Here is a 57,671-nt window from a genome sequence, read left to right as displayed (position 1 = left end):
GCTGCAGCCCTTCGATGTAGGCCGCTCGATAACCGGCCTCGTCATGGTCGGTGGCCGCAGCGCTGTAGACCAGGTAGTCCAGCGGGCCGGTAGGCCAATCCGCCGGGCACTGCTCGCTGAACAGATCGCCGGCCACGCCGATCACTCCGTCGGGCAACTGCGCGACCGAACGTCGCAGGCCATGGACTCGCCAATCGGCCACCAACCGGCGAGCCAGCCGACCGCCAATATCGCCGCAGCCGGCGATCAAAACAGAAGGCGCGGACATCAACATCTCCTCGGGTAAAGCCGCAGACTAGCCTCCGAAAGGGATGAGCGGCTAGCAATGCAGGAAAAAAAGATACTCTATTACTTTTGTTAACAAGAATTACTTGCAATAATGCACGCCACTTTTGTTCTCGGCCTCACGAGGCCTGGAAGAACATCAACCTTTTTTCCTCTCAGGTCCGGCCAGCATGAAACACTCTCTATTACCCGCTTCGCCAACCAACCGACCTCGCGCCTGGAGCGCCATGGCAGCCCTGGTGTTCAGCCTGCTGCTGGCGCCGGCCGGCGCATTCGCCGATGCCCAGACGCCGGCCACGGCACCGGCTACCGCGCCGGCCACAACGGCCCCGGCCGCCACCGAGGCTGGCGCTCCCGCCGCCGCGCCGGTGGCCGCCGATCCGGCCCAGGCCGTCCAGGCCAGTGCCGCCGACGCGCCTGAAGTGCTCGAAGCCGACAACTCCCTGGGCATGGCCCACGACCTGTCGCCCTGGGGCATGTACAAGAACGCCGATATCATCGTCAAGATCGTGATGATCGGCCTGGCGATCGCCTCGATCATCACCTGGACCATCTGGATCGCCAAGGGCTTCGAGCTGCTGGGCGCCAAGCGCCGCCTGCGGGGTGAAATCGCCGCGCTGAAGAAAGCCACCACCCTCAAGGAAGCCAGCACCACTGCCGCCAAGCAAGGGACCCTGGCCAACCTGCTGGTGCACGACGCGCTCGAAGAGATGCGCCTGTCGGCCAACAGTCGCGAGAAAGAAGGCATCAAGGAGCGCGTGAGCTTTCGCCTAGAGCGCCTGGTCGCCGCCTGCGGTCGCAATATGAGCAGCGGCACCGGGGTGCTCGCCACCATTGGTTCCACCGCGCCGTTCGTCGGCCTGTTTGGCACCGTGTGGGGCATCATGAACAGCTTCATCGGCATCGCCAAGACCCAGACCACCAACCTCGCCGTCGTCGCCCCCGGCATCGCCGAAGCCCTGCTGGCAACCGCCCTGGGCCTGGTCGCGGCGATCCCGGCCGTGGTCATCTACAACGTCTTCGCCCGCTCCATCGCCGGCTACAAGGCCCAGGTCTCCGACGCCTCGGCCGAAGTCCTGCTGCTGGTCAGCCGCGACCTCGACCACCTGCCGCCCGAGCGCGGTTCGCAACCGCACATGGTGAAAGTGGGGTAATCGGCCATGGGCCTGCATTTGAAAGAAGGCGCAGACGACGATCTGGCCGAGAACCATGAAATCAACGTCACGCCGTTCATCGACGTGATGCTGGTGCTGTTGATCATCTTCATGGTGGCCGCCCCGCTCGCCACCGTGGACATCAAGGTCGACTTGCCGGCCTCCACGGCCAAGCCGTCGCCGCGCCCGGAGAAACCGGTGTTCCTCAGCGTCAAGGCCGACCAGCGCCTGTTCCTCGGCGAAGACGAGGTCAAGACCGAAAACCTCGGCGCGACCCTCGACGCCAAGACCCAGGGCAAGAAGGACACGACGATCTTCTTCCAGGCCGATAAAGGCGTGGACTACGGCGACCTGATGAGCGTGATGGATGCGCTGCGGGGTGCCGGCTACCTGAAGGTCGGCCTGGTCGGACTCGAGACGGCGCCGAAGAAATGATCACGACGCGCCAAAAGCTGACGCGTTACAGCGGTAGCCTGGCCGTGGTGCTGGGCGTGCATGCGCTTGCCATCGCGCTGACGCTGAACTGGACGTCCCGCCCGCCCATCGAGTTGCCGCCCCAGGCGATGATGGTCGAGCTGGCGCCGGTGCCCGCCCCGCCACCGCCGGCTCCGCCGAAAGTCGTCACCCCGCCGAAGCCGCCAGAGCCGGTGGAGGAACTGCCGCTGCCCAAGCTCGCCGAAGCACCGAAGGCGGAAATCGCCGTGCCCAAGCCGGTCAAGCCCAAGCCGAAGCCGCAACCGCCCAAGCCCAAACCGGTGGAAGAGAAGAAGCCGGAGCCGCCGAAGGAACAACCGTCGGAGCAGAAGCCGAGCGACACCCAGCCGACCCAGGCACCGACCGAGAAATCCGCGCAACCGGCCCCCGGGCCTTCGCCTGCGCAGATGGCCGCCAAGGCCAGTTGGCAAGGCACGCTGCTGGCGCACCTGGGCAAGTACAAGAAGTACCCGCCCCGCGCCCAGCAGATGAACAAGGAAGGCACCAACCGCTTGCGCTTCGTGGTGGACGGCAACGGCAACGTGTTGTCCTACGAACTGGTGGGCAGTGCCGGCACGGAGTCCCTGGACCGGGCCACCCTGGAAATGATCCGGCGCGCCCAGCCGCTGCCCAAGCCGCCGCCTGAGCTGTTGACCAACGGCACCATCGAGCTGACGGCACCGTTTGTGTATTCCATCGACAAGCGCCGGCGATAGGCCATGTGAAAGCCCCTGTAACAGGGGCTTTCATTTTTGGGCGGCATTGCCCGGTGTCACACCGCGCCTGCAGTCTGATAACGTGCGTCTATCGATTGCAGCCGGTATGCTTGGCTCGCAACTTCACGGACGCTCGCCATGACCCTCACAGAATTACGCTACATCGTCACCCTCGCCCAGGAGCAGCATTTTGGCCATGCGGCCGAGCGTTGCCATGTCAGCCAGCCGACGCTATCGGTGGGCGTGAAAAAACTCGAAGACGAGCTCGGCGTGCTGATTTTCGAGCGCAGCAAAAGCGCCGTGCGCCTGACGCCAGTCGGTGAAGGCATCGTTGCCCAGGCTCAAAAAGTGCTGGAGCAGGCCCAGGGCATCCGCGAGCTGGCCCAGGCCGGCAAGAACCAACTGACCGCCCCGCTGAAAGTCGGCGCGATCTACACCGTCGGCCCCTACCTGTTCCCGCACCTGATTCCGCAACTGCACCGGGTCGCCCCGCAGATGCCGTTGTACATCGAAGAAAACTTCACCCATGTGCTGCGCGACAAACTGCGCAACGGCGAGCTGGACGCGATCATCATCGCCCTGCCCTTCAACGAAGCCGACGTGCTGACCCTGCCCCTCTACGACGAGCCGTTCTACGTCCTGATGCCGGCACAGCACCCCTGGACCCAGAAGAAAACCATCGACGCCGGCCTGCTCAACGACAAGAGCCTGTTGTTGCTCGGCGAAGGCCATTGCTTCCGTGACCAGGTGCTCGAAGCCTGTCCGACGCTGACCAAGGGCGGCGAAGGCGCCAAGCACACCACGGTGGAGTCCAGTTCCCTGGAAACCATCCGGCACATGGTGGCCTCCGGCCTGGGCATTTCGATCCTGCCGTTGTCGGCGGTGGACAGCCATCACTACGCCCCGGGCGTGATCGAAGTCCGGCCGTTGTCCGCGCCGGTGCCATTCCGCACCGTAGCCATTGCCTGGCGCGCCAGTTTCCCGCGGCCCAAGGCCATCGAGATCCTCGCTGACTCGATCCGCCTGTGCTCCGTGGCCAAGCCGCCCGCAGCCAAGTAAGCCGGGCCATGGCTGAGCTGTCGAGCGTACCGGTCACGGCACTCAAGGGTGTCGGTGAAGCGATGGCCGAGAAACTGGCCAAGGTCGGCCTGGAGAACCTCCAGGACGTGCTGTTTCACCTGCCGTTGCGTTACCAGGATCGCACCCGCGTGGTGCCCATCGGCCATTTGCGTCCGGGCCAGGACGCCGTGGTCGAAGGCACGGTCAGCGGCGCCGACGTGGTCATGGGCCGCCGTCGCAGCCTGGTGGTGCGCTTGCAGGACGGCACCGGCGGGCTCAGCCTGCGCTTCTACCATTTCAGCAATGCGCAAAAGGAAGGCCTCAAGCGCGGCACGCGGATTCGCTGCTACGGCGAAGCGCGCCCCGGCGCATCGGGGCTGGAGATCTACCACCCGGAATACCGCGCCATCACCGGGGACGAGCCGCCGCCCGTGGATGAAACCCTGACCCCGGTCTATCCGCTCACCGAAGGCCTGACCCAGCAACGCCTGCGCCAACTGTGCATGCAGACCCTGACCCTGCTCGGCCCCACCAGCCTGCCCGATTGGCTGCCCACCGAACTGGCCCGGGACTATCAGCTGGCGCCGCTGGCCGACGCGATCCGCTACCTGCACAACCCGCCGGCCGACGCCGATGTCGACGAACTCGCCCTGGGTCACCATTGGGCCCAGCATCGTCTCGCCTTCGAAGAACTGCTGACCCATCAACTGTCCCAGCAGCGCCTGCGCGAAAGCATGCGCGCCTTGCGCGCGCCGGCCATGCCCAAGGCCAGCGTGCTGCCGCCCCAGTACCTGCGCAACCTGGGCTTCAACCCCACCGGCGCCCAGCAGCGGGTCGGCAACGAAATCGCCTACGACCTGAGCCAGCCCGAACCCATGCTGCGGCTGATCCAGGGCGACGTCGGCGCCGGCAAGACCGTGGTAGCCGCCCTCGCGGCGCTCCAAGCGCTGGAAGCGGGTTACCAGGTGGCATTGATGGCGCCCACGGAAATCCTCGCCGAACAGCATTTCATCACCTTCCAGCGCTGGCTCGAACCGTTGGGCATCGAAGTCGCCTGGCTGGCCGGCAAGCTCAAGGGCAAGAACCGCGCCGCCGCCCTGGCGCAGATCGCCGAGGGCGCACCGATGGTGGTCGGCACCCACGCGCTGTTCCAGGACGAGGTGCAGTTCAAGAACCTGGCCTTGGTGATCATCGACGAACAACACCGCTTCGGCGTGCAGCAACGCCTCGCCCTGCGGCAGAAAGGCGTTGGCGGGCGGATGTGCCCCCACCAGTTGATCATGACCGCCACGCCGATCCCTCGAACCCTGGCCATGAGCGCCTACGCCGACCTCGACACCTCGATCCTCGATGAACTGCCCCCCGGCCGCACGCCGGTCAACACCGTACTGGTCGCGGACACCCGGCGGGTCGAAGTGATTGAACGGGTGCGCAGCGCCTGTGCCGAAGGCCGGCAGGCCTATTGGGTCTGCACGTTGATCGAAGAGTCGGAAGAGCTCACCTGCCAGGCGGCGGAAACCACCTTTGAGGACCTCACCGCCGCCCTCGGCGAGTTGAAGGTCGGGCTGATCCACGGCCGCATGAAACCGGCCGAGAAAGCCGCCGTCATGGCCGAGTTCAAGGCCGGCGCCCTGCAACTGCTGGTGGCCACCACGGTGATCGAAGTCGGCGTGGACGTGCCCAATGCCAGCCTGATGATCATCGAGAACCCCGAGCGCCTGGGCCTGGCGCAACTGCACCAGCTGCGCGGCCGGGTCGGCCGGGGCAGCGCCGCCAGCCATTGCGTCCTGCTCTACCACCCGCCGCTGTCGCAGATCGGGCGCCAGCGCCTGGGCATCATGCGCGAAACCAACGACGGCTTCGTCATCGCCGAAAAAGACCTCGAACTGCGCGGACCAGGCGAAATGCTCGGCACGCGCCAGACGGGTCTGCTTCAATTCAAGGTAGCCGACCTGATGCGCGACGCCGACCTGCTTCCCGCCGTACGCGACGCCGCCCAGGCCCTGTTGGAACGCTGGCCCGACCACGTCAGCCCGTTGCTGGACCGCTGGCTGCGACATGGGCAGCAATACGGCCAAGTGTGAGCACGCTCGCAGTTTCCGGGCGCACCGACCTTGGCAAGCTGGTTATACTGCTCGACTTGTAGGAAAACGGACACAGACCATGACAGAAGCTGCCCTCGCCCCCGACATTCCGCACGCTCCGTCAGTTATTCGGCAGTTGCTCGAGAAATTAGGCATCGGCTTTGACGAAGTGATCGAGCGACCGAGCCTGAACCCCACCCGCAAGGTGCAGGCGGTTCTGCTGCACGATGCCGTTGGCGCGCTCATGGTGCTGTTTCCACAAAGCCAACTGCTGGACCTCAATCGCCTGGCCGAACTCACGGGGCGCAAGCTCACGGCAGTCCCGACCGAACGCCTGGAGCGCATGCTCGGCAAACACAACCTGAGCCTGCTGCCCGGCCTGCCGGCGCTGACCAGCTCACCGTGCCTGTACGAAGAAAGCCTGCTGCGCGAGCCCAAGCTGCTGATCAACTCGGGCGAGCCGGGGCTGCTGCTGGAAGTCACCAGCGAGGCCTTCAAGACCATGCTCACCAAGGCCAGCGCCGCGACGTTCGGCGAAGCCACGAGCAACATCACTCCCAACCTGGACCGCCCGCACGACGACCGCGCGGAAATCACCCAGGCGGTGCAAGCCTTCACGGCGCGGCGCATCCAGCAACGGCTGGAAGAAACCATCGAGATCCCGCCGCTGGCCGAAACCGCGCAAAAAATCATCAAGCTGCGGGTCGACCCTGACGCGACCATCGATGACATCACCGGCGTCGTCGAGACCGACCCGGCCCTGGCCGCCCAAGTGGTGAGCTGGGCGGCGTCACCGTACTACGCCTCGCCGGGCAAGATCCGCTCGGTGGAAGACGCCATCGTCCGGGTACTGGGCTTCGACCTGGTGATCAACCTGGCGCTGGGCCTGGCCCTGGGCAAGACCCTGAGCCTGCCCAAGGACCACCCGCAACACACCACGCCGTACTGGCAGCAGTCGATCTACACCGCTGCCGTCATCGAAGGCCTGACCCGCGCCATGCCCCGCGCCCAGCGCCCCGAAGGCGGCCTGACCTACCTGTCCGGCCTGCTGCACAACTTCGGCTACCTGCTGCTGGCCCACGTGTTCCCGCCGCACTTCTCGCTGATCTGCCGGCACCTGGAGGTCAACCCGCACCTGTGCCACAGCTACGTCGAGCAACACCTGCTGGGCATCAGTCGCGAGCAGATCGGCGGGTGGCTGATGCGCTACTGGGACATGCCCGACGAACTGGCCACCGCCCTGCGCTTCCAGCACGACCCGCACTACGATGGCCAATACGCCGCCTACCCGAACCTGGTCTGCCTGGCCGTGCGCCTGCTGCGCGCCCGGGGCATCGGCTCCGGCCCGGACGAGGAAATCCCCGATGCACTGCTCGAGCGTGTGGGCTTGACGCGGGAGAAGGCCAATGACGTGGTGAGCAAGGTGCTGGAAGCTGAGGTGTTGTTGCGGGAACTGGCTTCGCAGTTTCATGGCTGAAAGCTCCGCCTGAGCCAACTGGCGACAGCAGATGAACGGCTTTGCGTGGCGAGGGAGCCTGCTCCCTCGCCACAAGACTCCCGACAGCTCAGACCAGATAACGCACTATCCAGCCTCGACCAATGTAGGCCCAATCCGGGCCGTCGAGCCAACCAAAACCGCCGACCACGATCCGTCCGTCTACCATTACCGCCATAGTTTCTACCGATTCGTACTGGTTTTTTTCGTCAAAGGTCACAAAACCGACGCCATTGAAAGTAGGATCGAGCGAACCATCAGGAAGGAAACGCGCCGTCAACGCGAACGTTCCCTCCATGACAAAACCTGCGCCTGTCGTACCTGCAACAAGGATCGAGCCGTCTGCCTGAAATGTGCAACATTTCCAAGACTGCCCCTGAGCCAGGGGCATGGAGAACAAGGGTTGACCACGGTTGAAATTAAAATCGAAAAATCCACCGCTGGTTAATACGAACAATATCCCATTCATTGCTTGATTATTGCGAGCGTTGCCTGCCACCAATATCCGTCCATCGGCTTCCTTCACGGCAATATCACGGACAAAAATAGAATTAGCGTGCGGAACGGTAACTACGCCCCCATTGAAGTCAGAATCGAGACGCCCCATCGAATCTAAACGTGTTACATAAGCACCTCTCGAGGCCGGACTTGCCTTGAAATAACTGCCCGAGACGATCACCTTGCCATCTGCCTGGACGGCCACCGCATCGGCAGTGAGATCATCATAAGCAATATTATTCAGTTCAATGACCGCAAAACCTGCTCCGTTAAACGTTTTGTCCATTGAACCATCTGGATTAAGACGCAGGACGATTCTCTGTGCAGGGCCGAACTCCAAATATCGATGACTCAACAGAACGATCTTGCCATCCAGTTGCTGTACCGCAGCGGTGCCTTGGCGGCCCGGGTCTCGCGGCCCAAGGACGGGGTACCGGCCGTCCCCCCAACCAGAAATCCTCAGCGTCTTCTCAACGCCCTTGTGCCCGTCTTTAAAGGGAAGTAAGCGAAGACCGTTCTCGCCAAAAGATCCGTCCAACTGCCCATCCTGAAAGTACCGCAACACATATCTGCCGCCAAAACCCTCTGTCTGATAGGTGCCTATCACCAGCCATCCACCATCGTTCAGAGCACAGAGCTGATCGACATACAAGCGATGACCCTTGATAGAAAATTCAACCAAGCCTGTCCCGGCCTCGCCAAACTCCCAATCAACCGAACCGTCCTCTTTTAATTTCGCCACCCCAATCGGTTCGTGCGCTCCCAGGACACGCATGCCAAGAAGTAGTTGATTCCCAGCCAGCGGCAGCACGGCCTGTACGTAGAACTCAGCAAATTCCGGGGTCGGCAAGCTTAATATTCCGCCTTCGGCAAAACTGGGGTCCAAGGTGCCGGCGGCCGTCGTGTCCGTTGATCGAGTCATGTTTTTGCTCCCATCAAGCAGTGAATATCCAATGCGGATATCAGGCTTCATGGAACCGTCAAACAGGCGCTGACACACCTGTCATCTCTGACAGTCCTATAGACTTTTTAGGCATGTGCATCCGGCCTGCCAATCGCCACTCAGGACTTCGGCTTTGGTTTCTTCGGCTTCAGATACCGCATCAGCCCCTGGAACCAGATCACCAGCGCCGGGTTGCCCTTGATCTGGATCGACTTGTCCTGAATCCCCGTCATGAAAGCCAGTTGCTTGTTCTTGGCCTGCATCGTGGCAAAACCATAGGCCGCGTCCTTGAAAGCGATGGCGAACGCAGGCGTGGGATAGGTGCCACTCTTACTGGTGACGCGCTGGTCCTTCACGGTGAAATGCCGTGCGACCTTCCCGTCCAGGGTTTGCAGCTGGAACACCAGTTCCTTGTCACCCAACTGCTGCTGGAACGCCGGATTCGTCCGGCTGGCCTTGCCCAGCAACAACCCCAGCATCCACAACAGAAAACGAAATTTCATCGACAACGCCTCGAAAGAAAGAGAGTGGCCGGGGCAGTTTAGCGATTCTGCGGCCAAACGCTATCATCGGATCGCTTTGACGGGAGATGATCGTGTTTTCCTGCAAGATGACTGCTAAGTCACGTCTGACAGATAAATGAACAGGTCCTCATTTTCGTCAGCTTCTTCGGATGTTTCCTTCAAAACGCCGGGCTGTTCATGAACTAGGCAGTGATTGGAAGCGCCGATAACCTGGGTCCGTCATCGCAAAAAACGGTGACACGGACGTGCAAGTCCGGACCAGGAACGCATTCGTTATGGCTATTCGCCGAGCATTTTTCTATGCTCGCCGACTGTTATGGCGGCTGCGCGTGGGAGACCTTCGGGTCTGCCGGGTTCCTGGACCGGTCTTGCACACCTACGTACAGCTGCCACCCATTTTTCGACGTGCAATCGGAGGGTGCCGGCTCCACTTCCAGGAAGTTTCATCATGTTCAAAGCAACTCCGAATCCCCCACAGAACGGCCACAAATCCCGCGTCGAACTGCAGGAAGAAAAGAAGCTCGAAGACGCCACCAACCGCGCCCTCGACTACTACCTCAATCCCAAGCCCTCTGCCCTACCCGAACCCGACAAGACCCAGCTCTTCATCGTCTCACCTCACATCGACACCGAAACCCTCCTGGCCAACGCTTCCGAAGACCTGCTGTCCATCAGCACCATCGCCGCCGACCTGGCTGACGATGTCGATGAATCACGCCGCTGCATCGCCCTGGCGATCAGCCGCATGGCCGATGGGGTTCAGTTGCTGGTCGAACGGGCGCTGGATCATCTGGAAAGCAAGGAAATGGCAGTGCCAAGTGCCAAGGGATAGCACGTTGCTTTGATGCAAGCTGTGCCGACGCCTTCGCGGGTAAACCCGCTCCCACAGGGATATGGGGTGCGATCCTGATGCCGTGTTGTCTGTCAGGCCGTCTTCGCGAGCAGGCTCGCTCCCACAGGGATATGGGGTGCGATCCTGATGCCGTGTTGTCTGGCAGGCCGTCTTCGCGAGCAAGCTCGCTCCCACAGGGATATGGGGTGCGATCCTGATGCCGTGTTGTCTGGCAGGCCGTCTTCGCGGGCAAGCCCGCTCCCACAGGGATATGGGGATGCGATCTTGTTGCCATGTTGTCTGTCAGGCCGTCTTCGCGGGAAGCCCGCTCCCACAGGGATATGGGGTGCGATCCTGATGCCGTGTTGTCTGGCAGGCCGTCTTCGCGAGCAGGCTCGCTCCCACAGGGGCTCTCTGTGCACATGAACATGTGCCCGCTTTGGCTTTGGCTTTGGCTTTTGATCTCAGGGCCCCGTTAACCACGCTGGCCGAACGCCGGTGTTGTGCAGTGGGCAACCCGGCATGGATGCCGGGTTAGCCGCGCTGGGCCATGGATGGCCCTTCGCGGCGGGCCCACGGAGCAATGCCGGCGTTCGGGCACACCGAGCCGCAGGCGAGGTGCCGAGTGGTGGGGCCAAGACCTTTTGGTTACTTTTGGGGCGTTTGCCAAAAGTAACCCGCTGTAAAAGCGGAACCATAAGCCGCCGTTACCGCAGCAATGGATATGTTCCCAATCCAAAATCGACTTCGCGAGCAAGCTCGCTCCCACAACGGATCGGGTCGTTGCAAATATTCAGTCCGCCCCAGAAACAACTGTGGGAGCAAATTAGCTCCCACAGGCTTTTTGCACTGATCACCCCAAGAGCATGATCAGCAACAATCACTCAATCAAACATTCGGGCAAGGCACCGGAGCCCAATCACCCAGGTCCGGGTTCTTGCACATGCTGTTCACCTGGCTGGTGCCAGCGCTGGCAACCTGCTTGCTTTCAGCCTGCTTGGCCTTGGCATCCTGCAGGGTCTTCTCGGTCGCAACGGCTTCCTTCGGCACAGCGGGCAGCTCTTTCTTCTTCGCCGGCTGGACCTTCTTGGTCTTGGTTTTGGTCGGCGCCACGACAGGCGCGGTGTCGGCCGTGGCCACGGTCACCACGTCAGTACGCTGCACACCCACTTGCTGCAGGTCTTTTTCATAGGCCTGGGTGTAGTTGTTCAGGTCTTCGGCGGCCTTGCCGTTGACCGCGACGATCAGGTCGTTGGACTCTTTCAGGCCAGCGACGATTTCCGCCAGGCGCTTGCGGCCTTCGGTGTCGTTGACGGTCTTGGCCTTGCGGTCGGCCACCAGCTTGGTGAACGCGCTCTGGTAGCACTGTTGCGAAGCCTTGGCGTACGCGGTGCTGCGGTCGATGGCCGAGGCGCTTTTGTTGACGTCAGCGGCGTAGGAGGCGATGCGCTGGTTGTCATCGGCGATCTGCTTCTGGCGCTCGGTGTAGTAACCGGCAGCACCACCGGCCAGGGCGCCGCCCGCGGCACCGATGGCGGCGTTGCGGCCGCGGTCTTCCTTATCGGCGGTCAGGGCGCCCAGCAGTGCGCCACCCACGGCGCCGACGGCTGCGCCGGTGACCACGGACTTGGTCATGTCACCTTCGGTGGAACGCAAGTGCTGCACGGGCTCGTAGCAGTTGGGGTAGTACTCGACCTTGGTGCTCGACGCGACCTTGGACGTCGGCGAAGTCGCGCAGCCGGTCAATACGATGCTGAAGCCTACAGCGACCAGCAGCAAGTGACGCTTGGAAACCGAAGCAAAAGGTTTACGGGAGAAAAGCATAGTTGTGTTCTCGTTTAAGTTTTGACCAGCTCAGCGCGGCCCTATCGCCGCCTGAGTCCCTTCCAAGCTCGCTGACAACGAACGCTCAAGACCGCTGGGCGCTCGATGCGAGCAATTCCTTCAATATCGCCGCCGGGTCGGCTCGTTTTTGCTGACGATAATCCCCGACATGGCGAACGAATAACGTGGCACGCGCCACCAGGCTCTTGCCCAGTACTGGTTTGCGCTCCAGCTCTTCCTTGACGCGCTGGAACTGCGCCTGGATCACCGCGTCGGTGTAGCGCGTGCCGGTTGCCAGGTTGTCGATGTAGATCGCCACGGCGCCATCCAGCGCGCTGCGACCGTTGTCGATGGCGGTGGCGAACAGCGTGGCGCTGGCCTCGTCCTTGGCATCCAGGGCCGCCTGGCGACTGTTCTGCAGATTGGTCAGGCGGATGTTGTAGTTGTTGACGGTCTCGGCCACCAGGGCCGACGACTGGATCAGGTTGCCAGCCGCTTCCTCGCGCTGCTGGGCGATGAGCGAGACGTTGCGCTTGAGCTCTTCGTTGACCAGCCCCAACTCGGCCTGCAGGCGCGGGTCGACGCTGGCGGCGATGATGCTGTCCAGGCGCTTGGTGGGGTCGTCGGCGTCATCGATGGCGTCGGTCAGGGACGCGAGGCGCCCTTCTTTCTGCCACTGGGCAAACAGTTCCTTGTAGCGCGACCGTGGCGCCGACAGCGCCCCGACGGCCACCCGGAAGCCGGTGGTTTCGTTGCTCTGCTCGGTGCCATCGGCGGCGAACAGCGGGTATTCGCGGCGCATGCCGGTGAACAGCGTGCCCTCGCCTTCCAGGTAGTTGCCGCCCTTGACCACGAAGCCGCCATAGGCGCCCTGGCGACGTCCGGCATGCACCAGTTGGAAGGATTCCTGGACCATTTCGGCGGCGTTGCCCACCACGTCGAACAGGCCGATGGGGTTCGGCAGCTTGGTGCCGATCGGCATCAACCGTGCCGCCTGGCCGGTGCCGCCAGCGACCTGGTTGAACACCGCCCAATCGGCCAGCGGACCGTCGCTTTCGCTGCCTTCCAGGCGCCGTGGGAACAACCGGCCTTCCAGGTCCTGGCGGCTGACGGCTTGCCCGCCACGGGCAGCGAATTCCCACTCGACTTCAGTGGGCAGGCGCACGAAACCCAGCCCGCCATCTTCGGCGGAGGTGCCGCGACCGCTCACCGGCAGCAGGTCCTTGTGGTATTTCATCAACCAGGCGCTGTACACCGCCGCGAACCGCTCAGCTTCGAACTTCGACAATTTCACCTTGGGCAGGCGGCCGGCCACGCCTTGCGGCAGGTCGGCCTGCAACGCTTCGCAGGCCGGCGCCGGCTCACCGCTGGCCAGGGACTGCGCCTGGGCCATGACCTGGGCGTATTGGCGCGCGGTGACTTCGTACTTGCCGATGAAATACAGCATCGGCTTGAGCGGCGTCTTGGCGTCGGTCTTGGGCATCAATGGGGTGATGGTCTTGTTCCAGTCCTGGGGCAGGTCCTTGAGGGTGAACTGGCCATTGATGAAGTCGCGCCGGTAGCCGGAAATGAACGACTGCTGGTAACCGGCCTCGCCCTCGCTGAACGGGTAGCCGAGGCTGATCTCCCGGTCGTCCAGGGTGCCCTGGGCCAGGATGTAGACGTAACGGAACACCATCTGCCCTTCGCAGGGCAACGGCAGGCTGACGTCGTCGGGCAACGGCTTGGGGTTGTCCAGCTTGTCGCTGGCCTCGTCGGCGCTTGCCGATTGAGGCAAGGCCACCAGGCCGGCCAGGCTCAGCGCCACGGCGGCGGCTAATAACTTATACATCGCGGATTCCTTCACTCGCCTGGATGCGCGCCACGCGCCAGCCACCGCAAGCCGCCGCCACGGCGCTGACGCCGAGCACGGCCACCAGGGCCAACAGGTAGTGACGCGGCAGCAGATGGCTGGCGTATTCGCCCGGCAACTGCGCAAATAGATAATTCAGGCCCGACTGCGCCAGGCCATACAGCCCGGCGCTGAGCAGGGCTGCAAGCCCGGCACTGTAAAGCGCCTGCAACACCACGAACAACAATAGCGCAGCGGTAGACACCCCCAACAGCCGCAACACCGACAATTCCCGGCGCTTGCGCTCCACCGCCGCCAGGGCCCCGGCGAAGATCGCCGCGAACGCCCCGGCCAGGGCCAAGCCGGCGATGATCCAGAATACGATCGACAGGTTGCGACTCAACGACTGCACCTGCGCGATGGTCTGGGCCTGGGTCGACACCAACAGGTGCTGCGCGGCGAAATACTGGCGCAGCGGCTCGACGTCAGCGAGGCTGCGCGCGTACAGCCGGAATGCCGGGTACACCCGTTGCCCTGCCACGCCCTGCGCTTCGCCCGGCCAGTTGAACGCCGGCACTGCGCGACCGTCGCGATAGTCTTCCGCCGCTTCCAGCAAGGCCAGCGGGGCGAACAGGCCGTCCCGGGCGAACGCTTCCAGCGGCAGCACGTGCACCACCTGGACCTGCGTGCGCTGCGCCTCGCTGCGCCCGGCCACTTGCCGGGCGAAACTGGCTTGCAACCAATCGCCGGCCTTGGCCCCGAGCTTTTCCGCGGCGGTCTGGCTGAGCACCACTTGATCCAGGCCTTGGGGCACCGGCAACTGATCGAGCAACGGATCGGCGGCGGCGGTGGGGATCATCTCGACCGTGACGACCGCAGCCTCTCGGCTCAAATCCGCGGTGGCGGCGATCTGCCGGGTGCGCGGCAAGGCGAACGCCACGTCATCGCGCCGACTCAATTGCTCGATGAACCCGGCGCTGAACCGCCCCCCGCCCAGGGGGATGATCTCGCGGGTGGCCGGATCGTTCTGCAAGCGCTCGGTGAGGCTGCTGACCAGGCCGAACTTCAACCCGAACAGCACCAGCAGCGGCGCTACCACCGCCACCAGCGCCAACACCGAGCACGCCGACAACCACGCATCGTTGCGGTAATCCTGCCAGGCCAGGGAAGCCACCAGCGTGCTGCGCATCAGCAAGCCTCCCCGAGCGTGGCGGTGACGCCGCCGTCGGCATCCCGACGGCAACTGATGCGGCGCACCTGCAAGCCGCAGGCCCGGGCCAGTGCTTCGTCATGGGTGGCGACGACGCAGCAGACACCGTGCTCGCGAGCCTGGGCCACCAGCAGTTGCATGACGCGCTCCGCGTTCAGCGGGTCGAGGGCTGCGGTCGGCTCATCGGCCAGCAACAGCCGTGGGCCATGGGCCAAGGCGCGGGCGCAACTGACGCGCTGGCGCTGGCCGACGGACAAGTCCGCCGGTTTCTTATCCAACTGGTCGGCGATGTCCAACTGCCCGGCCAGGCGCGTCACGCTGCCGTCATCCTTCAGGCCGAGGAGCTTGCGCGACAATGCGATGTTGCCGCGTACGTCGAGGAAACCCAGCAGGCCGCCGGTTTGCAGCACGTAACCGAGGTGCCGACTGCGCAGCTCCGCCAAGGCGCCCTGCGCGCGAACGCGCCACAACCTGGCGATGTCCAGGGGGGTGTTGGCGGGCGTGAAGTCGAACCGCCCGGCCTGGTCCGGCGCCAACACCAGGGCCAGCAGGTCGAGCAGCGTGCTCTTGCCACAACCACTGGGGCCGACCACCGCCAATTGTTCACCGCCACGCAATTGCAGCCGTGGAATCACCAGGCTGTAGCGCTGGGTGCCGGCGCCCCGGCTCTTGTGCACGGCGTTCATGTCGAGCATCACGGCAGCGTCGACAACGGAACGCGGTACAAGGCATCGCCGGGCTCGGCGTCGCCGAAACGCACCCAGTTCGCCAGGTCGTTGTGGAAGGTTTCATAGAGGCGGATTTTCGAATCCAGCTCGTCGATGAAGTCTTCCTGCTCGGCCACGCTCAAGGACAGCCACAAGTCCTGGGTCATGTTCAGCGACTTGCTGCGGTACGGCAGCCCCTCCAGGTACTCGCCGAGGATCCCGCCGTCGGCGAGGTTGCCGCCCTTGCGCAAGGCCGAGGGGTCGCGGCTCATGTAGGCACTGGCGCTGGCGATTTCCTGGAAGAAATCCTTGGGCGAGCTCTGGGTCTTGCGGGCCGCGTCGACGATCAGCTTCAGCGATTGCTGCAAATCGTTGAGTTGCAGCTTGGTCAGCATCACGCAGACCTGGAACGCCGGCAGGGCCGGGTTGGTCAGGTCGCGATCGGCGGTCCAGGCGCTGACCAGTTGCGGTGCCTGGCTGGCGCTCTTGCGACCCAGGAAGTCCATGTGCATGGCGTAGCCCACCGCCGCCGACTTGTCGGCCAGGCTCGGCGCGGCGCCCAGTTGCGGAACGCTCTGTGCCTTGTTGCTGCGCACTTGATGCACCAGGTCGGCGAACACCGTGCCGATCTCGTCGACCCGCTCGCCGAACTTGCGCACGTCGGCGCCCGGCACCGGGATGTACAAGTCGCCGATCTGCGGGTTGGCGTCGGCGGTCAGGGTGCGGTACTGGCTCTGGGCACCGGCGTGGGTCTTCTTGCCGGCGTCGCTGAGCAGGTGCAGGGCGTAGATCTTGATCTGCTTGCCCAGCGCCGCCTGGCGGACTTCGGCTTCGTTCATCTGGGTCGCGGCAAACGGATCGTTCTTGCGCAAGGCACCGGCGTCGGTGACGAGCAGGATCAGGCGCCCGCCATAGCCGGACCAGTCCATGCCCTGCACGGCTTCCATGACCCCGGCGAAAGCGTCTTCGTTGAACGAGTGGCTCGACACCGTGGATGCCTTGACCTGGCGCGCCAGGTCCATGAAGCGCTGCGGGTCACGGCCCTGATCCAGGGTGATCAGGGTCTTGGCCACGTACTCAAGGCCCGGGGTCTTCTTCACGCTGCTGCGGAAACCGACCAGGCCGAAGCTGACACTGTCCAGCTCGCCGCGCTCGGCGATGCGCGCCTGCAACTGGTGCACCACGTCGCGCACCTGGTCGATGTACGGCTGCATGGACACCGTGGTATCCACCACCAGCACCACCGCGGTGCGGAACGCGTCGGCGTTGGCGTTGAGGATCGGTGTGTTGCCGGAGGCTGCCTTGGCCGTGTTGCCCGGGTCGATGGACGCCACGTTCAGCAACTGCACCGGCTGGCCGTTCTCGTCGAGGCTCTCGCGGAAATCGAAGATCGGCAGCAGGTAGAACTGTTTCTCCGGCACGGCGCTGGCGGCGGGCTCCAGGGCCAGCACCTGCTGGTTGTCGGACGGGCTCTGCTGGGCCTTGAGCAGTACGTTTCTGGCGGCCGAGGGGTTGGCCAGCAGTTTTTCCACTTCGCCGGCCTGGCGCAGGAACATCACCGGCGCGCGGCCGGAGCGCTCGGTGAACTTGAGCACCAGGCTCTGCTTCCAGTCGCTGACGTGCGCGGCCGGCAACCAACCGTCGCTGCGGCCATCGGTGGCGGCGCCGACGCGCACCCATGGGCTGCCTTCCACCTCCTTGCGCTGATAGACGTACAGCACCGAAAACGCGGGCAGCTCCTTGCCAGGCGCGGCACCCGGCGCATCGGCCAGTTTCGCCCCGGGCTTGGTGAGCACGCGCTGGAACAGGGTTTTCTTGCCGGCCATCAGCAGCGGACGCTGGCCGCCGTCGGCCTCGGTGGCCACCGGCGGGTTCACGGGCGGCGTGACCGGCGGGGCTTCGGGGGTTTTCACCGGCGGTGTTTCCGGCGCCTTCACCGGTGGCTTGCTCGACGAAGACGTCGACGCCAGCGGCGGCTTCGCGGCCTTGCCGTCATCACCGGACAACCACCAGTAACCCGCGCCGCCCACTGCCAGCGCCACGGCCACCGCGACGGCGGCCAGAGCGAAGACTGGCTTCTTGCGCGTTGGCGCAACGACGGGCCGCGGCGGCGGGCTCACCGGCGGGGGTGCCAGCTGGGGCCGGGACGGGGGCTGCGCGGGACCGCTGGGAATGTCGATGGACACCGGCGTCAATCCCGCCAGGTCCTCGCCCGCCGGTGGGGTCGCCACCGGCAGGGGCAACGGCCGGATCAGGGTCGCTTCGTTCGGGTCCTGGGGCAGGTTGTCCAGCGCCCGCAGCAAGGCCGCCGCATCCGGGAACCGCTCCGCCGGATCCTTGGCCAGCAGCTTGCGCAGCACGTCCTGGTAACGGCCGTGGTGCACCGGCAGTTCCGGCAACGGTTCGGTGAGGTGGGCCAGGGCCGTGGACAGTGCGTCGTTGCCGGTATACGGCAGCTCGCCGACGAGGATTTCATAGAGCACCACGCCCAGGGCATACAGGTCGGCGCGGCCGTCGATGTCCTGCCCACGGGCCTGCTCCGGGCTCATGTAGCTGGGCGTGCCGACGGCGAAACCGGCCTGGGTGAACTGGGTGCGGTCGTCGAGGGACTTGGCGATGCCGAAGTCCGAGAGCACCGCCGTGCCGTCGGCGCGGAACAGGATGTTCGCCGGCTTGACGTCGCGGTGCACCAGGCCCAGGCCATGGGCGTAGCCCAGGGCCGAGGCGATCTGGCGGATGTAGGTCAGGCCCTGCTCCGGCGTCAGGCCCGCGGCGATGCGTTCCTTGAGCGTGCCGTTGGGCAGGTATTCCATCGCCATGTAATACAGCTCACCTACATTGCCGATGTCATGGATGGTGACGGTATGCGGGTGCGACAGCCGCGCCAGGGTCTTGCCTTCGCGCAGGAAGCGCTCGCAGAACGTCGGGTCGGCGGCCAACGCGGCGGCCATGACCTTGAGCGCAACCTTGCGCTCCAGCGAGCGCTGGGTCGCCAGGTAGACGCTCGCCATCGCGCCTTCGCCGATCTCCCCGTCGATGTCGTAGCCGGGGATCTGGATGTTCAGGGGGTTCATGACGGCACCTTCACGACCACCACGGTGATGTTGTCCGGCGCGCCGCGCATCAGGCCCAGGGACACCAGGCTGCTGGCGATTTCGCCGGGTTCGTCGTGGCTCAGCACTTCTCGGATCTCTTCATCTTCGACGGTCTTGGTCAGCCCGTCGCTGCACAGCAGGTAACTGTCGCCGGGCACCAGCAGCAGTTCGACGGTCGACAGGTTGAGTTGGGCCTCGACGCCAATGGCGCGGGTGACGATGTTGGCCCGTGGATGCACCCGGGCCTCGGCTTCGCTGAGCAGGCCGCTGTCCTGCAGGTCCTGGACGTAGCTGTGGTCCCGCGAGACGCCTTCCAGCACGCCGTCGCGCAGGCGGTACAGGCGACTGTCGCCGGCCCACAGGCACACGCCGCGCAAGTCGCGCGTCGCCAGCACCACCACGGTGCTGCCCATCATGGTCACGCCGCGATTGGCGGTTTCTTCACGCACCGCCGCGTTGACCCGCAACAGGTCGCTTTGCAACGCCGCGACGTACTCTTCCAGCGAACGGCCCACGGCGATGCCGCGCAGGCTGTCGACGATCAGGCTGCTGACGTAGTCGCCCGCCGCGTGCCCGCCCATGCCATCGGCGACCACCCACAGGCCGTGCTCCGGCAGGTCCAGGCAGGCGTCTTCGTTGACCTGGCGAACCATGCCGACATGGCTCTTGCTTGCAGACTTGAATGCTTTTCCGGCACTTGCACGCATCTAAACAACACCTTCTTGGCCGAGCAAAAATTGCGCAAAATCAGCAGCGGCCGGCAGGCCCTGGCAGCGCATCAAGCCCGGCGCGATGCGCTCGGAGCCCTGGCCCCACCACAGGCTGGCGCCTTCGCAGGCCGCCTCGGCGAGGGCGCTCATGCGCCGCTGCGGGTCGGTGGCGTCGAAGCGCTGCAGACTGGCAAACCGGCCGCCGGGCGTGCGGGACAGGGACATCGGGCTGCCGAGGCTGTCCAGTTCGGCGCCGAACGCTTCGAAGCTGGCCTCCACGTTCAATGTGCTCAGCAACAGGTTTTCCACCCGCTCGAACCACTCGTCCGCCCCGCCCACCACGGACGCGGGGTCCGCGTCGGGCGCCAGCAACGCTGCCACCGTCAGCGGGAAATACCGGCCGACCCGGTCGATGCTCGGCATCACCACCCCTGCCACGGCGTCGGGCCCGCACACGCCGGGCGCCACCACGAAACGCCACAACGGGCTGACCAGGTAGGCATCCAGCCAACGCTCGCCGAGGCTGCTCTGGCTGGCGAGCAAACCCGCCGCCAGCCACGAATCCCACGGGCCGATGAAGCTCTGGGGCAGGCCACGGCTGACGAAATCCCCACGGCTGGCCAACTTTCCATAGAAGCCCGGCGTACTCATAGCCGCTCCGGCAGGCTGAAGCCGCTGAGCACCCGGCTCTTGAACGGGTTGAAGGCGCTGTTGGCCCGCAGCTCGTAGGAGGCACTGGCGTTATCGACCCGCAGCCGCAGGTTGAAGCGATCCGGCGAGTTGCCGGCGGTCAGGTCCGATTGCTCCAGCAACCGGAACCAGGCCCACGGCCCGTCCAGGGTGATGCCGGAGCGACCGCTGGAGGACGGTGGCATGATCGAGATCCGCACCACGCCGATGCTGCCCGGATTCGGCCACTGCATGGCGGTCGGGCGGCTCGGGCCGTGGTCGTAGCTCAACTGCTGGCCGTCGAGGTCGAGCAGGAACTGGGTAATGGTCGAATCCATCGCCACCGGCTTGAGCTCGAAACGCACCATCGGCTGGGTCCCGCCGGAGCGGAAGAACGCATCGCGGATGGCCGCCGCGCGCTGGAAGGTCTGCAACACACCAGGGGCGATGCCGAGTTTCTGCGCGGCGCCCGGCTGCCAGCGCCAGGTCGGCGTGGACGTGTCCACGTAGGGTTGCAGGTACTTGCGGAAATAGTTGTCCATCACCCCGCCGACGCCGAAGAACTGGCCGAAGTCGTCGAGGGTGGCGTCCCGCGCACTGCCCGGCGACATCGGGTAGCGCCCGGCCAGGGATTGGCGATAGATGTTCACCACTTCGCTGGTCCAGGCGGCATTCAGTTGATTGCGCACCCCGCCCATCATGCTGTTGGTGGTGGAGTTGACCACCGACTTGACCAACCCTTGCACCAGCGGTGGCTGGCGTTCGGCATTCAGGCTGACCCGGGTCGCAGCCGCCTGGGCCTGGTTCTTGGCTTCGCCGAGCAAGGCATCGCCGCTGGCGCCCACCATGGCGCTGACTTGCACGTACAGGGCGTTCATGTCGGCCAGCAGGCCATCGATGGCCGCCGGCTCGCCTTCTTTCTTGCTGACGATGCTGTTGAGCTCGGCAAAGTGCGCCGTGATCGGGTCGTCACTGGCCTGGGGCGCGTCCTGCGGTGCCTGCTCCTGGCCAAGCAGACTGCCCAGGCGCTCCTTGAGCTTGTCCACCCCGCCTTCCGCCGGCGCGCCCTGGGCGGCCAGCAAGCGTTCATCCTGTTGCAGGTCGGTTTCCTTCGCCACCGCCACCAACAGTTTTTTCAACGGCGAGGTCGGGCCGGAAATCACCCGCAGCACGTCGGCGGCCTGGGCCACGCTGGTGATCGGCACGAAGTCGATATCGGCCAGCAAGGCATCCCATTGGCGCTGGTAGTCCTGGAAGTACAGGCGCCGCACATCGGCAGCCAGGCTGGCGACGTTCTGCTGGTCGGCCTGTTCGTGGCCGAGCACCCATTGCTCTTCGGCCAGGGTCCCGGCCTGGCTGAGGCTGGTGAGCAGGAAGCCCTGGCGGTAGCCCTTGACGGTGAAGAAGCCGCTCAATGGCTCGCCCAAGGGCTTGCCGCTCTTGCGGCTGAACACCAGCGCAGCGTCGCGCCCGGCGGCTTCGTTGATACGGAAATCCGGGATGCCGTCAGGCAGTTTCTGGCGCTTGATGCGGTCGTAGACCCGTTGCGCCACGGGCAGTTGCTGCAACTGGCGACGCAGGTCTTCGATCAGGCGCGGGTCCAGGCGTGCCGTCGGCGGACGCCGCTCGAACAGCGCCTGCAAGTGCTCGTTCAAGGCTGCCCGCTGTTCGGCCGGCAGGTCGCGCGGCAGGCTGCGGTCCCAATCCAGGGCGATCCAGGCCTTGATGAAGTCGGCATCGTAATGCTCGGTGTCGGCGAGCATCAGGTACGCCTTCAGCCCCTCGTAGAGGAAGTCCGAGTTGCCGCCGCTGTGCAGCTGCTCTTCGATCCGGGTCACCAGGCGCGGCCCGAACACGGCGATCAGCAACTTGCGGTACACGCTGCCGGCCTCGGCTTCGAGCATGTCGCCCTGGTACAGGCCCAGGCCCTCGGCCCAGTCGGGTGCGTCGTCGGCCAGGTGCTTCACCGCGTTGAGCAGCGGCAACACGGCCAGTACATCGCGCTGCGCCGGGCTGAGGTTCTGCACGGTCTGGCCCAGCGGCGCGACCTTCTGGTCGACCTGGGCGATGTACGCCTGGTTGGCGCGGTAGCTGACCCACCACAAGGTCCCGACCACCAGCACCAGGACCACGGTGGAGGCCAATACGCCCCGGGCGATCCACTTGCGCCGCCGCTCGACCTTGGGGTCGACGCCCACCAGCCCACGTTCGGCGAAGGCCACGGCGGTGAAGAGTTTTTCGATGAAGTAGCTGCGCCCGGTGCCGGTCTGGCGCGCCAGGTGCTGGCGGTCCAGGTTCATGCTCTGGGCCATGGCGCCGATCAGGCGGTCGATCGGGCTGCCTTCCTGGGTGCCGCTGGTGAAATACACGCCGCGCAGCAGCACGCGCTCTTCGAAGGCGTTGGGCTTGAACACGCCTTCGAGGAAGCTTTGCAGGCAGTCCTTCAAGGCACCGAACTGTTGCGGGAAACCGTAGATCAAGTCGCGCCGCGCCGGGTCGCGCTCTTGCTGCAGACGCTCCACCAGGCGATCGTTGAGACGCTGCTCGAGGCCGGCGAATTCGCTTTGCAGGTGCGCCAGCGGGCTGTCGTTGCCCTTTCCATCGTCCAGGGCGAAGGTCATGCCCCAGACCTGGGCGCGCTCTTCCTTGCTCAGGGTATCGAAGTACTCCATGAACCCCGGCACCAGGTCGAGCTTGGTCAGCATCAGGTAGATCGGGAAGCGCACGCCCAGTTGGGTGTAGAGCTCCTGGATGCGCAGGCGAATCGCCGCGGCATGGGCGGCACGCTCGGCGTCGCTGCCCAGCAGCAGGTCGGACAGGCTGATGGCGATGAACGCACCGTCGATCGGGCGCCGGGCGCGCTGTTTCTTCAACAGGCCGAGAAAGCCCAGCCACGCGGCCTTGTCCACGGTCGCGTCGCTGTCCTGGGTGGTGTAGCGGCCAGCGGTGTCCAGCAACACGGCCTGGTCGGTGAACCACCAATCGCAGTTGCGCGTGCCGCCCACGCCACGTACCGCACCGGCGCCCAGTTGCGCGGCCAGCGGGAAATGCAGCCCGGAATTGACCAGCGCGGTGGTCTTGCCCGACCCCGGTGGGCCGATGATCACGTACCACGGCAGTTCATAGAGGTTGCGTCGCTCGTCACCGCCCAGCTTGGCTTTCTTGAGCAGCGCCAGGGCTTCGTCCATGCGTTGGCGCAGGGTTTCCAGCTCTTCGGCGGTGGCGATGCTGCTCGGGTCCGGCGGGGTTTGCTCGGCCAGGCTGCGCATGACTTCGGCGGCCTGGCGGCGAGCCTGGACGATGCGAAAGACGCGGTAGGCGATCCACACCGCGAACACCAGGACGATCAACGTCCAGCGCCGGCCCTCGGGCACCAGCCAGTCAAGCAACGGGCCGACGAACCAGATGATCAGGCTCAGGGCGATCAGCCCCAGCAACGGGATGACCCAGCGGATCATAAAACTGAAAAACGCCTTCACTCGACCCCCTCCGCCAATACGGTGATTTCAACCCGACGATTGCGCGCACGGCCCTCGGCCGTGGCGTTGGACGCCAGCGGCTCGGTATCGCTGCGACCTTCGGCGCTGAAGCGCTCGGGCTGGCCAGTCTTGGCCGACAGAATCTCCAGCACCGAGCGTGCCCGTGCTTCGGACAGCGCCCAGTTGGACGGGAACCGCAGCGTGGCAATCGGCCGGTTGTCGCTGTGGCCGGTCACCAGCACCTGGCCCTTGACCTTACGCACGGCGTCAGCGATGCGCAGCATCAACGGCTGGAAATCGTCCTTGATGCTGGCACTGCCCGAGGCGAACAGCTCATCGCCACGGATGGTCACCACCGAGCGGTCGACGGCGTCTTCCACGGCAAGGCGCCCGGCCTTGATCTCATCGGCGAGGAAACCGGCCAGGCGTGGTCGCTCGACCAGCTTGGGCTGCACCACCGGACGATCGATCGTCTGCACCGGGATTTCGCCCAGGAAATGGATGTTCTTGAACACCGGCTCGGCATCGGCCGCCAGCTTCATGCGCAGGCCGAACAACAGCGCCAGCAACAGCGCCGCGCCAATGGCCACGGCGATCCACGGCGGCATGAACTGCGCCAGTCGATCGCGGGCCACGGTCACGCCGCGCCAATGGGGCGACAGCTCGCGCTCGTATTCACCCCGGGCGCTGCGGATCACCGCGGCGGTGCGTTCGCGCAACGCCTCCAGTTGGCTGCGCCCGTCGTTCATCACCCGGTAGCGCCCCTCGAAGCCCAGGCACATGCACAGGTACAGAAGCTCCAGCAGGTACAGGCGTTCCCGGGGGCTTTGCAGGCAATGCTCCAGCAACTGGAACACCTTTTCGCCGCCCCAGGCTTCGTTGTGCACGGTGATCAACAGGCTCTGCTTGCCCCAGTCACTGGTGCCGCCCCACGGGGTGCTCAATACCGCTTCATCCAATGCGGTGCACAAGGCGTAGCGAGCCAGCAGCACATCGTTGCGCACGACGCCGGCGGCCTCGGCGCGCTCTTCGAACTGGCGCAGGTAGGCCAGCAATTGCGCACGCAGGCTGGCCGGGGCCGGATGGGCGATGGTGCTGCGCAGGCGCGTCAGCAAAGCCAGCAACGGGCCGGCGGCGCTTTCCAGCGGGTTGAGCCCCTGGGCCTTGCCGGTCAGCACCGGCGCGGCGGGCATCGACAGGGGCGCGGGCGCCGGTTGCGGGCGTCCCGGGTCCTGGCGCAAGGGATCCGCGCCACGGCCACCGGGCGTCGGCATGAACTGGGTACGATCGTCGTTGCTCATCGCGATTTATCCTCGGATCGCCCAGAAAGCCAGGTTCAAGCCCGGGAACTGGCCGGCGATGTGGAACGCAAAGCCGCCGGAGTTGCTCAGTTGCTGCCAGTGGTCGCTGCCGCGGTCGAGTTCGTAATAGGTGGAACCGGCGTGGTACGGCAATTGCCGTGGCGCCACCGGCAACGGCAGCAGGCCGATGCCCGGCAGTTGCAGGTTGACCAGGTCGCGAATGTGCTCCACCGAACCGACCTTGCTCTGCTGGCCAAAGCGGCTGCGCAGGGTTTCGGCGGGGACATCGGCGCGTACCACCAGGATGAAGCTGGCGTTGTCGAGCAGGGTCTTGTCGGCCAGCATCGCCACGTGGATGCCGTAGGCTTTCTCGACAATCGGAATCGGCGTCGCCTTGCTGTCGATCAGCATCGACAAGGCCTCGCGCAACGCTTGCATCACCGGAGTGAAACTCAGCACCAAGTCATCGTGCTGGTACTGCGGGTATTCCTGTGGCCGGCGACCGGAAGCGGTGAACGTCGAGAACTCCCCGGCCAGGGCCACCAGTTCGCTGTAGAAGCGCTCGGGGTGCAGCGGGCTCAGCTGGCTCAGGTGCTGGATCAGCGGCTGGGCCCGGTTGACCAGTTGCAGCAGCATGAAATCGGCGATCTCCGAAGCGCCACCGGCGCCGGATGCCACCACTCGCCCGGCCAGGGCTTCGCCACGCTGGTGCAGCAGGCCCAGCAACTCGCTGCGAAACGCCGCCAGGGGCTTGGAGGCGATCACATCCAGCAGCGGCGGGATGTACGTGTCGTCGAGCACCAGCGCACGGTCGGCGCGTTTTTCCTTGATGCGCACCACGCCAATGGCGGCGTAGTCGCCGATACCATCCTCGGCGGTCAGCAGGCGCAGCGCCCGGGCACCGAGTGCCACCGGGGCGCGGTTTTCGAACGGCGCGTTGTCGTCGCGCACTTCGCTCACCTGACTGATGTAGCGCGCGGCGCCCAGGGCCTCGCCTTCATCGACGGTGTCACGGGCACCGGCGCGCTTGAGCGGCAAGGCCAGGTAGGCCAGGCCATCGCGCAGGTTGTCGTCGATGTTCAGCGGTGTGGGCGCCAGATCGTCCTGGGGAATGTTGAAGGGCGTACCGTCCGGCAACAGGCCCCGGGCCGAGATGATCGCCAGCTTGCCCTGGGCCAGCAGGCCCTGGTCGATCAACAATTCGGAAAAACCCCAGGCGCCGGCCGACAACGGTCGGCTGCGGGCGTCGATGAGGTTTTCCAGGTAACGGTCGTGCTGCTGGAAGTGCTGCGTTCCAATGAACATGCCTTCCGACCAGACCACGCGATTGTTCCAGGACATGGGGGCTCCGATTGCTTATTGGGCAGGGCTGGATGGGGTAACGACGACGCTGCTGCGCACGGCGCGCACGTCGAGGCTGATCTGGTATTCGGTGTATTCGCGCGGCGGGACATTCAACACCGTGCGCCACAGCGACTGGTCCAGTTCGCGGTAGCCCACCAGGATGCCGATGTGGCGCGTGGCCGGATCGAGGTCCCGTTGCAGGCTCAATTGCTGGTTGGGCTGGATCAACACCTCGTCCTGATCGATCAGGTCGGCGCCCAGCGTCGCCTGGGCCCTTTCGGCCAGGGCGAAATAATCGGCGCGGCCGAAGGTGGCGGCATTCTTCAGTTCGAAGATGCGCACCCGGACCGGGGCCGGCTGGCCAGTGGCACCGGGGTTGAGGCCGGCAATGGCATGAAAATGCAACTCGACGGCGGCGGTGTTGGCTTCAGTTTCTTCGGGCTGGGGCTGGGGCTTGGCCCCGTCCTTGGCGCACGCCGTCAGCAGAAGCGCGGTGGCGACGGCGAGTAAAAACCTGGGAATCATCCTGCGTCCTCAATGACGTTTGAGCTATCCGTTGTGTGCTGGTCGGTATCGTTAGGGGACGGCGGCGCTCAACGGCGCCGCTGTCGCGTGCTGTGTTCTTCGTAGGCGCGGCTGAATTCTCGACCGAACAGGTCCTGGAAATCCTCCTGGGCTTCCCGGGAAATATTGCTGTAGAGCTCGGTGAACTGCTGCCAGTACTGGGCCTGTCGCGAGCCACTGAAAATGCCCGACAGCCCGCCGGGCTTGCCCATGCGTTCTTCCAGTTGCGCCGGCTCGAAACGCGCCAGCAGATGCTTGATCGCGGCTTCCACCCCGGCCATCACCGCCAGCTGGTGGGCGCGCAAATCATCGAAGCTGTCCCGCACCGCCGCGTCCGGCGCCATGAATGCCTGGTTGCCGTGGCGCAATAGCAAGAGCATCGCCTCATCGACATTGGGGGCGAACTTCAGTGGGTTGTTTTCCACCGGCTGGATCATCGTCTGCTGGATGCGGAACTCCCCCTTGAGGCTGCTGCGGGCGCGCAAGACATCGATCAGGCCCTCGACCATCAGCCGGTAGCTGCGACCGATGCTTTCCATTTGCGCCTCGGCCTGGGCCTTGTCCAGGCGCAACTGATCCAGCCCGGCACCGCGCAGGAATGCTTGCAGCAGGTCGGGCTGGGCGCTGTCGACCACGGCCGCCGGCGCTTCAGTGCGAGGGACCGGTGCTTCGACACGGGTCACCGGTGCTTCTGGCACGGGTACAGGTTCCACGGGCATGCTGGCTGGCACGACCGGGATCGGCGGCGGGGGTGTGGGTATCGGCTCGATCATCGGCGGCGGCGCCACAGGGGGCGGTGCGACCGCGACAGGAGGCACCGCCACGGGCGCCGGCGTGTCGCTGAACAGGTCCCAGTCTTCCGGGATCACCGCGCCAGGGTTGATCGCCACCGGTTCGACCACAGGCGGCGGCGCTGGCCGTGGTATCGGCGTGGGCGGACGGAAGTCGTGCTGTTGGGCCGGGACGTGGTCAGGCTGGGTGGCCGGGGGAATACTGGAGGGCGCCAGGAAATCGAACAGGTCCGGCAGGGTGTCCATGGCCGAGCCGCCCTGGAAATGCGCAGGCGAACCCATCGGCATCGACACGGGAATCGGCGTCGGAGCAGGCGCGGCGGCAGCCTGGCGTCCCATCAAGGCTTCGAAGCTGCTGGGGGATTCGGCAAACGGGTTGCTGTCGGTCACCGGCAGATTGAAGTCGACGCGGGCCTGGATTTCATAGTCGCCGATGCGGATCACCTCGCCATCCTGCAAGGGCTCGCTGTTGCCCTTGCGCAAGCGAACACCGGCCTTGACCAATTCCACACCGTTAGTGCTGTTATCGGTCAAGTAATAGCGCCCGTCCTTGTATTGAATAACGCAATGTTTGCCGGACACCAGGCGCTCGGGATCCGGTAATACCCAGTCATTATCGGAATTACGGCCAATTGCCATCACGCCCTGATCCATGGACTTTTCAGAACACTGACCGGGGGTAATCTTGTGATAACTAGTGATAGTCAAACACAGCGGCATCACGCCTCCTTGCTGAATACTTCTGCGCATCGCTTCGCGCGTGGGCAAGCCGACAGGGAATCGCCCTGGCGACGCGCCGAAAAATCTTGCCAACCACCGCGGAACGGCTTTTTGCCAGCATGATGGCGAATATTAACCGGCCTGCATGACAAAAAGCCTCTCGCGGGACCTTCCTCGACCTGCCAGTCGCGCGGGTTGTTAAGCGCCTCACAACTGTAACAGAGTCGAAATAGCTTACCTTGACAAGCGATAAGTACTACACCAAAAATGCACAACTTCTTGATTGTTCGTGATGGCACTTTAAGATCATAGCGCATCTATAGAGCCATTACCGTCAAGGGACATGAGAAGTTCCATCCGGAACTTTCGTGTGAACTGCCCGACTTCATAGTGCACGGGCGATAGGGAGATCGATCCAAGTGGATGTGCCTTTGCTGCTCGCCGCCGTTTCCGCGAACTCGCCTTGCGGTGAAGACCTGGAATATGACGCGGATTTCTTGCGCCTGGAGCGTGACTCCCGGGGCCAGCCCGAGCGCAGCATGGGCGATTCGATCCTGCCTGCCGAACCGCCTGAATGGCGCAGCATCCAGCAACAGAGCCTGGACTTGCTGCAACGCAGCAAAGACCTGCGCATTACCCATTTCCTGCTGCAAAGCTCCCTGGCCCTCGAAGGCCTCCCGGGGCTGGCCAGCTCGCTGACGTTGATCAGCCAATTGCTCAAGCAATACTGGGCCGACCTGCATCCGCGCCTGGATGCCGATGACGACAACGACCCCACCGTGCGCATCAATGCCCTGGCCGGCCTGACGTCCGACATGACCATTCGCCTGGTGCGCGAAAGCATCCTGGCCCGCTCGCGCACCTTCGGTGCCGTGAGCTTGCGCGCCGCCGCCAACGCCAGTGGCCTGCAAAGCTTCGCCGACGAAACCCTCGGCGCCGAACAACTCGCCGGCGCCCTGCGCGACAGCGACCCCGAGCAGTTGGCAATGACCCGCGCCGCCCTGCAAGAGGCCCGCAGCGCCGCAGAAGCCATCGAGCAAGAGGTCAGCGACCAGGTGGGATCCGCCCAGGGCGTGGACCTCGGCCCGCTGAAGCAGCCGCTCAAGATGGCCCTGCAGATCCTCGGCCAGTTCGCCCCCCAAGCCGACGACAGCGAAGCGCCGGCCGACGATGACAGTGGGTCTGGCGAACAGCACTCCACCGCTCCAAGCAGCGTGGCAACGGCACCGCGTGCCGCCAGCGGCGAAATCGCCAACCGCGATGACGTGGTGCGCAGCCTCGACCGGATTCTCGCTTACTACACCCGTCACGAGCCCTCCAGCCCCCTGCCGGTGCTGTTGAACCGGGCGAAGAATCTGGTGCATGCCGATTTTGCGGCGATCGTGCGCAACCTGATTCCCGACGGCATGAGTCAATTTGAAAACCTGCGCGGCCCGGATAGCGAATAAAAAGCGAGCGGATCACGCAGTCACGTCACCGGTACCACCGATGACGCCAACACCGTCGCTCAAGCGACCAGGAGCAGCAACGTGGCGAAGCAAAGTTCTCAGAAATTCATCGCGCGCAACCGCGCGCCTCGAGTGCAGATCGAGTACGACGTCGAGCTCTACGGCGCCGAGAAAAAGGTCCAGTTGCCCTTCGTCATGGGGGTAATGGCCGATCTCGCCGGCAAGCCCGCAGAGCCTCTGGCACCGGTGGCCGATCGCAAGTTCCTCGAAATCGACGTCGACAATTTCGACTCGCGCCTCAAGGCCATGCAACCGCGCGTGGCGTTCCATGTGCCCAACGAACTGACCGGCGAAGGCAACCTGAGCCTGGACCTGACGTTCGAAAGCATGGACGACTTCAGCCCCGCAGCCGTGGCGCGCAAGGTCGATTCGCTGAACAAGCTGCTCGAAGCGCGCACCCAACTGGCCAACCTGCTGACCTACATGGACGGCAAGACCGGCGCCGAAGAAATCATCATGAAGGCGATCAAGGACCCAGCGCTGTTGCAGGCCCTGGCGAGCGCGCCGAAGCCAGCACAGGACCAATGATCATGACTGACAATACCGCCCGCGAAGGCGTCCAGAACCTCGGCGCGACCGAAGAAACCAGCGAATTCGCCTCCCTGCTGCTGCAAGAGTTCAAGCCCAAGACCGAGCGTGCCCGCGAGGCTGTCGAGACGGCCGTGCGCACCCTGGCCGAACAGGCCCTGGCGCAGACCGACCTGGTGTCCAACGACGCCATCAAATCGATCGAGTCGATCATCGCCGCCATCGACGCCAAGCTCACCGCCCAGGTCAACCAGGTTATCCACCACCCCGACTTCCAGCAGTTGGAAAGCGCCTGGCGTGGCCTGCACTACCTGGTCAACAACACCGAGACCGACGAGCAGCTCAAGATCCGCGTGCTCAACATCTCCAAGACCGACCTGCACAAGACCCTGAAGAAGTTCAAGGGCACCGCGTGGGACCAGAGCCCGATCTTCAAGAAAATGTACGAAGAAGAATACGGCCAGTTCGGCGGCGAGCCCTACGGCTGCCTGGTGGGCGACTACTACTTCGACCAGTCGCCACCGGACGTGGAGCTGCTGGGCGAGCTGTCGAAAGTCTGCGCGGCCATGCACGCACCGTTCATTTCCGCCGCCTCGCCGACCGTGATGGGCATGGGCTCGTGGCAGGAACTGTCGAACCCGCGCGACCTGACCAAGATCTTCACCACGCCGGAATACGCCGGCTGGCGCTCGCTGCGTGAATCGGAAGACTCGCGCTACATCGGCCTGACCATGCCGCGCTTCCTGGCGCGCCTGCCGTATGGCGCCAAGACCGACCCGGTGGAAGCCTTCGCCTTCGAAGAAAACACCGACGGCGCCGACAGCTCGAAGTACACCTGGGCCAACGCCGCCTACGCGATGGCGGTGAACATCAACCGCTCGTTCAAGCACTACGGCTGGTGCTCGCGCATCCGTGGCGTGGAGTCTGGCGGTGAAGTGGAAAACCTGCCGGCCCACACGTTCCCGACCGACGACGGTGGCGTGGACATGAAGTGCCCGACCGAAATCGCCATCTCGGACCGCCGTGAAGCGGAGTTGGCGAAGAACGGCTTCATGCCGCTGCTGCACAAGAAGAACACCGACTTCGCCGCGTTCATCGGCGCCCAGTCGCTGCAGAAACCGGCCGAATACGACGACCCGGACGCCACCGCCAACGCCAACCTGGCCGCGCGCCTGCCGTACCTGTTCGCCACCTGCCGCTTCGCTCACTACCTCAAGTGCATCGTGCGCGACAAGATCGGTTCCTTCAAAGAGAAGGACGAGATGCAACGCTGGTTGCAGGACTGGATCCTGAACTACGTCGACGGCGACCCGGCGCACTCCACCGAGACCACCAAGGCCCAGCACCCACTGGCGGCGGCCGAGGTAATCGTCGAGGAAGTCGAGGGCAACCCGGGGTACTACAACTCCAAGTTCTACCTGCGCCCGCACTACCAGCTCGAAGGGCTGACCGTGTCGCTGCGCCTGGTATCGAAGCTGCCGTCGGCCAAGGGCGCGTAAAGATTGATTGGACGGTACAAGGCCAATGTGGGAGCGAGCTTGCTCGCGATGGCGGTGGATCAGTTGTCATGAGCATGACTGACACTCCGCTATCGCGAGCAAGCTCGCTCCCACAGGGATCCGCGGTGGGTTGGAGATCGCCTGCGTAGCGTTCAACGGCAGCAATTTCGCAAGGTCAGCGTCAATCAAACAACGTGGTAGAGACCACACAGGGAGAAAACATGGCTGTTGATATTTTCATCAAGATCGGCGACATCAAGGGCGAGTCCATGGACAAGGCCCACAAGGACGAAATCGACGTCCTGAACTGGAGCTGGGGCATGTCCCAGTCCGGCAACATGCACACCGGCAGCGGCGGTGGTGCGGGCAAGGTGAACATCCAGGACCTGTCGTTGACCAAGTACGTCGACAAGGCTTCGCCGAACCTGATGATGCACTGCGCCAGCGGCAAGCACATCGACAAGGTCAAGCTGACCGTGCGCAAGGCCGGCGGTGAGAGCCAGGTCGAGTACATGGTCATCAACCTCGAAGAAGTGCTGATCACGTCCCTGAGCACCGGCGGTTCGGGCAGCGATGATCGCCTGACCGAAAACGTCACCCTGAACTTCGCCAAGGTGCTGGTGGACTACCAGCCACAGAAAGCCGACGGCACCAAGGAAGGCGGTCCGGTCAAGTTCGGCTGGAACGTGCGCCAGAACGTCAAGGTGTAATCGAACATGCCCCCGGTGCCTTGCGCCGGGGGTGTTTGGTGCTTGCTCGAGTCCAATTCCTTAGCGCACGGTGTCTGAGCCATGGCCAAACCTTCGTTTATCAATCTATGGAAAGCCTATTCCGATCTGCTGGTGACCTATCCCGACGCGAAACCCTGCGACGGGCCGTGGGCGAACCAGTGCGCTATCCGCATGAGCATCACGCTCAATACCGAACTGACCATCAAGGTCAACAAATCCACCTACACCGAACCCAAGTGTGCCCATGAACACGCCAGGGGCGCTGAATCGCTGGCGAACTGGCTGTGGAAACATCACCTGGGGCCTCCACTGATTCTCGGCGGCAGCGCAGCAGAACGCCTCAAGTTGATGGACAAGAAAGGGCTGATCTTCTTCAAGGATTGCTTTCAGCAACTGGGCGAGTCTTCCGACAGTCGTACCGGCGACCATATCGATCTCTGGAATCGTGGCCTTACCGCCAGCCGGTATGACGATCCTTCCTATCGATCCAGGGCGATCTGGTTCTGGGAGCTCCTATGACCAAGGCTCGTTGCACTGTATTGATCAGCTGCCTGCTTTCGAGCATGACGGCCTGCGCCGGGCAGCAAGCCTCACCGGCGTCGCCAGCCGCCGCGATGGATCAAGTCGTCTCGATGGGCGGACAAACGTTCACGTTGGTGAATGATCAACAATACTGTGCGCTACGCAAACCCGACCAAACCCTACTGCCACTCGACTTGCCATGGCCCTGCCAATTCACTGTCGACAAACAAGGCAAATCGCATGTTGAGACCTTCGGCAAAGTACCTATTGTCATCGTTATTCATCTGACGACAGTGGATGAACGCAGTCCGGAATGTCGGTCTGAGTACCGCGCCATACGCCAGGTCAATGGGCAACTTGAACCCTCGGCAGTCGCACGCAACGCTAGCTGCATGCGCGGCTCGGGAGACCAGAAGAACTACACAGGCCTGTTCACTTGGTAACCGAAATCGCCCCCCGCGATCGCCTGCAACCGTCCCTGTTGGACCGGTTGACCGATGACGATCCGACCAACCCCAAGGAAAGCGCCGACAAGCGCGTGCTCTCGCTCACCCAGTTGAAAGCCTCGGTGCTGCGCGACCTGGCGTGGCTGCTCAACACCACCTCCCTGCTCGATGCCGATGCCACGCTGCATACGCCGGCGGGCACCTCGGTGGTGAATTTCGGGCTGCCGGCACTGGCGGGCAACAGCGCGTCGAACGTCGATGTCTCGGCCCTGGAAACGCTGATCCACCAGGCCATCGCCACGTTCGAACCGCGGATCCTGCGCCATACCTTGCGCGTGCGCGCCCGGGCGAGCGCCGAGATGAACCATAACGCCTTGAGCTTCGAGATCGAAGGCGACCTCTGGGCCCAGCCAGTGCCCCTGCGCCTGATGCTGCAAACCGACCTGGACCTGGAGACCGGCCACGTGCGCGTGGTCAACGCCGACCAGCGGAGACGTTCATGAACCCGCGTTTGCTGGAACTGTACAACCAGGAACTTCACCACGTGCGCGAAAGCGCGGCGGAGTTCGCCAAGGAATACCCCAAGATCGCCAGTCGGCTGACGTTGTCCGGCATGGACTGCGCCGACCCGTACGTGGAGCGCTTGCTGGAAGGCTTCGCCTACCTGACGGCGCGGGTGCAGCTCAAGCTCGACGCCGAGTACCCGACCTTCACCCACAACCTGCTGGAAATCGCCTACCCCCATTACCTGGCGCCCACGCCGTCGATGACCGTGGTGCAGTTGCAGGCCGACCCGGACGAAGGCTCGTTGAGCAGCGGCTTCGAGCTGCCCCGCGACAGCGTCCTGCGCGCCGCCCTGGGCCGTGAGACCCAGACCTGTTGCGAGTACCGCACCGCCCACGCGGTGACGTTGTGGCCGTTGCAGGTGAGCCAGGCCGAGTACTTCGGCAACCCTTCCACGGTACTCGGGCGCCTGGCCGCCAGCGAGCCGAAGGCCAAGGCCGGCCTGCGCCTGACCCTGCGCACCGGCGCCGAACTGCCGTTCAACAGCCTGGCCCTGGACAATCTGCCGCTGTACCTCAGCGGCGCCGACGAACAGCCATTCCGCCTCTACGAACAACTGCTGGGCAACGCCTGCGCGGTGTTCGCGCGCAAACCCGGCGGCGACTGGGTCGAGCGCCTGCCCCAGGACGCGCTGCGCTCGCGCGGCTTCGACGATGCCGACGCCGCGCTGCCCGTGGTGTCGCGGGCCTTCCAGGGCTATCGCCTGTTGCAGGAGTACTTCGCCCTGCCCCAGCGCTTCCTGTTCGTCGACTTCACCCAGCTGGGCCGGGCGGTCAAGCGTTGCGACGGCCAGGAGCTGGAGCTGATCGTGCTGTTCGACCGTCACGACCCGAGCCTGGAAGGCAGCGTCGGCGCCGCGCAGTTCCTGCCGTTCTGCACCCCGGCCATCAACCTGTTCCCCAAGCGCCTGGATCGTATTCACCTGTCGGAACGGGTCAACGAACACCACGTGATCGCCGACCGCACCCGGCCGATGGATTTCGAGGTGCACTCGCTGAGCGGCCTGACCGGCCACGGCACCGGGCCGGAGCAGCCGTTCCTGCCGTTCTACGCCGTGCGCGATCCGTCCCGCTATGGCCGCGACCAGGCCTACTACACGGTGCGCCGTGAACCGCGGGTGTTGTCCAGTGACCAGCGCCGCAACGGCCCGCGCTCGACCTACATCGGCAGCGAAACCTTCGTCAGCCTGGTGGACAGCCGGCAAGCGCCCTACCGCCACGACCTGCGCCAACTGGGCGTGACGGCGTTGTGCACCAACCGCGACCTGCCGCTGTTCATGAGCGTGGGCAGCGGCAAGACCGACTTCACCCTGGCCGACAGTGCACCGGTCGGCGCGGTGCGCTGCGTGGCCGGGCCCAGTCGGCCACGGGCCAGCCATGCCCACGACGCCAAGGCCTGGCGGCTGATCAGCCAATTGTCGCTGAACTACCTGTCCCTCAGCGAACAAGGCCAGGGCGCCGCCGCGCTGCGCGAATTGTTGCGCCTGTACGGCGACAGCAACGATGCGGCGCTGCAATTGCAGATCGAAGGCCTGCGCGAAGTCAGCAGCAAGGCCTGCACCCGGCGCCTGCCGATGCCCGGCCCGATCGTCTTTGGCCGCGGCCTGGAGATCACCCTGGAGTTCGATGAAAACGCGTTCCGCGGCACCGGCGTCTTCCTGCTCGGCGCGGTGTTCGAGCGCTTCCTGGCACGCTACGTGTCGATCAACAGCTTTACCGAGACGGTGATTCGTACCACCGAACGCGGCGAGATCATGCGATGGAAAGCCAAGCCCGGACGTCGTCCGACCCTGTGAGTACCCTGGAAGCGATGCACCAGGAGCCCTGGGAATACGACTTCTTCCAGGCGTTGCGGCGTATCGAGTGTGAATCCCCCGAGCTGCCGCGCCTGGGCCATTCGTTGCGCCTGGCCGATGACCCGCTGCGCCTCGGCCAACAAGCCGAGTGCACCTTCGCCCCGGCTACCCTCGCCTCGGTGCAACCGGGCGGCGACGGCACGCCGGCGCGCCTGGAGCAGTTCTTCTTCGGCCTCGGCGGCCCCAACGGGCCGATGCCGCTGCACGTCACCGAATACGTACGCGAGCGCCAGCGCAACAACGCCGACAGCACCAGCAAGCGCTTCCTCGACGTGTTCCATCATCGCTTGCTCAGCCTGTTCTACCGGGCCTGGGCCGAAGCACGGCCAACGGTCAGCCACGACCGTCCGGACGACGACTACTGGTCGGCGCGCCTGGCGTCATTGAGCGGTCGAGGCATGCCAAGCCTGCTCAAGCAGGGGCTGATCCCCGACACGGCGAAGCTGCACTACAGCGGCCACCTGTCGGCGCAAACCCGCTACCCGGACGGCTTGAAGGCGATCCTCGGCGAGTATTTCGGCCTGCCGGTGGAGATCGAAGAATACGTCGGCCAATGGCTGGAGTTGCCGGAGCGTAGCCGCGTCGGCGTCAGCGCCCACCAACTGGGCGTGGACTTCTGCCTGGGTCGCTACGTCTGGGATCGCCAGCACAAATTCCGCATTCGCCTGGGCCCGCTCAAGCTGGTCGACTACATGGGCATGCTGCCCGGTAGCCAGCCGTTCAACGAACTGGTGGCCTGGGTCGCCGAATACCTGGGCCACGAACTGGACTGGGACCTGAACCTGGTCCTGGAGCAGCCCGAAGTCCCGGCGCTACAACTCAATGGCCGTTTCCGCCTGGGCTTCAACACCTGGCTGGGGCGGCCCGAAAAAGATGCCAACGATCTCATACTGGCCCGGCACTACGCCGAACAGGCCAACACCTCACAGACCTCAAGGAGCCATGAGCATGGGTGAAATCAGTCGCGCCGCGTTGTTCGGCAAACTCAACAGCGTGGCCTACAAAGCCATCGAAGCCGCCACCGTGTTCTGCAAGCTGCGCGGTAACCCCTACGTGGAGCTGGCCCACTGGTTCCACCAATTGCTGCAACTGCAGGACTCGGACCTGCACCGCATCATCCGCCAGTTCAACGTCGAGCCGGCGCGCCTGGCCCGCGACCTGACCGATGCACTGGACCGCCTGCCACGGGGCTCGACGTCGATCACCGACTTGTCGTCCCATGTCGAAGAGGCCGTGGAGCGCGGCTGGGTCTACGGCAGCCTGATGTTCGGCGAAAGCCAGGTGCGCACCGGCTACCTGGTGCTCGGTATCCTCAAGACGCCGAGCCTGCGCCACGCGTTGCTGGGCCTGTCGTCGGAGTTCGACAAGGTCAAGGCCGAAGCCCTGAGCGAGCGCTTTGACGAATACGTCGGCGATTCCCCGGAAAACGCCCTGACCGCCAGCGACGGCTTCAACGCCGGCGCCGTGCCCGGCGAAGCCAGCGGCGCCATGGCCCCCAGCGCCATGGGCAAGCAGGAAGCCCTCAAGCGCTTTACCGTCGACCTCACCGAGCAGGCTCGCAGCGGCAAGCTCGACCCGATCGTCGGCCGTGACGAAGAGATCCGCCAACTGGTGGACATCCTCATGCGCCGCCGGCAGAACAACCCGATCCTCACTGGTGAAGCCGGCGTGGGCAAGACCGCCGTGGTCGAAGGCTTTGCCCTGCGCATCGTCGCCGGCGACGTGCCGCCGTCCCTCAAGGACGTGGAACTGCGCAGCCTCGATGTCGGCCTGTTGCAGGCCGGCGCGAGCATGAAAGGCGAGTTCGAACAGCGCCTGCGCCAGGTCATCGAAGACGTCCAGGCCTCGCCCAAGCCGATCATCCTGTTCATCGACGAAGCCCACACCCTGGTGGGTGCCGGTGGCGCCGCCGGCACGGGTGACGCGGCCAACCTGCTCAAGCCGGCATTGGCCCGTGGGACCTTGCGTACGGTGGCCGCCACCACCTGGGCCGAGTACAAGAAACACATCGAGAAAGACCCGGCCCTGACCCGTCGTTTCCAGGTGGTGCAAGTGGCCGAGCCGTCGGAAGACAAGGCCTTGCTGATGATGCGCGGCGTGGCCTCGACCATGGAGCAGCACCACCAGGTGCAGATCCTCGACGAAGCCCTGGAAGCCTCGGTCAAGCTGTCCCACCGCTACATTCCCGCGCGCCAGTTGCCGGACAAATCCGTGAGCCTGCTGGACACCGCCTGCGCCCGCGTCGCCATCAGCCTGCACGCGGTGCCGGCCGAAGTGGACGACAGCCGCCGGCGCATCGAAGCGCTGGAAACCGAGCTGCAGATCATCGCCCGCGAACACGCCATCGGCGTGGTGATCGGCACCCGCCAGACCCAGACCGAGGGCCTGCTGAGCGCCGAGCGCGAACGCCTGGCCGAGCTGGAAAGCCGCTGGGCCGAAGAGAAAACCCTGGTGGACGAACTGCTCGCCACCCGCGCCACCCTGCGCGAGCGCGTCGGCGTGGTGGACAGCGATGACGGTAGCGAAGCTTCCGACAACGAAAGCCACGCCCTGCGGGAAAAACTGGTGGACCTGCAACAGCGCCTGACCGCCCTGCAAGGCGAGAACCCGCTGATCCTGCCGACCGTGGACTACCAGGCCGTGGCCTCGGTGGTCGCCGACTGGACCGGGATCCCGGTGGGCCGCATGGCCCGCAACGAACTGGAAACCGTGCTCAACCTCGACCAGCACTTGAAGAAGCGCATCATCGGCCAGGACCACGCCTTGCAGATGATCGCCAAGCGCATCCAGACCTCCCGCGCCGGCCTCGACAACCCGAGCAAGCCGATTGGCGTGTTCATGCTCGCCGGCACCTCCGGGGTGGGCAAGACCGAAACCGCCCTGGCCCTGGCCGAAGCCATGTACGGCGGCGAGCAGAACGTCATCACCATCAACATGAGCGAGTTCCAGGAAGCCCATACCGTGTCCACCCTCAAGGGCGCGCCACCGGGCTACATCGGCTACGGCGAAGGCGGCGTGCTGACCGAAGCCGTGCGGCGCAAACCGTACAGCGTGGTGCTGCTGGACGAGGTGGAGAAAGCCCACCCGGACGTGCACGAGATCTTCTTCCAGGTGTTCGACAAAGGGGTCATGGAGGACGGTGAAGGCCGGGTGATCGACTTCAAGAACACCTTGATCCTGCTGACCACCAACGCCGGCACCGAGCTGATCGCCGACGTCTGCAAAGACCCGCGGAACGTGCCCGAGCCGGAGGAAATCGCCAAGGCCCTGCGCCAGCCGCTGCTGGAGATTTTCCCGCCGGCCCTGCTCGGCCGCCTGGTGACGATCCCGTATTACCCGCTCAGCGACGAAATGCTCAAGGCCATCACCCGCCTGCAACTCAACCGCATCAAGAAGCGCGTGGAAAGCACCCACAAGGTCGCGTTCGACTACGACGACGCGGTGATCGACCTGATCGTCTCGCGCTGCACCGAAACCGAAAGCGGCGGCCGCATGATCGACACCATCCTGACCAACAGCCTGCTGCCGGACATGAGCCGCGAGTTCCTGACCCGCATGCTCGAAGGCAAGGCCATGGCCGGCGTGCACATCCGCGCGGTGGATAACGAATTGCAGTACGATTTCAGCGACGCGGCGTGACCTAAGGCACACTGTAGGCCCCTGTGGGAGCGAGCTTGCTCGCGATAGCGCCGTCACATTTAACATTCATATTGACTGGCACACCGCTATCGCGAGCAAGCTCGCTCCCACAGGCGCATCTGCGACAGTGGCTATTCGGCTCCTTCAGCTTCTACAACCTGCACGAGATAACCGATGTTATTCAACCAAGCCTCACGCCTGGCCAAAATCACCAGCCCCCTCGGGCCCGAGGTGCTGCTGCTCAAGGACATGGGTGGCGGCGAAGAGCTGGGAAGGCTGTTCAACTACGAGTTGCAGCTGCACTCGCTGGACAACGCCATCGACCTCAACCAGTTGCTCGGCAAACCCATGTGCGTGAGCCTGCAACTGGACGGTGGCAGCGAGCGGTATTTCCACGGCATCGTTGCCCGTTGCAGCCAGAACGTCGACCAGGGCCAGTTCTCCAGCTACCAGGTCACGCTCAGGCCTTGGCTATGGCTGCTGACCCGCACTTCCGATTGCCGGATTTTCCAGAACCTGACCATCCCGCAGATCATCAAGCAGGTGTTCCGCGACCTGGGTTTCTCCGATTTCGAAGACGCCCTGAGCCGGCCTTATCGCGAGTGGGAATACTGCGTGCAGTATCGCGAGACCAGCTTCGACTTCGTCAGCCGACTGATGGAACAGGAAGGCATCTACTACTTCTTCCGCCATGAACAAGGCCGCCACGTGCTGGTGCTGGCCGATGCCTACGGTGCGCACACCAGCGCGCCGGGCTACGGGTCGGTGCCCTACTACCCGAAAAACGAGCAGCAACGCGAGCGCGACCATATTCACGATTGGCACCTGGCCCAGGAAGTCCAGCCCGGCTCGCTGGAGCTCAACGACTACGACTTCCAGCGCCCCAGCGCACGCATCGACGTGCGCTCGGCGATGCCGCGCCCACACGCCGCCGGCGACTATCCGCTGTACGATTATCCCGGCACCTACGTACAGAGCGAGGACGGCGAACACTACGCCCGCACCCGCATCGAAGCCTTGCAGACCCTGCACGAACAGGTGGAGCTGGCCGGCAATGCCCGGGGCCTGGGGTCCGGCCATCTGTTCAGCCTGACCGGCTTCACGCGCCAGGACCAGAACCGCGAATACCTGATCGTCGGCGCCCGCTACTACATCTCCCAGGAAAGCGGCGAAACCAGCGGCGGCGCGCCTTCGGCACAGTTCGAAAGCAGCCTGACCTGCATCGACGCCCAGCAGAGCTATCGGCCGATGGCCACCACCCACCGTCCCGTCGTCAAGGGCCCGCAGACTGCACTGGTGGTGGGGCCCAAGGGCGAGGAAATCTGGACCGACCAATTCGGCCGGGTGAAGGTGCACTTCTACTGGGACCGCCACGACCAATCCAACGAGAACAGTTCGTGCTGGATTCGCGTATCGCAGGCATGGGCCGGCAAGAACTGGGGCTCGATGCAGATTCCGCGCATCGGCCAGGAAGTGATCGTCAGCTTCCTCGAAGGCGACCCGGACCGGCCGATCATCACCGGCCGCGTCTACAACGCCGAACAGACCGTGCCCTATGACCTGCCGGAAAACGCGACCCAGAGCGGCATGAAGAGCCGTTCGAGCAAGGGCGGCACGCCGGCGAACTTCAACGAAATCCGCATGGAAGACAAGAAAGGCGCCGAGCAGTTGTACATCCATGCCGAGCGCAACCAGGACATCGTGGTGGAGGTGGACGAAAGCCATTCGGTGGGTCATGACCGCAACAAGAGCATCGGCCACAACGAGACGGTGACCATCGGCAACAACCGCCTACGCATCGTCAAGCAGGAAGACATCCTCTCGGTGGGCCTGCGCAAGACCGACAGCATCAGCCAGAGCTACGTCATCGAGGTGGGCGAAAACCTGCGCCTGGTGTGCGGTGAAAGCATCCTGGAGCTCAATGCCAGCGGCCAGATCAACCTGACCGGCGTGCAAATCAGCTTCTATGCCAGCGGCGATGCCGAGTTCAACACCGGTGGCGTGCTGCACCTGAACAACGGCGGCGGCCCCGGTGCCACGCCGGACGGCCAGGGCGTCAAGGGCAGCATCGACGCCAATATCAAAGCCGCGTTCCCCCAGGGTTAATCCAGAGATCCAGGTGCCATGACTTACCGCATCAACGAATTCCAGTTCCAACTGCCGCCCGGCGAATTGCTGGACGCGACGATCAACATCCTCAAGTTCCCCGAGCTGGGCACGTCCTTGATCGTCAGCCGAAGCCTGCTGGCCGAAGGCGAGACCCTGCAAAGCAACCTCGACGATCAACTCAAGCGCCTGGAAAAACAGGTCCAGGAGCTGCGCTGCCAACCGGGCGCCACCGTGCGCGTGGGCGCCAACCAGGAAGTCGAAGCCATCGAGTTGCGCAGCCAGTTCAACAAGGGCAACGAAAAGGTCTTCCAATACCAGCTGGCCCTGGTGCTGCCCGGCACCCGCAAGATGTTCGCCCTGAGCTACGTCAAGGCCGAGAAGCTCGGCGAGGCCGAAGCCGCCCATTGGGCCAGCATCAAGGGCTCGCTGTCGTTTGACGTGCCAGCCTGATGAGCGACCGGCATGTCTGACGCGCTCTGGGCGGCCCGCCTGGGCGATGCGCTGAACCACACCTCGATGATGGCCGACATCCTCGGCGGCGTCCTGGAGGTGGCGGCCAACATCGCGATCACCGCCGTCGCCACCGCCGCCGTGGTCGCGGCCACCGGCATCACCGTCGCCACCGGTGGGCTCGGCTGTTTCCTGCTCGGCGCCGTGGTGGGGGCCGTGGTCGGCCTCGCCATGAGCAAGACCGGGGCCGACAAGGGCCTGAGCGATTTATGCGAGGGTATCGGCAATGCCCTCTTCCCGCCCACGGTGCAGGCCAACATCCTCACCGGTTCCACCGACACCCTGACCAACAACATTCCGGCCGCCCGCGCCGCCGGGGCCATCGAGTCCCACGTCGCGCCGGCCGGCACCGAGCTGGAAGCTCCCGAACCCAGCTACCTGGACATGGCCGAGAGCTTCTTCTCGCAGATGTGGCGCCCCACCGTCGCCACGCCCGCTCCCGGCGCCGTGCCCAAGCCGCTGGACATGGTCACCTGCCTGAAGCATCCGCCGATGCCACCGCAGTTCCTGGCCGAAGGCTCGGACAAGGTCACCATCAACGGCCAGCCCGCCGTGCGCAGCGGTGACCGCAGTACGTGCGAGGCGACGGTGGTGTCGTCCGGGCTGATTTCCCCCGACGTGACCATCGGCGGCGGCACCGTGGTGGTGCGCGAGATCCGCAGCGGCAAGACACCGGGCGTGGGCTTGGCGGTGACCGCGCTGCTGATGCTCAAGGGCGGCAAGGGCAAGTTCCTGAGTAACCTGCCCTGCATGCTGGTGGGCGGCGCGGCATCGATGGCGGTCAGCAGCGCAATGGGTGCGGCGGCCAACGCGGCCATGGGTTCGTCGAACCCGGTGCATGCCACCACGGGTGCCAAGGTGCTGGGGGATGTCGAGGAGCTGGACTTCGTCCTGCCGGGCATCCTGCCGATCGACTGGCAGCGTTTCTACAACAGCCGCGACGAACGCCGCGACACGTTGTTCGGCGCCGGCTGGAGCGTCGTCTACGAGGTGTGCGTCGAGATCCTGCCCCACCCCGAGGGCGGCGACACCCTGGTGTATACCGACGAGCAGGGTCGGCGTATCGACATGGGCTCGATTCCCCTGGGCGGTGCGGTGTTCAGCCCGGGCGAAGGGCTCAGCGTGCGACGGCACGTCAACGGCGAACTGCTGATCGAAAGCGCGGACGGCTTGTATCGCCTGTTCGCACCGACCCCAGGTCATGCTGCAAGGCTGCGCCTCGACCGGCTTGGCGACCGCAACGACAACCGCATCCACCTCGATTACGACGACTCCGGGCGCCTGGTGCGGCTGCGCGACACCTTCGACCTGGTGCAGGCGGAGCTGGCCTACGACGAACGCTGGCCACGACGGGTCAGCCGGATCGAGCGCCTCTACCCCGACCAGCGTCGCGATGTGCTGATGCACTACGACTACGACACCCAGGGGGATCTGGCCCAGGTCCGCCAGTCCGACGGCCAGGTCAAGCGGCGTTACGCCTACGACCTCGGGCGGCGAATGGTGGAACACCAGTTGCCTACGGGCCTGCGCTGCTTCTACGAATGGGCCCTGGTCGAAGACCGGGAATGGCGCGTGGTCCGTCACTGGACCGACGCTGGCGACACCTACACCTTCGCCTATGACCTCGGCGCCGGGGTCACCCGCATCACCGACGGTTTGAATCGGCTCAGCACCCGGCGCTGGGATGCCCGCTACCAGATTACCGAAGCCACCGATGCCCTGGACCGCACCTGGACGTTCCAGTGGAACGACGAAAGCCAACTGCTGGGCGCCACCGATCCCAACGGCGGGCAGCACCAGTTCAGCTATGACGAAGCGGGCAATCTGTGCCAGACCCTCGACCCGCTCGGGCGCAGCGAATCGACTCTGTGGCTCGAACACTGGGCCCTGCCCCTGGCGGAAACCGACGCGGCCGGCAATACCTGGCAATACCGCTATGACGCGCGGGGCAATCGCATCGCTGAAACCGATCCCTTGGGCCACGTCACCCGCTATCGCCACGATGCCCACGGCCAGGTGGTGGAAATCATCGATGCCAGCGGCAAGCGCAAGACGATGCGCTGGACGGCCCTCGGCCAGCTCAGCGAACACACCGACTGCTCCGGCTACACCACCCGGCTGAGCTACGACGAGCGCGGGTTGCTGCTCAGCAGCAGCGATGCGCTGGGGGAACGCACGCATTTCAGCTATGACGACCAAGGCCGGTTGCTAAGCAAGCAACTGCCGGACGGCCGCAGCGAACACTACCAGCGCGATGCCAGCGGCCAGTTGATCGCCTACAGCGACCCCGCCGGGCACACCACCTGTTTCCAGCACACCCCGAGCGGGCAGTTGCGCATGCGCACCGACGCCCATGGCCGGCGGATAGAACTGAGCTACGACCACTATGGCCGGCTGCTGGCCCTGACCAACGAAAACGGCGAGCGCTATCGGTTCGCCTGGGACGCCGCCGATCGCCTGAGCGCCCAGCAAAGCCTGGACGGCAGCCTCAAGCGCTACGCCTATGACCCGCTGGACAACGTGACCCGCGTGGAAGCCGTTGCCGTTCCCGGCAGCACCGACCTGGACCTCTCGCCGCAAGCGCCCATCGTCCATGAGCTGCAACGCGATGCCATGGGCCGGCTGGTCGCCAAAGTCACCGCCGACGGGCGCACCGAGTACCGTTATGACGATCTCGACCAGGTCGAAGCCATCACCTTCACCGACCTGGCCGGTGAACAGCAGAGCATCGGTTTTTGCTACGACGCGCTTGGGCAACTGATCGCCGAACAGGGCTGGGCCGGCCGCCTGGAGCATCGCTACGACGAACTGGGCAACCTCACCCAGACGCAGCTCCCCGATGGTCGCTGGCTGAACCGCTTGCACTATGGCAGCGGCCATTTGCACCAGATCAACCTCGACGGCCAGGTCATCAGCGACTTCGAGCGCGACCGCCTGCACCGAGAGGTGCTGCGCACCCAGGGCCGCCTCAGCACCCGCAGCGAGTACGACCGCAGCGGTCGCCTGCGGGCCCGCCAGCGCCGCCAGCAGGGCCAATCGACGTTGCTGCCGCCGGCGGCGCAGTCGCTGTTCGCCTATGACGGCAGCGATCAACTGGTGGAGCGCTTCGACAACCAGCCCGAAGCGCCCCATCGCCAACTGCTGCATTACGACGCCACCGGCCGGATCCTCGCCAGCCAGGACAACTTCCAGGGCCAGCGCGAAGGCTTCGCCTACGATCCGGCCGCCAACCTGCTGGACGGGCTGATGGGCACCGGCCATGTCGCCCATAACCGCCTGCTGACCTATCAGGACAAGCGCTACCGCTACGACGGCTTCGGCCGCATGGTGGAGAAGCGCAGCAGCCGTCGCGGTGTCCAGCGCTTCAAGTACGACGCCGAGCAGCGCCTGGTGGAGGTGCATAACGACAACGGCTCGGTCGTGAAGATGACCTACGACCCGCTGGGCCGACGCATCGAAAAGGCCGAATACGACCGCCACGCCGTCCTGCTGGGTCGCACCCGCTTCACCTGGGATGCGCTGCAATTGCTGCAGGAACACCGCAACGGCCAGACCAGCCTCTACATCTACGCCGATGAAGGTCACGAGCCCTTGGCGAGGGTCGATGGCCTCGGCGACCAACAGAAAGTCCGCTACTACCACAACGACTTCAACGGCCAGCCCGAGCAGCTCTCGGAAAGCGATGGCCATACGCTGTGGCGCGCCCGCTACCAGGTGTGGGGCAACACCGCCGAAGAACTGCGCGAACCGTATTACATCGAAGAGCAGAACCTGCGGTTCCAGGGCCAGTACCTGGACCGGGAAACCGGCCTGCACTACAACACCTTGCGCTTCTACGACCCGGACATCGGCCGCTTCACCACGCCGGACCCCATCGGCCTGGCCGGTGGCCTGAACCTCTACCAGTACGCGCCGAACCCGGTGAGCTGGATCGACCCGCTGGGGTTGATGAAGTGCACCACGCCGCCGAAGGGGCGCAAGGTCAACCGGACGGTCTACCGCTTCGAGGAACCCGGGCGGATCAGCACGACCTGGACGGCGCACAAGTGGAACGTGGCCGCCCGGCACCGGTACACCGCCCCGGGCCTGGGTGGGGTCTATGGCGCCAACTCGCGCAAGACCGCCATGGGCGAGGTCAACCACTGGGGCGTGGACCTGTCCACGCGGGTGCTGGTGAGCAAGAAGGTCCAGCTCAACAACGTCCTCGACCTGACCCGGGCCGACGTGCGCAAGCAACTGGGGGTGTCCCTCAAGAGCATCACCGGCAACAATTACACCCAGACCCACCAGATTGGTGCCTGGGCCAAGGCCAATGGTTACGATGGGATCCTGGCGCCGTCGGCGCGAAACCCGACCGGCAGCAACTTGATCTCCTTTGCAGGTTTTTGACATGGGACTGGAAGACGAATACGTCGGCGATGCCGACTGGCAAACGTTCGTGCGCTTGTATGAAGAGGACTACCTCGACGACAACGCGCGCACGCTGGCCAAGGCCATGGACGGTCATCTCGACATGGCCGTCGTGCTCTACGGCAAACGCGGGCTCAAGGAGGGCCTGTGGTGGCTGGAACAGGTCGTGCCGGCCCTGGGCAACAAACGCCCGGCCGACTGCCTCAAGAGCCCGAAGCTGGTCAAGCGCCTGAGAATGGCAATGATGAGCATGCCGTAGCCGGGCATGGAACAGCACCGATCCCGTCTCGGCTTGCACTGCGGCCAGTGGAAACAGCTCGAAAAAAAAGGCACCCGACTCCTTCGGCGTGCCTTTTTTCGTGGTTGCTTTATCCCCCCTGGATCGGAGAGCCCGTAGCAATTACGGATTGACGCTGTCCTTCAGGAACTTGCCCGGCTTGAAGGCAACGGTGTTGCTGGCCTTGATTTTCACCGGCTCACCCGTTTGCGGGTTCTTGCCAGTACGGGCGCCGCGGTGGCGTTGCAGGAAGGTGCCGAAGCCCACCAGGGTGACGCTGTCCTTGCGGTGCAGGGCGCCGGTGATTTCTTCGAGGACGGCGTTGAGGACGCGGTTGGCCTGTTCTTTGGTGAGGTCTGCTTTTTCCGCGATGGCGGCGGCGAGTTCTGGTTTACGCATGAATGAAGCCCCTTTGACGGTTTTTTTGTTGTTATGTCCGTGCCGTTCTCTGATGGAACAGCCCCTAAGGCGCCGCAGGCTCTACTCTGCGGCAGACGGGAGTGAGGATGGCACGGTGCCGAAAACGGCGCCAGTGTCCGAGCGACCTTTGTAGGGTCAAAAATAGGGTTTTTGCGACAGAACGACCCGTATTTACGCCAGCAGGGGTGGAAGTTCCTTGTTCAGCGCCAGTTTCTCCATCACTGCCGCGCCGGTCAGGGCGTAGCCCAGCAGGTTGCCCTGGGCGTCGCGACACAGCGCCTTGATGTCGGCGCCTTGTCCTTCGACGCTCCACACGCCTTCGCTGCCTCGCGGTGGTGGCGACACCACCAGTGGGCACACCGGGGTCTTCACGGTAATCGGCATGGCGCCGTAGCTGACGGCCGTCGGGTTGCCCGCCAGGGTCTGGGCCAGGGCGCGGGCGCAGCTCATCAGCGGCATGACGTACAGCAGGTTCAAGCCATCCACTTCGGCACAGTCGCCCAGGGCGTAGATGTTGGCGTGGGAGGTCTTCAAATGGCGGTCGACCACCACGCCGCGATTGACCACCAGGCCGGCAGCGGCCGCCAGGTCGATGCGCGGGCGCAGGCCGATGGCCGAGACCACCAGGTCGCAGGCAATCACCTGGCCGTCGGACAGGTGCGCTTCCAGCCCGTCGTCGACCCGCTGCAGGCGGTTGAGCACCGGCCCCAGGTGGAAGCGCGCGCCCAGGCTTTCCAGCCCGGCCTGCACCGCCGCCGCAGCGGCCGGATGCAACAGCGTCGGCATCACCTGCTCGCACGGCGCCACCAGTTGCACCTCGTAGCCCCCCAGGATCAGGTCATTGGCGAACTCGCAGCCAATCAGGCCGGCACCGAGCAGCAGCACCCGGCGCTTGCCGGCCGCGGCGGCGCGGAAGCGGGCGTAGTCTTCCAGGTCGTTGATGGGGAAGATCAGCGCCGACGCGTCGCCCTGGACCGGTACGCGCACGGTCTCGGCGCCCCAGGCGAGGACCAGGTCGCGATAGTTCACCGCCTCCTCGCCGATCCACAGCCGCTTGTGTCCCGGGTCGATGCCGCTGATGCGCGTGTGGGTGCGCACTTCGGCCTTGAGCTGCTCGGCTATGGCCCCCGGCTCGGCCATGCTCAGGCCGTCGGCATCCTTGTTCTTGCCAAACCCCGTGGAGAGCATGGGCTTGGAGTAGGAGCGACCATCATCCGCAGTAATCAACAGCAAGGGGGTTTCGCTGTCGAGCTTGCGAAACTCCCGGGCCAGGTTGTAACCGGCCAGGCCGGTTCCGACGATGACGACAGGTGCACTCATGTTGCTCTCCATCCGGGCAAACGATCAGGGGGATTCGCTCAGTTGATCTCGATCATCTCGAAATCCATCTTGCCGACGCCGCAGTCCGGGCACAGCCAGTCTTCCGGCACGTCTTCCCAACGGGTCTCGGCGGGGATGCCGTCATCGGGCCAACCAACGGCTTCGTCGTAGATCAGGCCGCAGACGATACATTGCCACTTCTTCATGCAGGTACTTCCTCAGGTGTCAGGCGTTTGCCGGTATTGGTCGGGTCGATGAGTGCGCCCTTCCGGCTCAGGGGTTTTGTACTGATCGGCCGCGCCAGATGCAAGCGTGATCGATGCGACGGCGGGGCCAACCCGTCAACATCGCCGACCGGCATGGTAAGCTCGCGGCCTCATTCGCTGCCATTGCTGACCGCTGTGCCGCCGACAAATTCGCTATTTCCTACACTCAAATGGCTGACCGGGCCCCTGCTCTCGCCCCGTCCCGATGCCTGTGTACTCGACTGGCTGTTCGACGAAGGTTCCCTGACCCGTCGGCTGACGCGCCTGTCGGACGACCATTTCAGCGTGACCCCGCTGTTCGAGGGCTGGCAAACGCTGCGCCCCGACGAATGCGCCGCACTGGACCTGGCGCCAGGCAGCGAGGGCTGGGTGCGCGAGGTGTACCTGCGCGGCCACGGCGAACCGTGGGTGTTCGCCCGCAGCGTGGCGGCACGCAGCGCCTTGCAGGGTGACGGCCTGCACATGGATGAACTGGGCAGCCGCTCCCTGGGCGAACTGCTGTTTTGTGACCAGGCGTTCCAGCGCCGGGCCATCGAGGTGTGCCATTACCCCGAGCAATGGCTGCCGACCGCCGTGCGCAGCCGCGAACTGTGGGGCCGCCGTTCGCGTTTCGACCGCGGGGCGCTGAACGTGCTGGTGGCGGAAGTCTTCCTGCCGCGCGTGTGGACGGTCGCCCGCGCCTATTCGGAGAATTGCTGATGTACCTGCAACTGCTCAAATCCCTGAACCGCCTGAACCCGCGGGCCTGGGACTTCGTGCAACTGACGCGCATGGACAAGCCCATCGGCATCTACCTGCTGCTGTGGCCGACGCTGTGGGCCCTGTGGGTCGCTGGCGAGGGCTCGCCCTCCCTGGCCAACATCGTGATTTTCGTCCTCGGCGTGGTGCTGACCCGCGCCGGCGGTTGCGTGATCAACGACTGGGCCGACCGCAAGGTGGACGGCCACGTCAAGCGCACCGCACAGCGCCCGCTGGCGAGCGGCAAGATCAGTTCGAAAGAGGCCCTGGTGTTCTTCGTCGTGCTGATGGGCGTGAGTTTCCTGCTGGTGCTGTGCACCAACGCGCCGACCATCCTGCTGTCCCTGGGCGGGCTGGCCCTGGCGTTCACCTACCCGTTCATGAAGCGCTACACCTACTACCCGCAAGTGGTGCTGGGGGCGGCGTTTTCCTGGGGCATGCCGATGGCGTTCACCGCCGAAACCGGCCATCTGCCGGCCGCCGCGTGGCTGTTGTACATCGCCAACCTGCTGTGGACCGTGGCCTACGACACCTACTACGCCATGACCGACCGGGACGATGACTTGCGGATCGGGGTCAAATCCACGGCGATCCTGTTCGGCGACGCCGACCGGGTGATCATCCTGATCCTGCAAGGCCTGGCCCTGGGCTGCCTATTGCTGGCCGGCGCGCAATTCAAGCTCGGCGGCTGGTTCCACCTCGGCCTGGTGGTCGCCGCCGCGTGCTTTGCCTGGGAGTCCTGGTACACCCGCGGCAAGGACCGGATGCGCTGCTTCCAGGCGTTCCTGCACAACCATTGGGCGGGGATGGCGATTTTCGTGGGGATCGTGCTGGACTACGCGTTGCGCTGAGGCTGATCGACTGTCCAGCAGCCATTTCGTGGTCTTGTGGCGAGGGGATTTATCCCCGTTTGCCGTGGGAGCAAAGCTTGCTCGCGAAACAAGCGCCTCGATCCTGAAAGACCGCAGCGCCTTCATCGCGGGCAGGCCTTGCTCCCACAGGGGGCCCCTCGCCACAGATGATCTGTCGCCTAACTGGATGAAAATCTGTCAGTCAGGCTTGGCGATCTTCCAGGCGCCGTCCATCTTCCCGTCGCCGGTATCGTCCCCCGCTTTCTTGTCCATCACGAAGGTATAGAGCGGCTTGCCATCGTAGGCCCACTGCTTGGTGCCGTCGTCGCGGGTGATCACGGTCCATTTGCCCATGGGCTTGTCGCTGTCCTTGGCCATGAGCGGCGGCCAGTTGGTTGCGCATTGGCCATTGCACATCGACTTGGCGCCAGCGTCCTTGGCAAACGTGTACAGCGTCATGCCCTGGTGATCGGTCAACATGCCGTCTTTTTCCATCGCCGGCTCCGCTGCGAAAGCCCACGCCGGCAACGCCAGGGCCGCCGTTACCGCCAGTGCCTTGATGGATCGGGTCAAGTAAGTCATGGAAACCTTCTTTTGTGGTTGTCAGGATTCGGACTCAAAAGCTTAGTCCAGGATCCCCGGCGCTGCCGGTCAATGAAATGACTGTCACACGACTGCAATAATTCCGTTATCTAATGCGGCGCAAGACAGTTAAATGACAAGAGGATTACCCCATGGTTGGCAGGAGCATTCTGATCGTCGACGACGAGGCGCCCATCCGCGAGATGATTGCCGTCGCGTTGGAGATGGCCGGCTATGACTGCATGGAAGCAGAGAACGCTCAACAGGCCCACGCCATCATCGTCGACCGCAAGCCCGACCTCATCCTGCTGGACTGGATGCTGCCCGGTACGTCGGGCATCGAACTGGCGCGCCGGCTCAAGCGCGACGAGCTGACCGGGGACATCCCGATCATCATGCTCACCGCCAAGGGCGAAGAGGACAACAAGATCCAGGGCCTGGAAGTGGGTGCCGACGACTACATCACCAAGCCGTTTTCCCCGCGCGAACTGGTCGCCCGCCTGAAGGCCGTGCTGCGCCGGGCCGGGCCGACAGACGGCGAGGCGCCGATCGAAGTCGGCGGCCTGTTGCTGGACCCCATCAGCCACCGCGTGACCATCGACGGCAAACCCGCCGAGATGGGCCCCACCGAATACCGCCTGCTGCAATTCTTCATGACCCACCAGGAGCGCGCCTACACCCGCGGGCAACTGCTGGACCAGGTCTGGGGCGGCAACGTCTATGTCGAGGAACGTACCGTGGACGTGCACATCCGACGCCTGCGCAAGGCCCTCGGCGACGCCTACGAGAATCTGGTACAAACCGTGCGCGGCACCGGGTATCGTTTTTCGACAAAGGCCTGATCCGAGCCCTTACCGCCCGACAAGCTGACAAGGACGCGCGTTCACGTGAATCAAAACTGGCATGGCACCCTGATTCGCCACATGTTGTTGCTGGTGACCGGCAGCCTGGTCGTCGGCCTGATCACCGGCTATTACGGCTGGAGCCTGGCCGCAGGCCTGGGGCTCTACCTGGCCTGGACCCTCAAGCAACTGCTGCGCCTGCACGAATGGCTGCGCCTGCACCAGCCCGACGAAGCCCCGCCCGATGGCTATGGCCTGTGGGGCGAGGTGTTCGACAGCATCTACCACCTGCAACGGCGCGACCAGCGCGTGCGCGGGCGCCTGCAAGCGGTGATCGACCGGGTCCAGGAGTCCACTGCCGCCCTCAAGGACGCGGTGATCATGCTCGACAGCGAGGGCAACCTGGAATGGTGGAACCGCGCCGCCGAAACCCTGCTGGGCCTCAAGACGCCCCAGGACAGCGGCCAGCCGGTGACCAACCTGGTGCGCCATCCGCGCTTCAAGGAATACTTCGAGCAGGACAATTACGCCGAACCGCTGGAAATCCCTTCGCCCACCAATGATCGGTTGCGGATCCAGCTGTACATCACGCGCTACGGCAACAACGAGCACCTGATGCTGGTGCGGGACGTCACCCGCATCCACCAGCTGGAACAGATGCGCAAGGACTTCATCGCCAACGTGTCCCACGAACTGCGCACGCCGTTGACGGTGATCTGCGGTTACCTGGAGACCCTGCTCGACAACGTCGAGGAGGTGAACCCGCGCTGGAGCCGGGCCTTGCAGCAGATGCACCAGCAAAGCGGGCGCATGCAGACCCTGCTCAACGACTTGCTGCTGCTGGCGAAACTGGAGGCCACCGACTACCCGTCGGACAACCAGCCGGTGCCCATCGACGACCTGCTGCAAACCATCGCCGAGGACGCGCAGGAATTGTCCGGGCCCAAGCAACAGACCATCACCCTGGAAGCCGACCCCACCGTGCAGCTCAAAGGCAGCGAGGCGGAACTGCGCAGCGCGTTTTCCAACCTGGTGTTCAACGCGGTCAAGTACACCCCCGAGCAAGGCCGCATCCATGTGCGCTGGTGGGGCGACGAACAAGGCGCGCACCTGAGCGTGCGCGACTCGGGCATCGGCATCGACAACAAGCACCTGCCGCGCCTGACCGAACGCTTCTACCGCGTCGACTCCAGCCGCAACTCCAACACCGGGGGCACCGGCCTGGGCCTGGCGATCGTCAAGCATGTCCTGCTGCGCCACCGCGGGCGCATGGAAATCAGCAGCGTGCCCGGCCACGGCAGCACCTTCACCTGCCATTTCACGCCGGCCCAGGTGGTACGCGCGCGCCTCGCCAGCCCGGCCGATTGATACCGGCCAGCACTGCCCCCTAGGCAACAGCCGAGTCAGCCGCTACATTGGCTGACTTGTGCCTGCCTTTTCAGGCACTCATTTCCTACTTTTACGGCTAATACGGAACCTGCAAAACTCCATCATGGACCCTTCCCCTGGCTTGTCCCTCGTTACACTCTTTGCCGAATTCGGCATGATTCTCTTTGCTCTGATCCTGGTTTTGCTCAACGGCTTCTTCGTTGCGGCGGAGTTCGCCATGGTCAAGCTGCGCTCGACCCGGGTCGAGGCCATCGCCGAGCAGAACGGCTGGCGCGGGCACATCCTGCGCACCGTCCACAGCCAGCTCGACGCGTACCTGTCGGCGTGCCAGTTGGGTATTACCCTGGCGTCCCTGGGACTGGGCTGGGTCGGTGAACCGGCGTTCGCCCACATCCTCGAGCCGCTGCTGGGCGCGGTGGGCGTGCAGTCGCCGGAAGTGATCAAGGCGGTGTCGTTCTTCACCGCGTTCTTCATCATTTCCTACCTGCACATCGTGGTCGGTGAGCTGGCGCCCAAGTCCTGGGCGATCCGCAAGCCCGAACTGCTGTCGCTGTGGACCGCCGTGCCGCTGTACCTGTTCTACTGGGCCATGTACCCGGCGATCTACCTGCTCAACGCCAGCGCCAACGCCATCCTGCGCATTGCCGGCCAGGGCGAGCCCGGCCCGCACCACGAACACCATTACAGCCGCGAGGAACTGAAGCTGATCCTGCACTCCAGCCGCGGCCAGGACCCCAGCGACCAGGGCATGCGCGTACTGGCCTCGGCCGTGGAAATGGGCGAGCTGGAAGTGGTGGACTGGGCCAACTCCCGGGAAGACCTGGTGACCCTGGAATTCAACGCGCCGCTCAAGGAAATCCTGGCGATGTTCCGGCGCCACAAGTTCAGCCGCTACCCGGTGTACGACAGCGAGCGCCAGGAGTTCGTCGGCCTGCTGCACATCAAGGACCTGCTGCTGGAACTGGCGGCCCTGGATCACATTCCCGAGTCGTTCAACCTGGCCGAACTGACCCGGCCGCTGGAGCGCGTGTCGCGGCACATGCCGCTGTCACAGCTGCTGGAGCAGTTCCGCAAGGGCGGCTCGCACTTCGCCGTGGTCGAGGAAGCCGACGGCAACATCATCGGCTACCTGACCATGGAAGACGTGCTGGAAGTGCTGGTGGGCGATATCCAGGACGAACACCGCAAGGCCGAGCGCGGCATCCTGGCCTACCAGCCGGGCAAGCTGCTGGTGCGCGGCGACACGCCGCTGTTCAAGGTCGAGCGCCTGCTGGGGATCGACCTGGACCACATCGAGGCCGAAACCCTCGCCGGGCTGGTCTATGAAACCCTCAAGCGCGTGCCGGAAGAGGAAGAAGTGCTGGAAGTCGAAGGCCTGCGGATCATCATCAAGAAGATGAAGGGGCCGAAGATCATCCTGGCGAAGGTGTTGATGCTCGATTGAGTGCGGGCGCATAACCTTTGTGGCGAGGGGATTTATCCCCGCTGGGTCGCGAAGCGGCCCCCAGAGTCCTGACTGAACCAACGCGGTGGTAGATAGGGTTGGGGGCGCTTCGCACCCCAGCGGGGCGGTGCGACGTTTCGCTAAATCCCCTCGCCACAAAAAGCCCTCTGAATCTCCAGGACTACTGCTTGCCCAACGCAAAGTTGGGCAGCTCCCCCAGCGGTTCGCTGAACTGGTAGGGAATCGACACCAGCCCCAGCCCGGTATTGCGCTGCACCACGAAATGCAGGTGTGGCCCGGAGCTGTTGCCGGTATTGCCGGACAACGCCAGCGGCGAGCCCACCGTCACTCGCTGCCCTTCGCGCACGCTCACCGACCCCTTCTGCAAGTGCAGGTAGACGCCCATGGTCCCGTCGTCGTGCAGCACTCGCACGAAGTTGCCCGAGGGATCATCGCCACGGCCGGTCTGCGCGTTCTCGGTCTTGATCACCACGCCGCCCCGCGCCGCGATGATCGGCGTGCCTTCGGGCATGGCGATGTCCATGGCGTAGCGGTTCTTCGGGCCGTAGTGGCTGTACTGGCCGTTGGCGCCCTGGCTCAACCGGAACGGCCCGCCCCGCCACGGCAACGGGTAGCGATAGGCCTGTGCCGCGCCGGCCGGGTCGCCCAGGGAGTATTCGAACCTCGGGGTATACACCAGCGGCTTGCCCGGCTGCGTGGCCGTGAGCAGCGCCAGGCGCAGGTTGCTGCGCGCCGGCAACACCCGCCGGATCGGCCGGCTCGGCGCCCCGCTCACATTGCCCAACCCGGCGAAACTCAGCTCGATCTCCACCGGCGCGTACAAATCGTTGCGCACGTACACCGCGTCCGCGCCCTTCTGCTTCTTGATATCCAGGAACACCTGTCGCTCCAGGCGCTCGACCATGCGATCGCGGAACACGAACACCTGGGCGCCCTTGCTGGGGCGGTCACTGTAGGAGACGACACCATTGGCATCGGTGGATTTGTAGATCGTCATGGCCTCGACCGAGGTGGAGGCCATGACAAGAGCGCAGGCGTACAACAGGGGCACGAGCATGGGCAAAGGTTCTGTCGAAAAATGAAGGCTTGCACAGCAGCCTAGCAGCTGGGATGGACCAGCGTAGTCGACGGATGTTTCAGCATTGGGTTGTGGCTTTCTTTGTTCGGGGCAAACAAGGTCAGCAAATAGTCAGGCCCGCCCACCACCCCCCCATCCGGACGATGGACCAGACTCCAAACCCATGCAGGAAGATCCAACTCTAGCAACGGTCTCGGAGCGACAAAGGTTAGATGACCCGCCTCAATGTCGGACGCCTTCACCAAGTGCCGCAGCATATACTCCGTGTACGGCTGCCCACCGTAGAACATCAGTATCGCCACATCCCCTGCGACCATCCCTCGGGTACTGAACAACATGGGAACACCGCCGTCTTCAGTGATAGGCAGGACCGAGGCCGCCTCACGATTGTCCCCACTCACTGCATAAACCGCCCAAGGCGCAGCCAGATCATTGGCGACTGCAAGGTCAAGTAAAAGGGATGTCTCGGTCCCCGTCGCCGACAGCACGGTATAGATAACTCTGACGTGGCCGCCTTTGTGCGGCATCAGACAAGCAGGCTCGACCGGCACGAGCAGATCTTCAGCCGGCTCCGGCCCGACAGTAAGGTGTTTGACGAAACAGCCATCCGCGTGCGTCCCCCACCAATAGACAGAAACCAGTGCGCCAGGTGACAGGGACGATGCGGATCTGATTCTGAGGTTTACGCCCTGCGACAGTACTTCCAGGGGGATAACGCCATCAACGGCTTCATCCACTATCGGCTTGTATATCCGCCCCTCCACCGAATAGTGGGTCGATGGCGCAGCGGACTCTTCGAATTCGAAATAACGATAACCCAGGCTGATCTCTAGCCCTTGAAAAGTCATCGCCTTTTCAGCTGGCACCAGCACGACGGTGTCCTGATTTTCCTCCTGGATTTGTCCAAAGAGCGCAAAACTGATACCTCCTGAACCCAGCGATAAATAATAGGGAGCCCCCACCCGCATGCCCTCGACAAAGGGAAAGCGAACGGTCAGCCCCTTCTCCAGGTCGGCATAGGAAATCTTCCCGTCCACGGCTTCATCGATCGTAGCCGGGAGTAAGGGGCCCTGTCTCCGGTGAAAGTCATCGGCTATCCGGTTTCTTTCTTCCAGGTCAATGTACTTGTTCATCGCAGACTCCAGTTTCGTCATGCGTTCACGAAAAGTGACCGCTCACGACAATCTAGGAAGCACGACCCAACAATTAACCTGTAGGAAGTAACAGTTCAGATAAGCGGGGTCAGGACGTCGACAGCTGTCTGGATACTCTGCCGAGGCTGATGGCCCCATCGCGAGCAAGCTCGCTCCCACACTGGATCTGCTGTGTACACAATTTTGTGAACAACAGAGACCACTGTGGGAGCGAGCTTGCTCGCGATAGCGGACTGAAAGGCGCCGAAGGAATCAGGCCCCAGGTACGAAGTGCTTCTGGGCGGTGCCGCGGGCGATCAGGCGGGAGATGTAGTCGAGTTTCTGCGGGTCTTTGTCGACGAAGCGGAACGTCAGTTGCAGCCATTCGCTGTCGGGGGTCTGCTCATGGGCGACGATGGCGTGCAGGTAGCCGTTCAGGCGTGCGGTTTCGGCGTTGTCGCCCTGCTCCATGTCCAGCACGGCGCTTTCCAGCACTTGGGGCAGGTTGTCGCTGCGCTTGACCACCAACAGGGCTTCCTTGAGGCTCAGCGCCTTGATCACGCACTGCTGGGTGCCGCTGGCCAGGCGCAGTTGGCCCTGGCCGCGATTGCCGGCAGGCGCGGCAGCGGGTGCCTTGACCGGCGGGCTGTTGAGCAGGCCACGCGCCGCCGCGGCGGCAG

47 protein-coding genes and 1 pseudogene (1 of these 48 running past the window's edge) are annotated in these 57,671 nt (G+C 64.4%); 26 read left to right on the top strand and 22 right to left on the bottom strand.

Annotated features, from left to right (window positions below; translation table 11 throughout):
• A protein-coding gene (locus tag Q6A48_RS01730) for an NAD-dependent epimerase/dehydratase family protein (protein ID WP_304551484.1) crosses the window boundary here: on the bottom strand, positions 1-268 show its beginning. Its footprint begins 587 nt before the window's first position; only the first 268 of its 855 coding nucleotides appear in the window; its start codon is at positions 266-268; the stop codon falls past the left edge of the window.
• A gap of 187 nt (positions 269-455) precedes the next feature.
• Between Q6A48_RS01730 and exbB the strand changes: the two genes are divergently transcribed.
• The 6 genes from exbB to Q6A48_RS01700 all read left to right on the top strand — a co-directional run bounded on the left by exbB (position 456) and on the right by Q6A48_RS01700 (position 7,249).
• Positions 456-1,439: a tonB-system energizer ExbB gene (gene exbB, locus Q6A48_RS01725; RefSeq protein WP_304551482.1), complete on the top strand. Its 984-nt coding sequence runs from the start codon at positions 456-458 to the stop codon at positions 1,437-1,439.
• 6 nt (positions 1,440-1,445) lie between these two features.
• Entirely contained in the window at positions 1,446-1,874 is a 429-nt protein-coding gene (exbD, locus tag Q6A48_RS01720; protein ID WP_042731271.1) for a TonB system transport protein ExbD, read from the top strand.
• A complete protein-coding gene (locus Q6A48_RS01715) occupies positions 1,871-2,629 on the top strand; it encodes an energy transducer TonB (RefSeq protein WP_304551479.1) in 759 nt (252 codons plus the stop codon). The genes exbD and Q6A48_RS01715 overlap by 4 nt, the downstream gene beginning before the upstream one ends.
• A 138-nt stretch (positions 2,630-2,767) precedes the next feature.
• Entirely contained in the window at positions 2,768-3,688 is a 921-nt protein-coding gene (locus Q6A48_RS01710; RefSeq protein ID WP_042732563.1) for a hydrogen peroxide-inducible genes activator, read from the top strand.
• Positions 3,689-3,696: 8 nt separating this feature from the next.
• Positions 3,697-5,772, top strand: a complete 2,076-nt coding sequence (gene recG, locus Q6A48_RS01705) for an ATP-dependent DNA helicase RecG (protein WP_304551478.1) — start codon at positions 3,697-3,699, stop codon at positions 5,770-5,772.
• Positions 5,773-5,851: 79 nt separating this feature from the next.
• Positions 5,852-7,249: an aminoacyl-tRNA deacylase and HDOD domain-containing protein gene (locus tag Q6A48_RS01700; RefSeq protein WP_304551477.1), complete on the top strand. Its 1,398-nt coding sequence runs from the start codon at positions 5,852-5,854 to the stop codon at positions 7,247-7,249.
• Positions 7,250-7,337: 88 nt separating this feature from the next.
• Here Q6A48_RS01700 and Q6A48_RS01695 read toward each other — a convergent pair whose 3' ends face one another.
• Positions 7,338-8,738 (bottom strand): NHL repeat-containing protein, encoded by a 1,401-nt coding sequence (locus Q6A48_RS01695; protein WP_304551476.1) that lies wholly within the window; start codon positions 8,736-8,738, stop codon positions 7,338-7,340.
• An 89-nt stretch (positions 8,739-8,827) separates the two neighbouring features.
• A complete protein-coding gene (locus Q6A48_RS01690; RefSeq protein WP_304551475.1) occupies positions 8,828-9,211 on the bottom strand; it encodes a helicase in 384 nt (127 codons plus the stop codon).
• 469 nt (positions 9,212-9,680) lie between these two features.
• On the opposite strand from Q6A48_RS01690, the gene Q6A48_RS01685 reads away from it, so the two are divergent.
• Positions 9,681-10,064, top strand: coding sequence for a DUF6124 family protein (locus tag Q6A48_RS01685; protein WP_304551474.1), 384 nt, complete (start codon positions 9,681-9,683; stop codon positions 10,062-10,064).
• Positions 10,065-10,952: 888 nt separating this feature from the next.
• Here the strand turns inward: Q6A48_RS01685 and tagQ are convergent.
• The 12 genes from tagQ to tagH all read right to left on the bottom strand — a co-directional run bounded on the left by tagQ (position 10,953) and on the right by tagH (position 28,309).
• On the bottom strand, positions 10,953-11,888 hold the full coding sequence (tagQ, locus tag Q6A48_RS01680) for a type VI secretion system-associated lipoprotein TagQ (protein ID WP_304551473.1): 936 nt from the start codon (positions 11,886-11,888) through the stop codon (positions 10,953-10,955).
• Between the two features lie 85 nt (positions 11,889-11,973).
• Positions 11,974-13,719, bottom strand: a complete 1,746-nt coding sequence (locus Q6A48_RS01675) for a formylglycine-generating enzyme family protein (RefSeq protein ID WP_304551472.1) — start codon at positions 13,717-13,719, stop codon at positions 11,974-11,976.
• Complete coding sequence (locus Q6A48_RS01670; protein ID WP_304551471.1) at positions 13,712-14,908, bottom strand: ABC transporter permease; 1,197 nt, start codon at positions 14,906-14,908, stop codon at positions 13,712-13,714. Before Q6A48_RS01670 ends, Q6A48_RS01675 begins: the two co-directional genes overlap by 8 nt.
• The gene (locus Q6A48_RS01665; protein WP_304551470.1) at positions 14,908-15,624 is read right to left on the bottom strand and encodes an ABC transporter ATP-binding protein; all 717 of its coding nucleotides are present in this window, start codon (positions 15,622-15,624) and stop codon (positions 14,908-14,910) included. Before Q6A48_RS01665 ends, Q6A48_RS01670 begins: the two co-directional genes overlap by 1 nt.
• The gene (locus tag Q6A48_RS01660) at positions 15,624-18,710 is read right to left on the bottom strand and encodes a serine/threonine-protein kinase (protein WP_304551469.1); all 3,087 of its coding nucleotides are present in this window, start codon (positions 18,708-18,710) and stop codon (positions 15,624-15,626) included. Before Q6A48_RS01660 ends, Q6A48_RS01665 begins: the two co-directional genes overlap by 1 nt.
• Complete coding sequence (locus tag Q6A48_RS01655; protein ID WP_304551468.1) at positions 18,707-19,438, bottom strand: PP2C family protein-serine/threonine phosphatase; 732 nt, start codon at positions 19,436-19,438, stop codon at positions 18,707-18,709. Before Q6A48_RS01655 ends, Q6A48_RS01660 begins: the two co-directional genes overlap by 4 nt.
• Positions 19,439-20,092: a type VI secretion system-associated protein TagF gene (gene tagF / locus Q6A48_RS01650; RefSeq protein ID WP_304551466.1), complete on the bottom strand. Its 654-nt coding sequence runs from the start codon at positions 20,090-20,092 to the stop codon at positions 19,439-19,441.
• Positions 20,089-23,589: a type VI secretion system membrane subunit TssM gene (tssM, locus tag Q6A48_RS01645; RefSeq protein WP_304551465.1), complete on the bottom strand. Its 3,501-nt coding sequence runs from the start codon at positions 23,587-23,589 to the stop codon at positions 20,089-20,091. The genes tagF and tssM overlap by 4 nt, the downstream gene beginning before the upstream one ends.
• Complete coding sequence (locus tag Q6A48_RS01640) at positions 23,586-24,890, bottom strand: DotU family type VI secretion system protein (protein WP_304551463.1); 1,305 nt, start codon at positions 24,888-24,890, stop codon at positions 23,586-23,588. The genes tssM and Q6A48_RS01640 overlap by 4 nt, the downstream gene beginning before the upstream one ends.
• Before the next feature lie 6 nt (positions 24,891-24,896).
• Positions 24,897-26,231 (bottom strand): type VI secretion system baseplate subunit TssK, encoded by a 1,335-nt coding sequence (gene tssK / locus Q6A48_RS01635; RefSeq protein WP_304551462.1) that lies wholly within the window; start codon positions 26,229-26,231, stop codon positions 24,897-24,899.
• 15 nt (positions 26,232-26,246) lie between these two features.
• Positions 26,247-26,759, bottom strand: coding sequence for a type VI secretion system lipoprotein TssJ (tssJ, locus tag Q6A48_RS01630; protein ID WP_304551461.1), 513 nt, complete (start codon positions 26,757-26,759; stop codon positions 26,247-26,249).
• A 68-nt stretch (positions 26,760-26,827) separates the two neighbouring features.
• Positions 26,828-28,309: a type VI secretion system-associated FHA domain protein TagH gene (gene tagH / locus Q6A48_RS01625; protein ID WP_304551459.1), complete on the bottom strand. Its 1,482-nt coding sequence runs from the start codon at positions 28,307-28,309 to the stop codon at positions 26,828-26,830.
• Positions 28,310-28,728: 419 nt separating this feature from the next.
• Here tagH and tssA point away from each other — a divergent pair, with 419 nt between their 5' ends.
• The 14 genes from tssA (at position 28,729) to Q6A48_RS01555 (ending at position 46,889) form a co-directional block, all read left to right on the top strand.
• Entirely contained in the window at positions 28,729-29,757 is a 1,029-nt protein-coding gene (tssA, locus tag Q6A48_RS01620) for a type VI secretion system protein TssA (RefSeq protein WP_304551456.1), read from the top strand.
• Positions 29,758-29,838: 81 nt separating this feature from the next.
• Positions 29,839-30,345, top strand: a complete 507-nt coding sequence (gene tssB / locus Q6A48_RS01615; protein WP_003177230.1) for a type VI secretion system contractile sheath small subunit — start codon at positions 29,839-29,841, stop codon at positions 30,343-30,345.
• Between the two features lie 2 nt (positions 30,346-30,347).
• The gene (gene tssC / locus Q6A48_RS01610) at positions 30,348-31,844 is read left to right on the top strand and encodes a type VI secretion system contractile sheath large subunit (RefSeq protein WP_304551451.1); all 1,497 of its coding nucleotides are present in this window, start codon (positions 30,348-30,350) and stop codon (positions 31,842-31,844) included.
• Positions 31,845-32,065: 221 nt separating this feature from the next.
• A complete protein-coding gene (locus tag Q6A48_RS01605) occupies positions 32,066-32,554 on the top strand; it encodes an Hcp family type VI secretion system effector (protein WP_304551450.1) in 489 nt (162 codons plus the stop codon).
• Between the two features lie 81 nt (positions 32,555-32,635).
• Entirely contained in the window at positions 32,636-33,094 is a 459-nt protein-coding gene (locus Q6A48_RS01600; RefSeq protein WP_304551449.1) for a T6SS effector amidase Tae4 family protein, read from the top strand.
• Positions 33,091-33,540, top strand: coding sequence for a hypothetical protein (locus Q6A48_RS01595; protein ID WP_304551448.1), 450 nt, complete (start codon positions 33,091-33,093; stop codon positions 33,538-33,540). The genes Q6A48_RS01600 and Q6A48_RS01595 overlap by 4 nt, the downstream gene beginning before the upstream one ends.
• Entirely contained in the window at positions 33,534-34,046 is a 513-nt protein-coding gene (gene tssE, locus Q6A48_RS01590; RefSeq protein ID WP_304551447.1) for a type VI secretion system baseplate subunit TssE, read from the top strand. The genes Q6A48_RS01595 and tssE overlap by 7 nt, the downstream gene beginning before the upstream one ends.
• Positions 34,043-35,902, top strand: a complete 1,860-nt coding sequence (gene tssF, locus Q6A48_RS01585; protein WP_304551445.1) for a type VI secretion system baseplate subunit TssF — start codon at positions 34,043-34,045, stop codon at positions 35,900-35,902. The genes tssE and tssF overlap by 4 nt, the downstream gene beginning before the upstream one ends.
• A complete protein-coding gene (gene tssG / locus Q6A48_RS01580) occupies positions 35,866-36,918 on the top strand; it encodes a type VI secretion system baseplate subunit TssG (protein ID WP_304551443.1) in 1,053 nt (350 codons plus the stop codon). Before tssF ends, tssG begins: the two co-directional genes overlap by 37 nt.
• A complete protein-coding gene (tssH, locus tag Q6A48_RS01575; RefSeq protein ID WP_304551442.1) occupies positions 36,911-39,601 on the top strand; it encodes a type VI secretion system ATPase TssH in 2,691 nt (896 codons plus the stop codon). Before tssG ends, tssH begins: the two co-directional genes overlap by 8 nt.
• 174 nt (positions 39,602-39,775) lie before the next feature.
• Positions 39,776-41,707, top strand: coding sequence for a type VI secretion system Vgr family protein (locus Q6A48_RS01570; protein WP_304551441.1), 1,932 nt, complete (start codon positions 39,776-39,778; stop codon positions 41,705-41,707).
• A gap of 18 nt (positions 41,708-41,725) precedes the next feature.
• Positions 41,726-42,160, top strand: a complete 435-nt coding sequence (locus Q6A48_RS01565) for a DcrB-related protein (protein WP_304551440.1) — start codon at positions 41,726-41,728, stop codon at positions 42,158-42,160.
• A 12-nt stretch (positions 42,161-42,172) separates the two neighbouring features.
• The gene (locus tag Q6A48_RS01560) at positions 42,173-46,609 is read left to right on the top strand and encodes an RHS repeat-associated core domain-containing protein (RefSeq protein ID WP_304551439.1); all 4,437 of its coding nucleotides are present in this window, start codon (positions 42,173-42,175) and stop codon (positions 46,607-46,609) included.
• A 1-nt stretch (position 46,610) separates the two neighbouring features.
• A complete protein-coding gene (locus Q6A48_RS01555; RefSeq protein ID WP_304551438.1) occupies positions 46,611-46,889 on the top strand; it encodes a hypothetical protein in 279 nt (92 codons plus the stop codon).
• 141 nt (positions 46,890-47,030) lie between these two features.
• On the opposite strand, the gene Q6A48_RS01550 is transcribed toward Q6A48_RS01555, so the two are convergent.
• From Q6A48_RS01550 to Q6A48_RS01540, 3 genes are all read right to left on the bottom strand, one after another.
• Entirely contained in the window at positions 47,031-47,306 is a 276-nt protein-coding gene (locus Q6A48_RS01550; RefSeq protein ID WP_003177201.1) for an HU family DNA-binding protein, read from the bottom strand.
• A gap of 192 nt (positions 47,307-47,498) precedes the next feature.
• A complete protein-coding gene (locus Q6A48_RS01545; RefSeq protein WP_304551432.1) occupies positions 47,499-48,647 on the bottom strand; it encodes an NAD(P)/FAD-dependent oxidoreductase in 1,149 nt (382 codons plus the stop codon).
• A 38-nt stretch (positions 48,648-48,685) separates the two neighbouring features.
• A complete protein-coding gene (locus Q6A48_RS01540) occupies positions 48,686-48,853 on the bottom strand; it encodes a rubredoxin (protein ID WP_304551430.1) in 168 nt (55 codons plus the stop codon).
• 153 nt (positions 48,854-49,006) lie between these two features.
• Here Q6A48_RS01540 and Q6A48_RS01535 point away from each other — a divergent pair, with 153 nt between their 5' ends.
• A complete protein-coding gene (locus Q6A48_RS01535) occupies positions 49,007-49,612 on the top strand; it encodes a chorismate--pyruvate lyase family protein (RefSeq protein WP_369811649.1) in 606 nt (201 codons plus the stop codon).
• Positions 49,612-50,502: a 4-hydroxybenzoate octaprenyltransferase gene (ubiA, locus tag Q6A48_RS01530; RefSeq protein ID WP_304551427.1), complete on the top strand. Its 891-nt coding sequence runs from the start codon at positions 49,612-49,614 to the stop codon at positions 50,500-50,502. Before Q6A48_RS01535 ends, ubiA begins: the two co-directional genes overlap by 1 nt.
• A gap of 198 nt (positions 50,503-50,700) precedes the next feature.
• Here the strand turns inward: ubiA and Q6A48_RS01525 are convergent, their stop codons facing one another.
• Complete coding sequence (locus tag Q6A48_RS01525) at positions 50,701-51,084, bottom strand: COG4315 family predicted lipoprotein (RefSeq protein WP_304551426.1); 384 nt, start codon at positions 51,082-51,084, stop codon at positions 50,701-50,703.
• Between the two features lie 152 nt (positions 51,085-51,236).
• On the opposite strand from Q6A48_RS01525, the gene phoB reads away from it, so the two are divergent.
• The 3 genes from phoB (at position 51,237) to Q6A48_RS01510 (ending at position 54,759) form a co-directional block, all read left to right on the top strand.
• Entirely contained in the window at positions 51,237-51,926 is a 690-nt protein-coding gene (gene phoB / locus Q6A48_RS01520; RefSeq protein ID WP_304551425.1) for a phosphate regulon transcriptional regulator PhoB, read from the top strand.
• Between the two features lie 45 nt (positions 51,927-51,971).
• On the top strand, positions 51,972-53,294 hold the full coding sequence (phoR, locus tag Q6A48_RS01515) for a phosphate regulon sensor histidine kinase PhoR (RefSeq protein ID WP_369811648.1): 1,323 nt from the start codon (positions 51,972-51,974) through the stop codon (positions 53,292-53,294).
• 124 nt (positions 53,295-53,418) lie between these two features.
• Complete coding sequence (locus Q6A48_RS01510) at positions 53,419-54,759, top strand: hemolysin family protein (protein ID WP_042731548.1); 1,341 nt, start codon at positions 53,419-53,421, stop codon at positions 54,757-54,759.
• A gap of 181 nt (positions 54,760-54,940) precedes the next feature.
• Here the strand turns inward: Q6A48_RS01510 and Q6A48_RS01505 are convergent, their stop codons facing one another.
• From Q6A48_RS01505 to Q6A48_RS01495, 3 genes and pseudogenes are all read right to left on the bottom strand, one after another.
• Entirely contained in the window at positions 54,941-55,837 is an 897-nt protein-coding gene (locus Q6A48_RS01505; protein ID WP_304551423.1) for a peptidoglycan DD-metalloendopeptidase family protein, read from the bottom strand.
• 41 nt (positions 55,838-55,878) lie between these two features.
• Positions 55,879-56,991: a hypothetical protein gene (locus Q6A48_RS01500; protein WP_304551422.1), complete on the bottom strand. Its 1,113-nt coding sequence runs from the start codon at positions 56,989-56,991 to the stop codon at positions 55,879-55,881.
• A gap of 273 nt (positions 56,992-57,264) precedes the next feature.
• Positions 57,265-57,671: pseudogene (locus Q6A48_RS01495) on the bottom strand (response regulator); the annotation flags it as partial.

Origin of the sequence: Pseudomonas citrullilanati, from assembly GCF_030580855.1 — a bacterium.
Taxonomy (GTDB): domain Bacteria; phylum Pseudomonadota; class Gammaproteobacteria; order Pseudomonadales; family Pseudomonadaceae; genus Aquipseudomonas; species Aquipseudomonas citrulli.
The sequence above is the reverse complement of the archived record's forward strand: the minus strand, read 5'-3'. Positions and strand labels throughout refer to the sequence as shown.

Excerpts from the sequence above, each read along its gene's own strand:
- exbB (WP_304551482.1), top strand. The coding sequence starts at position 456 with ATGAAACACTCTCTATTACCCGCTTCGCCAACCAACCGACCTCGCGCC.
- exbD (WP_042731271.1), top strand. The coding sequence starts at position 1,446 with ATGGGCCTGCATTTGAAAGAAGGCGCAGACGACGATCTGGCCGAGAAC.
- Q6A48_RS01715 (WP_304551479.1), top strand. The coding sequence starts at position 1,871 with ATGATCACGACGCGCCAAAAGCTGACGCGTTACAGCGGTAGCCTGGCC.
- Q6A48_RS01710 (WP_042732563.1), top strand. The coding sequence starts at position 2,768 with ATGACCCTCACAGAATTACGCTACATCGTCACCCTCGCCCAGGAGCAG.
- recG (WP_304551478.1), top strand. The coding sequence starts at position 3,697 with ATGGCTGAGCTGTCGAGCGTACCGGTCACGGCACTCAAGGGTGTCGGT.
- Q6A48_RS01700 (WP_304551477.1), top strand. The coding sequence starts at position 5,852 with ATGACAGAAGCTGCCCTCGCCCCCGACATTCCGCACGCTCCGTCAGTT.
- Q6A48_RS01695 (WP_304551476.1), bottom strand. The coding sequence starts at position 8,738 with ATGAAGCCTGATATCCGCATTGGATATTCACTGCTTGATGGGAGCAAA.
- Q6A48_RS01690 (WP_304551475.1), bottom strand. The coding sequence starts at position 9,211 with ATGAAATTTCGTTTTCTGTTGTGGATGCTGGGGTTGTTGCTGGGCAAG.
- Q6A48_RS01685 (WP_304551474.1), top strand. The coding sequence starts at position 9,681 with ATGTTCAAAGCAACTCCGAATCCCCCACAGAACGGCCACAAATCCCGC.
- tagQ (WP_304551473.1), bottom strand. The coding sequence starts at position 11,888 with ATGCTTTTCTCCCGTAAACCTTTTGCTTCGGTTTCCAAGCGTCACTTG.
- Q6A48_RS01675 (WP_304551472.1), bottom strand. The coding sequence starts at position 13,719 with ATGTATAAGTTATTAGCCGCCGCCGTGGCGCTGAGCCTGGCCGGCCTG.
- Q6A48_RS01670 (WP_304551471.1), bottom strand. The coding sequence starts at position 14,908 with ATGCGCAGCACGCTGGTGGCTTCCCTGGCCTGGCAGGATTACCGCAAC.
- Q6A48_RS01665 (WP_304551470.1), bottom strand. The coding sequence starts at position 15,624 with ATGCTCGACATGAACGCCGTGCACAAGAGCCGGGGCGCCGGCACCCAG.
- Q6A48_RS01660 (WP_304551469.1), bottom strand. The coding sequence starts at position 18,710 with ATGAACCCCCTGAACATCCAGATCCCCGGCTACGACATCGACGGGGAG.
- Q6A48_RS01655 (WP_304551468.1), bottom strand. The coding sequence starts at position 19,438 with ATGCGTGCAAGTGCCGGAAAAGCATTCAAGTCTGCAAGCAAGAGCCAT.
- tagF (WP_304551466.1), bottom strand. The coding sequence starts at position 20,092 with ATGAGTACGCCGGGCTTCTATGGAAAGTTGGCCAGCCGTGGGGATTTC.
- Q6A48_RS01640 (WP_304551463.1), bottom strand. The coding sequence starts at position 24,890 with ATGAGCAACGACGATCGTACCCAGTTCATGCCGACGCCCGGTGGCCGT.
- tssK (WP_304551462.1), bottom strand. The coding sequence starts at position 26,231 with ATGTCCTGGAACAATCGCGTGGTCTGGTCGGAAGGCATGTTCATTGGA.
- tssJ (WP_304551461.1), bottom strand. The coding sequence starts at position 26,759 with ATGATTCCCAGGTTTTTACTCGCCGTCGCCACCGCGCTTCTGCTGACG.
- tagH (WP_304551459.1), bottom strand. The coding sequence starts at position 28,309 with ATGCCGCTGTGTTTGACTATCACTAGTTATCACAAGATTACCCCCGGT.
- tssC (WP_304551451.1), top strand. The coding sequence starts at position 30,348 with ATGACTGACAATACCGCCCGCGAAGGCGTCCAGAACCTCGGCGCGACC.
- Q6A48_RS01605 (WP_304551450.1), top strand. The coding sequence starts at position 32,066 with ATGGCTGTTGATATTTTCATCAAGATCGGCGACATCAAGGGCGAGTCC.
- Q6A48_RS01600 (WP_304551449.1), top strand. The coding sequence starts at position 32,636 with ATGGCCAAACCTTCGTTTATCAATCTATGGAAAGCCTATTCCGATCTG.
- Q6A48_RS01595 (WP_304551448.1), top strand. The coding sequence starts at position 33,091 with ATGACCAAGGCTCGTTGCACTGTATTGATCAGCTGCCTGCTTTCGAGC.
- tssF (WP_304551445.1), top strand. The coding sequence starts at position 34,043 with ATGAACCCGCGTTTGCTGGAACTGTACAACCAGGAACTTCACCACGTG.
- tssG (WP_304551443.1), top strand. The coding sequence starts at position 35,866 with ATGGAAAGCCAAGCCCGGACGTCGTCCGACCCTGTGAGTACCCTGGAA.
- tssH (WP_304551442.1), top strand. The coding sequence starts at position 36,911 with ATGGGTGAAATCAGTCGCGCCGCGTTGTTCGGCAAACTCAACAGCGTG.
- Q6A48_RS01570 (WP_304551441.1), top strand. The coding sequence starts at position 39,776 with ATGTTATTCAACCAAGCCTCACGCCTGGCCAAAATCACCAGCCCCCTC.
- Q6A48_RS01565 (WP_304551440.1), top strand. The coding sequence starts at position 41,726 with ATGACTTACCGCATCAACGAATTCCAGTTCCAACTGCCGCCCGGCGAA.
- Q6A48_RS01560 (WP_304551439.1), top strand. The coding sequence starts at position 42,173 with ATGTCTGACGCGCTCTGGGCGGCCCGCCTGGGCGATGCGCTGAACCAC.
- Q6A48_RS01555 (WP_304551438.1), top strand. The coding sequence starts at position 46,611 with ATGGGACTGGAAGACGAATACGTCGGCGATGCCGACTGGCAAACGTTC.
- Q6A48_RS01550 (WP_003177201.1), bottom strand. The coding sequence starts at position 47,306 with ATGCGTAAACCAGAACTCGCCGCCGCCATCGCGGAAAAAGCAGACCTC.
- Q6A48_RS01545 (WP_304551432.1), bottom strand. The coding sequence starts at position 48,647 with ATGAGTGCACCTGTCGTCATCGTCGGAACCGGCCTGGCCGGTTACAAC.
- Q6A48_RS01540 (WP_304551430.1), bottom strand. The coding sequence starts at position 48,853 with ATGAAGAAGTGGCAATGTATCGTCTGCGGCCTGATCTACGACGAAGCC.
- Q6A48_RS01535 (WP_369811649.1), top strand. The coding sequence starts at position 49,007 with ATGGTAAGCTCGCGGCCTCATTCGCTGCCATTGCTGACCGCTGTGCCG.
- ubiA (WP_304551427.1), top strand. The coding sequence starts at position 49,612 with ATGTACCTGCAACTGCTCAAATCCCTGAACCGCCTGAACCCGCGGGCC.
- Q6A48_RS01525 (WP_304551426.1), bottom strand. The coding sequence starts at position 51,084 with ATGACTTACTTGACCCGATCCATCAAGGCACTGGCGGTAACGGCGGCC.
- phoB (WP_304551425.1), top strand. The coding sequence starts at position 51,237 with ATGGTTGGCAGGAGCATTCTGATCGTCGACGACGAGGCGCCCATCCGC.
- Q6A48_RS01510 (WP_042731548.1), top strand. The coding sequence starts at position 53,419 with ATGGACCCTTCCCCTGGCTTGTCCCTCGTTACACTCTTTGCCGAATTC.
- Q6A48_RS01505 (WP_304551423.1), bottom strand. The coding sequence starts at position 55,837 with ATGCTCGTGCCCCTGTTGTACGCCTGCGCTCTTGTCATGGCCTCCACC.
- Q6A48_RS01500 (WP_304551422.1), bottom strand. The coding sequence starts at position 56,991 with ATGAACAAGTACATTGACCTGGAAGAAAGAAACCGGATAGCCGATGAC.